Source organism: Streptomyces chlorus (assembly GCF_042655885.1).
Lineage (GTDB): Bacteria > Actinomycetota > Actinomycetes > Streptomycetales > Streptomycetaceae > Streptomyces > Streptomyces chlorus.
This window is the reverse complement of sequence record NZ_JBHSOA010000136.1, coordinates 114,374-169,715: the sequence shown is the minus strand read 5'-3', so window position 1 is coordinate 169,715 and position 55,342 is coordinate 114,374. Positions and strand designations below refer to the sequence as shown.

General features: G+C 70.8%; 43 protein-coding genes, 1 tRNA gene and 2 pseudogenes (1 of these 46 only partly in view). 14 read left to right on the top strand and 32 right to left on the bottom strand.

The genetic code is table 11. From position 1 onward, the window contains the following. The first annotated feature begins 99 nt into the window (after window positions 1-99). Complete coding sequence (locus ACFPZI_RS35260; protein ID WP_381371231.1) at window positions 100-1,083, top strand: hypothetical protein; 984 nt, start codon at window positions 100-102, stop codon at window positions 1,081-1,083. A 194-nt stretch (window positions 1,084-1,277) separates the two neighbouring features. Here ACFPZI_RS35260 and ACFPZI_RS35255 read toward each other — a convergent pair whose 3' ends face one another. The 4 genes from ACFPZI_RS35255 to ACFPZI_RS35240 all read right to left on the bottom strand — a co-directional run bounded on the left by ACFPZI_RS35255 (window position 1,278) and on the right by ACFPZI_RS35240 (window position 4,168). Continuing rightward, window positions 1,278-1,463 (bottom strand): DUF397 domain-containing protein, encoded by a 186-nt coding sequence (locus ACFPZI_RS35255; protein WP_381371230.1) that lies wholly within the window; start codon window positions 1,461-1,463, stop codon window positions 1,278-1,280. A 216-nt stretch (window positions 1,464-1,679) separates the two neighbouring features. Continuing rightward, window positions 1,680-2,288: an MvdC/MvdD family ATP grasp protein gene (locus ACFPZI_RS35250; protein ID WP_381371229.1), complete on the bottom strand. Its 609-nt coding sequence runs from the start codon at window positions 2,286-2,288 to the stop codon at window positions 1,680-1,682. Between the two features lie 34 nt (window positions 2,289-2,322). Further along, entirely contained in the window at window positions 2,323-2,940 is a 618-nt protein-coding gene (locus ACFPZI_RS35245) for a hypothetical protein (RefSeq protein ID WP_381371228.1), read from the bottom strand. A 268-nt stretch (window positions 2,941-3,208) separates the two neighbouring features. Continuing rightward, window positions 3,209-4,168: a serine/threonine-protein kinase gene (locus ACFPZI_RS35240; RefSeq protein ID WP_381371227.1), complete on the bottom strand. Its 960-nt coding sequence runs from the start codon at window positions 4,166-4,168 to the stop codon at window positions 3,209-3,211. 616 nt (window positions 4,169-4,784) lie between these two features. On the opposite strand from ACFPZI_RS35240, the gene ACFPZI_RS35235 reads away from it, so the two are divergent. Further along, the gene (locus tag ACFPZI_RS35235) at window positions 4,785-5,300 is read left to right on the top strand and encodes a hypothetical protein (protein ID WP_381371226.1); all 516 of its coding nucleotides are present in this window, start codon (window positions 4,785-4,787) and stop codon (window positions 5,298-5,300) included. Between the two features lie 327 nt (window positions 5,301-5,627). Further along, on the top strand, window positions 5,628-6,779 hold the full coding sequence (locus ACFPZI_RS35230) for an McrC family protein (RefSeq protein ID WP_381371225.1): 1,152 nt from the start codon (window positions 5,628-5,630) through the stop codon (window positions 6,777-6,779). Window positions 6,780-6,821: 42 nt separating this feature from the next. Here the strand turns inward: ACFPZI_RS35230 and ACFPZI_RS35225 are convergent, their stop codons facing one another. Continuing rightward, on the bottom strand, window positions 6,822-7,406 hold the full coding sequence (locus tag ACFPZI_RS35225) for a DUF4352 domain-containing protein (RefSeq protein WP_381371224.1): 585 nt from the start codon (window positions 7,404-7,406) through the stop codon (window positions 6,822-6,824). Window positions 7,407-7,621: 215 nt separating this feature from the next. On the opposite strand from ACFPZI_RS35225, the pseudogene ACFPZI_RS35220 reads away from it, so the two are divergent. Together ACFPZI_RS35220 and ACFPZI_RS35215 are read left to right on the top strand one after the other, a co-directional pair. Then, window positions 7,622-8,179 (top strand): annotated as a pseudogene (locus tag ACFPZI_RS35220) (DNA helicase UvrD); the annotation flags it as partial. Window positions 8,180-8,203: 24 nt separating this feature from the next. Further along, a complete protein-coding gene (locus ACFPZI_RS35215; RefSeq protein ID WP_381371223.1) occupies window positions 8,204-8,332 on the top strand; it encodes a hypothetical protein in 129 nt (42 codons plus the stop codon). Window positions 8,333-8,359: 27 nt separating this feature from the next. On the opposite strand, the pseudogene ACFPZI_RS35210 reads toward ACFPZI_RS35215, so the two are convergent. Further along, window positions 8,360-10,016, bottom strand: a pseudogene (locus ACFPZI_RS35210) (N-6 DNA methylase). Between the two features lie 302 nt (window positions 10,017-10,318). Here ACFPZI_RS35210 and ACFPZI_RS35205 point away from each other — a divergent pair. Further along, window positions 10,319-11,530 carry a globin domain-containing protein gene (locus tag ACFPZI_RS35205; protein ID WP_381371222.1) on the top strand — a complete coding sequence of 404 codons (1,212 nt, stop codon included), beginning with the start codon at window positions 10,319-10,321 and terminating at the stop codon, window positions 11,528-11,530. A 166-nt stretch (window positions 11,531-11,696) separates the two neighbouring features. Here the strand turns inward: ACFPZI_RS35205 and ACFPZI_RS35200 are convergent, their stop codons facing one another. The 3 genes from ACFPZI_RS35200 to ACFPZI_RS35190 all read right to left on the bottom strand — a co-directional run bounded on the left by ACFPZI_RS35200 (window position 11,697) and on the right by ACFPZI_RS35190 (window position 14,909). Further along, the gene (locus ACFPZI_RS35200) at window positions 11,697-12,347 is read right to left on the bottom strand and encodes a YceI family protein (protein ID WP_381371221.1); all 651 of its coding nucleotides are present in this window, start codon (window positions 12,345-12,347) and stop codon (window positions 11,697-11,699) included. 637 nt (window positions 12,348-12,984) lie between these two features. Further along, entirely contained in the window at window positions 12,985-13,884 is a 900-nt protein-coding gene (gene rbsK / locus ACFPZI_RS35195) for a ribokinase (RefSeq protein ID WP_381371220.1), read from the bottom strand. After that, complete coding sequence (locus ACFPZI_RS35190; protein WP_381371219.1) at window positions 13,881-14,909, bottom strand: LacI family DNA-binding transcriptional regulator; 1,029 nt, start codon at window positions 14,907-14,909, stop codon at window positions 13,881-13,883. The genes rbsK and ACFPZI_RS35190 overlap by 4 nt, the downstream gene beginning before the upstream one ends. A 433-nt stretch (window positions 14,910-15,342) precedes the next feature. Between ACFPZI_RS35190 and uriH the strand changes: the two genes are divergently transcribed. The 3 genes from uriH (at window position 15,343) to ACFPZI_RS35175 (ending at window position 19,799) form a co-directional block, all read left to right on the top strand. Then, the gene (gene uriH, locus ACFPZI_RS35185) at window positions 15,343-16,290 is read left to right on the top strand and encodes a uridine-preferring nucleoside hydrolase UriH (protein ID WP_381371218.1); all 948 of its coding nucleotides are present in this window, start codon (window positions 15,343-15,345) and stop codon (window positions 16,288-16,290) included. Then, window positions 16,287-17,726: a uridine transporter UriT gene (gene uriT / locus ACFPZI_RS35180; protein WP_381371217.1), complete on the top strand. Its 1,440-nt coding sequence runs from the start codon at window positions 16,287-16,289 to the stop codon at window positions 17,724-17,726. Before uriH ends, uriT begins: the two co-directional genes overlap by 4 nt. A gap of 660 nt (window positions 17,727-18,386) precedes the next feature. After that, complete coding sequence (locus tag ACFPZI_RS35175) at window positions 18,387-19,799, top strand: MFS transporter (protein ID WP_381371216.1); 1,413 nt, start codon at window positions 18,387-18,389, stop codon at window positions 19,797-19,799. 142 nt (window positions 19,800-19,941) lie between these two features. Here ACFPZI_RS35175 and ACFPZI_RS35170 read toward each other — a convergent pair. The 4 genes from ACFPZI_RS35170 to sucC form a co-directional block, all read right to left on the bottom strand. Then, window positions 19,942-20,026: transfer RNA gene (locus ACFPZI_RS35170), tRNA-Leu, on the bottom strand. Window positions 20,027-20,230: 204 nt separating this feature from the next. Beyond that, a complete protein-coding gene (locus ACFPZI_RS35165) occupies window positions 20,231-21,772 on the bottom strand; it encodes an aldehyde dehydrogenase family protein (RefSeq protein ID WP_381371215.1) in 1,542 nt (513 codons plus the stop codon). Window positions 21,773-21,849: 77 nt separating this feature from the next. Then, window positions 21,850-22,734, bottom strand: a complete 885-nt coding sequence (gene sucD / locus ACFPZI_RS35160) for a succinate--CoA ligase subunit alpha (protein ID WP_381371214.1) — start codon at window positions 22,732-22,734, stop codon at window positions 21,850-21,852. An 11-nt stretch (window positions 22,735-22,745) separates the two neighbouring features. Continuing rightward, window positions 22,746-23,876, bottom strand: a complete 1,131-nt coding sequence (sucC, locus tag ACFPZI_RS35155) for an ADP-forming succinate--CoA ligase subunit beta (RefSeq protein WP_381371213.1) — start codon at window positions 23,874-23,876, stop codon at window positions 22,746-22,748. Window positions 23,877-24,089: 213 nt separating this feature from the next. Between sucC and ACFPZI_RS35150 the strand changes: the two genes are divergently transcribed. From ACFPZI_RS35150 to ACFPZI_RS35135, 4 genes are all read left to right on the top strand, one after another. Further along, window positions 24,090-25,772 (top strand): thiamine pyrophosphate-binding protein, encoded by a 1,683-nt coding sequence (locus tag ACFPZI_RS35150; RefSeq protein WP_381371212.1) that lies wholly within the window; start codon window positions 24,090-24,092, stop codon window positions 25,770-25,772. A 34-nt stretch (window positions 25,773-25,806) separates the two neighbouring features. Then, window positions 25,807-27,060: a formyl-CoA transferase gene (gene frc / locus ACFPZI_RS35145; RefSeq protein WP_381371240.1), complete on the top strand. Its 1,254-nt coding sequence runs from the start codon at window positions 25,807-25,809 to the stop codon at window positions 27,058-27,060. A gap of 4 nt (window positions 27,061-27,064) precedes the next feature. Beyond that, the gene (locus tag ACFPZI_RS35140; RefSeq protein ID WP_381371211.1) at window positions 27,065-29,209 is read left to right on the top strand and encodes an acetate--CoA ligase family protein; all 2,145 of its coding nucleotides are present in this window, start codon (window positions 27,065-27,067) and stop codon (window positions 29,207-29,209) included. 123 nt (window positions 29,210-29,332) lie between these two features. After that, on the top strand, window positions 29,333-30,721 hold the full coding sequence (locus tag ACFPZI_RS35135) for an OFA family MFS transporter (protein WP_381371210.1): 1,389 nt from the start codon (window positions 29,333-29,335) through the stop codon (window positions 30,719-30,721). A gap of 123 nt (window positions 30,722-30,844) precedes the next feature. On the opposite strand, the gene ACFPZI_RS35130 is transcribed toward ACFPZI_RS35135, so the two are convergent. From ACFPZI_RS35130 to ACFPZI_RS35040, 19 genes are all read right to left on the bottom strand, one after another. Then, window positions 30,845-32,050, bottom strand: coding sequence for a sugar phosphate isomerase/epimerase family protein (locus ACFPZI_RS35130; RefSeq protein ID WP_381371209.1), 1,206 nt, complete (start codon window positions 32,048-32,050; stop codon window positions 30,845-30,847). A 116-nt stretch (window positions 32,051-32,166) separates the two neighbouring features. After that, entirely contained in the window at window positions 32,167-33,600 is a 1,434-nt protein-coding gene (locus ACFPZI_RS35125) for an alkaline phosphatase family protein (RefSeq protein ID WP_381371208.1), read from the bottom strand. After that, window positions 33,597-34,766 (bottom strand): metabolite traffic protein EboE, encoded by a 1,170-nt coding sequence (gene eboE / locus ACFPZI_RS35120; protein WP_381371207.1) that lies wholly within the window; start codon window positions 34,764-34,766, stop codon window positions 33,597-33,599. The genes ACFPZI_RS35125 and eboE overlap by 4 nt, the downstream gene beginning before the upstream one ends. A 3-nt stretch (window positions 34,767-34,769) precedes the next feature. After that, on the bottom strand, window positions 34,770-35,663 hold the full coding sequence (locus ACFPZI_RS35115; protein ID WP_381371206.1) for a TatD family hydrolase: 894 nt from the start codon (window positions 35,661-35,663) through the stop codon (window positions 34,770-34,772). Beyond that, a complete protein-coding gene (locus ACFPZI_RS35110; RefSeq protein ID WP_381371205.1) occupies window positions 35,663-36,460 on the bottom strand; it encodes an EboA domain-containing protein in 798 nt (265 codons plus the stop codon). The genes ACFPZI_RS35115 and ACFPZI_RS35110 overlap by 1 nt, the downstream gene beginning before the upstream one ends. Further along, entirely contained in the window at window positions 36,457-37,419 is a 963-nt protein-coding gene (locus ACFPZI_RS35105; RefSeq protein WP_381371204.1) for a sugar phosphate isomerase/epimerase family protein, read from the bottom strand. Before ACFPZI_RS35105 ends, ACFPZI_RS35110 begins: the two co-directional genes overlap by 4 nt. Beyond that, window positions 37,416-38,489 carry an SCO3242 family prenyltransferase gene (locus ACFPZI_RS35100; RefSeq protein ID WP_381371203.1) on the bottom strand — a complete coding sequence of 358 codons (1,074 nt, stop codon included), beginning with the start codon at window positions 38,487-38,489 and terminating at the stop codon, window positions 37,416-37,418. Before ACFPZI_RS35100 ends, ACFPZI_RS35105 begins: the two co-directional genes overlap by 4 nt. Continuing rightward, window positions 38,486-39,661 (bottom strand): inositol-3-phosphate synthase, encoded by a 1,176-nt coding sequence (locus ACFPZI_RS35095; protein WP_381371202.1) that lies wholly within the window; start codon window positions 39,659-39,661, stop codon window positions 38,486-38,488. The genes ACFPZI_RS35100 and ACFPZI_RS35095 overlap by 4 nt, the downstream gene beginning before the upstream one ends. Before the next feature lie 121 nt (window positions 39,662-39,782). Then, the gene (locus tag ACFPZI_RS35090; RefSeq protein ID WP_381371201.1) at window positions 39,783-43,505 is read right to left on the bottom strand and encodes a ThuA domain-containing protein; all 3,723 of its coding nucleotides are present in this window, start codon (window positions 43,503-43,505) and stop codon (window positions 39,783-39,785) included. Between the two features lie 262 nt (window positions 43,506-43,767). Next, window positions 43,768-44,766 (bottom strand): sugar phosphate isomerase/epimerase family protein, encoded by a 999-nt coding sequence (locus tag ACFPZI_RS35085; RefSeq protein ID WP_381371200.1) that lies wholly within the window; start codon window positions 44,764-44,766, stop codon window positions 43,768-43,770. Between the two features lie 16 nt (window positions 44,767-44,782). Further along, window positions 44,783-45,991 carry a Gfo/Idh/MocA family protein gene (locus ACFPZI_RS35080; protein WP_381371199.1) on the bottom strand — a complete coding sequence of 403 codons (1,209 nt, stop codon included), beginning with the start codon at window positions 45,989-45,991 and terminating at the stop codon, window positions 44,783-44,785. A gap of 116 nt (window positions 45,992-46,107) precedes the next feature. After that, on the bottom strand, window positions 46,108-47,157 hold the full coding sequence (locus ACFPZI_RS35075; RefSeq protein ID WP_381371198.1) for a substrate-binding domain-containing protein: 1,050 nt from the start codon (window positions 47,155-47,157) through the stop codon (window positions 46,108-46,110). Between the two features lie 17 nt (window positions 47,158-47,174). Beyond that, window positions 47,175-48,194, bottom strand: coding sequence for an ABC transporter permease (locus tag ACFPZI_RS35070; RefSeq protein WP_381371197.1), 1,020 nt, complete (start codon window positions 48,192-48,194; stop codon window positions 47,175-47,177). Beyond that, complete coding sequence (locus ACFPZI_RS35065) at window positions 48,191-49,708, bottom strand: sugar ABC transporter ATP-binding protein (protein WP_381371196.1); 1,518 nt, start codon at window positions 49,706-49,708, stop codon at window positions 48,191-48,193. The genes ACFPZI_RS35070 and ACFPZI_RS35065 overlap by 4 nt, the downstream gene beginning before the upstream one ends. 300 nt (window positions 49,709-50,008) lie before the next feature. Beyond that, entirely contained in the window at window positions 50,009-51,190 is a 1,182-nt protein-coding gene (locus ACFPZI_RS35060) for an ROK family protein (protein WP_381371239.1), read from the bottom strand. Between the two features lie 193 nt (window positions 51,191-51,383). Beyond that, window positions 51,384-52,061 (bottom strand): GntR family transcriptional regulator, encoded by a 678-nt coding sequence (locus ACFPZI_RS35055; protein WP_381213939.1) that lies wholly within the window; start codon window positions 52,059-52,061, stop codon window positions 51,384-51,386. 161 nt (window positions 52,062-52,222) lie between these two features. Next, on the bottom strand, window positions 52,223-53,170 hold the full coding sequence (locus ACFPZI_RS35050; protein ID WP_381371195.1) for a beta-ketoacyl-ACP synthase III: 948 nt from the start codon (window positions 53,168-53,170) through the stop codon (window positions 52,223-52,225). Window positions 53,171-53,346: 176 nt separating this feature from the next. Continuing rightward, window positions 53,347-53,502 carry an MFS transporter small subunit gene (locus ACFPZI_RS35045; RefSeq protein WP_381213933.1) on the bottom strand — a complete coding sequence of 52 codons (156 nt, stop codon included), beginning with the start codon at window positions 53,500-53,502 and terminating at the stop codon, window positions 53,347-53,349. Next, window positions 53,471-54,814 carry an OFA family MFS transporter gene (locus ACFPZI_RS35040; RefSeq protein ID WP_381371194.1) on the bottom strand — a complete coding sequence of 448 codons (1,344 nt, stop codon included), beginning with the start codon at window positions 54,812-54,814 and terminating at the stop codon, window positions 53,471-53,473. The genes ACFPZI_RS35045 and ACFPZI_RS35040 overlap by 32 nt, the downstream gene beginning before the upstream one ends. 292 nt (window positions 54,815-55,106) lie before the next feature. Here ACFPZI_RS35040 and ACFPZI_RS35035 point away from each other — a divergent pair, with 292 nt between their 5' ends. Continuing rightward, window positions 55,107-55,342, top strand: partial view of a 2-dehydropantoate 2-reductase gene (locus ACFPZI_RS35035; RefSeq protein WP_381371193.1) — the 5' portion only. 736 nt of this gene lie beyond the right edge of the window; 236 of the gene's 972 nt are visible here — the first part of the coding sequence; its start codon is at window positions 55,107-55,109; its stop codon lies off the right edge, out of view.

Sequence of the window (55,342 nt, the reverse complement as noted above, 5' to 3'; positions counted from 1 at the left end):
CACCCCCATGACCGGCCACACCAGCCCCGTGACCTGCAACTTCAGGATGAAACGATCTCACTGAGCTTCGGGCTCGGCCTTCTCGTAATGCTCACAGCCATGGTGGCGGTGTGGGTCCTGCCCGCGTGGCGCTGGTACGCCCGGCTCGGGGCCACGGTCGGCGCGTTCTTCCTACTGCTGATCAGCGCAGGCATGAGCGGGCAGCTCGACGACAGCGGGACCGCCAAGTCCGAGGCCAGGGCGCAGGACGCGAAGCCCGCGGACGTCGCGAACGCCGGAGGCACGCCGCCCCCAGCTGCGCCCAAGACTCCTGAGTTCGCCGACTACACGGGCAAGCCACTGGACGAGGCCGAGAAGGGGGCACGTTCGGCGGGATTCACCCCCGTTCGTCATGACGCCGCCGAGGAGGACCGCGTGATCATCATGCGGTCCGGATGGACGGTGTGCTTCCAGAAGGCCGACACGGCGGCGAAGACCATCGATTTCGCCGCAGTCAAGGCCGGCGAGCCCTGCCCCGAGAAGGACGGCGGCCCACTCCCGTGGCCGGTGATGCCGGACCTCGTCGGCGGCACCTACAACACAGCCATCGAGGAGTTGGACCAGGTCGGCATCGACCTCGACCGCGTCACGCTCGACGACGTCTACCTCGACATCGACGCTCCCACGGCCGAGGAGGCCGCCGAGGAAGGTGACGAGTGGCGGGTGTGCTTCCAACACCCGGACGAGGACACCGAAGTGACCTCCAGCACCACGGTCCACCTCGACCTGGGCCAGTGGTCCGACGCCGGCCAGGTCCAGGACTGCCCGGCCGCGAAGGACACCACCTACAAGATCCCTGCCAACGACCCCGCCCGCCAGGACAGGGACAACGGCAGCAGCGGTGGTAGCGGCAGCACCGGCGGCGACACGTCCGACAACGACGACTCTTCTTCGTCGTCCGGCGGCTCAACCGGCGGAAGCGGTGTGGGTGTCGTCCACCCCGGCTCGTACTGCTCCCCGCCCGGCGCGACCGGCGTCACCAAGAAGGGGACCCCGATGGTCTGCGGCCCCGGCTCGGACGGCCGCGACCGCTGGCACTCCTGACCCGCACGCCCACGAGTGGTGCCCGGACGGCCTGAACACCGTCACACCGTGCGGAAGGGCGAAGCCCGGCCGGGCTTCGCCCTCACCACCCACCGAGCCACGACGGCAAGCGGCGCACAATCACGCACGCGTAGTCGGCACGCACACACCCGTGGGGCCGGGTCGCCAGGCGCCGCCCCAGGGCCGGCCGCCCGTCAGTCCCGGGCCGCGAAGCCCACGAAGTGCGCCCAGCCCTCCCGCCCTACGGCGAACGGTCGCCGCGACACGTCCTTGGAGTCCCGCACATGGACGGCCCGCTCGGCGATGGCAACCTCCACGCAGCTGTCACCCTGAGTGCCGCTGTAGCTGGACTTGTACCAGGCGAGTTCCGTCGCGTTCATGTCTCTCCTCGCAGTCGCTCCAACAGACCCCGTGGTACGCGCGGGGCGCTGCGGAGACTGGGGGTTCCTGATGCAGAGCGCCGGAACGGAAGACGGCGTCGCCCAGGAACAGCTCTCGGGGCACGGCTTCGACGGCCGCGCGCCATGCCGGATCGGTGAGCAGGCCCTGTGTGGCGAGTTCGCCGGCGAGGCTCTGGCGGAGGATCGTGGTGCTGTTCATCGGCGGTCCCGGTCGGGGTGCTGGAGTTGGTCGGCGAGGGCTGCGGTGATCCGGTCGGTGAGGGGCTCGGGGAACCATGCGAACTGTCCGTTCGGATTGCACTCGTACCAGTGCCACCGTCCGGCGGCATCGAGCCCGAAGTCGAAGGCGCCGTAGACCAGGCCGAACACGGCGAGGTAGTCGTGCGCGGCCTTCGCCACGTCGGACGGCGTGGCGATGAGGCTGCAGTGGAGGTCGTCGTAGTGCCGACGCCAGTCCAGTCCCGGAGACCCGTCGATCCGCACGGCGAACAGCCGGTTCCCCACTGCGGTGAGCCGGATGTCCGCGACCTTGTCCACGCGGCTCTGGAACAGGTGCATCGTGTGGCCGACCCCGGCGTCGAGATCGGCCGCGGCGACTTCCTCGATCCACACCGTGAGGCCGTGGCCGTCCCGGCCGGTGTAGTCGCTGTTGTACAGCGGCTTGTAGACGGCCGGTCCGTGGTCGCGGACGAACCGCCGTGCCTGCTCCGCGTCGTTGGTGAGGAGCGTCGGCGGTACGTGCAGCCCGCACCGCGCCGCGGCCGAGAGCTGGGCCGGCTTTACTCGGCGGCCCGGTTGCGCCACGGGTGGTTGACGTAGTGCGCTCCCGGCAGGGCGCTCAGGATTCCGCCGAGGCCGTGGCGTGCCTGCTGTACAGCAGCCACCACACGCGGTGGCTGTTCTTGCGGGAGCCGTCGTAGTCGGGGAGCACATCGGTGCCGATGTTCCAGTGCATGGCCTTCTTGCCGCCGATGTCGGTCAGCGGCCGGTCCTTCACGGAGATCACCGACTCGTCGGTGGAACTGAAGTCGTCCTCGCTATCAGTGGACCACATGGCACCGGACTCGAGCTGTCCCTCACGGATCTGATCGAGGGTCAGGGACGGGGAATACAGGATGCGTACGCCGGTGTCGGGGTCGTCCCTCAGAGAGAAGTCGACACTGGTCGCGACGGTCGGGCCCGAAGGCCAGCCGCTTTCGGGGTCCGTGTCTTCGTCGCTCGACTGGAACATCAGCTTCGAGTCGGCAGGAACGGTGATACGCAGGCCGCCGAAGACGGCCACCTGAACCGGTTCCTGCTCCTCTTCGGCAGCGGTATCGTCCGCGCTCGGCGACTCGTCCACGGCGGGAGTCGCCGTGGCCGCGTCCGGACTCGGCGCCGTCTGTTCCGGCTCGGCCGTCTTGTCGGTGACGGTGTGCCGGTCGGCGGCTCCGGTCTCGGTGTCACCAGCGGTCACGTCGGCCATTACGCCCCCGGCGGCGAGACCCACGACCGCGGCGGCAGCCAGCAGGCAGAGGACCCGCCGTCGTGTACGGCGCCTGGCGGGTGATGCCCCGGCAGGAAACGGTCCCGACGCTGGGGGCGGTGCGGAAAGCGGTGGGTAGGGGGGAGTCGGGGGAACCGACGGTGCGGTCTGCGCGGTTACCGGTGGTGTCGGTTCTCCGGACGGCTTCGGAGGGGCCGGACACGACGGTTCCGGGGACACGGGCGGAGGAGCGGAGGCGTCACTTGCAAGTTCTTCGCCGGCAGGCGCTTCCTCGGCAGGATGCCCGGCGGGCAGGGGGACGTTCCATCGCGCGCGCGGTCCAGGGGCACGGTGACACCAATATCGGCGTCGACGTCAATCCGTTCGGGAGCGCGGTCGAGGGGCCGCGTGTAGGCCACGGTCGGGAAGACGGCGGTGCCCGTCGGCCCGTACACGGCTGCCGTCCGCTCGGCAACCTCCGCCGCGCTCGGGCGCCGTCCGGGCTCCTTGTGCAGGGCCTCTCGCACGAGGGGGAGCAGGGCGTCGGGCACTCCCTTGAACGACGGCGCGGCACTGACGATACGGTGCGTGATGCCCGTGGGGCCCCGAAGGGGTGGGAGGCTGCCGCGGCGTAGGCGACGAGCACGCCCCAGGCGAAGATGTCGCAGGCCGGAAGGGTAGTGCCGTCGGTGAGCTGCTCCGGTGCCATCCACCCGGGGGTCCCGGTCGTCACCGAAGTCGCGGTGGCGTCCAGGTGGTGGGCGATGCCGAAGTGCACGACGCGCGGCCCGTCGGCCGCGAGGAGTACGTTCGTCGGCTTCAGGTCTCGGTGGGCGACGCCGGTGTCATGGATGCAGGCCAGAGCGTGGGCGACGGCCGCCGCGAAGGTCAGTAGGTTGTCCGGCCCCATGGCCCCGTCGTCCCGGACGTGCTGGTGCAGGGTGTTGCCGTGGACGTAGGCGGTCGCCAGCCAGGGCACGGGAGCTTCGGGGTCGGCGTCGACCAGCGGGACGAGGTAGGGGCCCGTGACCTTGCGGAGCATCGTGGTCTCGCGCCGGAAGCGGGCCCGGTGGGCGGGGTCGGTGGCGAAGTCCTGGTGCAGGACCTTGATGGCGAGAGGCCCGCCGTCGGGGTCGGTCGCGTAGTAGACCGTGCCCATGCCGCCGGTTCCGAGGTGCCGGGTCGGCCGGTAGGGGCCGATGCGGGCGGGCAGGTTCACCGGCACGGTGCACCTGCCGACGCTGCGGACGGCTGTCCGACGGACAGCGTCTGCTCACACAGACCGTGCTGATAAGTCATGTACCCCCCTGGTGTTCTGCGCCCCCATGGCCACTGATCGGCCCGGCGCGGTCGACTTCAGGGGCCGGCCGCGTCGACGACCGGGCTGCGACCGGCCCGTACGGACAGGTGGCAGTGGCTCGATGCGCCCCCTCATCGGCGGAGACACTTTAATACCGGACTACCGCGGGGCGATAAAAGGCCTGCTGTATCTCGTTGTGCACTATCCCGTCGAACGTCCGGCATTGCCGCTCACGCCCAGCGGCTCACACCGGCGATGGTACACATACGCGACAGCAAGCGATGTGACTATCCGTTGACATTACCAACATGCATGCGTCATGCTCCCGCCAGCAACAACACAACCACCCGGCAGCACCCTGCGCCTCAACCGCCGTGGCCCTACCGGACGTCACGGGAAACCCGGCGACACCTCGGCACCTCATAAGAGGGCGATCCCACGCAGGTCACGAGGAAGCACCCTCCACTGATCCCCGCTGTCCGAAACGTTCCGACAGCAACGCCTCTCCCATCACCGACCGTTCCTGGGAGGAATCGTGAATCCGCAGAACCAGCCGCAGCACCCGGCCGGCATACGGCCGCTGCACAAGCGCAAGAGACTGTGGGCCGTCGGCGCCGCTCTGTTCGCCCTGGGGGCGATCGGCGGCACCCAGTCCGCGCAGAGCGAGGTCGACGCCGCTCAGGCGCTGGCCGCCAAGCCCGTGCCGACCATCACAGCTACGGCCACGGCGACGGCGACGACCACGGCGACTGCCACCGTAACCGCCACTCCCAAGCCGAAGCCCACCCCCACGGTCACCAAGACCAAGAAGGTCACCACACCCGGCCCGACCGTCACCGTCACCGTCACCAAAACCGCCAGGGCCGCCGGATCCGGTACCAGCAGCGGCACTGGCACCGGCACCTGTTCCATCGTCTCCAACGCGGGCAACTGCTACCAGGCAGGACAGTTCTGCCGGAACAGTGACCACGGAGCCACGACGACGACCGCCGGCGGCACTCGGATCAAGTGCACCTACAGCGCGAACTCATGGCGCTGGACCTACTCCTGACGGACGACGGACGGAGGGCCACCGCACGGTCCTGAAGGCCGACGCCCTTGGGGACCTTGGTGCGCAGTCGGGACGGCGAAGGCCGACTCGAAGTCGGTCGCGCCCTCGTAACGGGACACGCAGACGAGAAACTTGGTGAACTGGTGCCAACGCTCACGGCAGCCGCGCCCCGGGCCCGGCGCAGTAGAGAAGCGCCGGTTCCCTCGGATGTCATGGGAGCCGTCCCGGCTCAGGTCGCCACCGGCTCCCAGCGGTAGGCATCGGCGGCCTCGCCGTACGGCCGCAGCAGCGGCTCCAGGTCCACGTCACCCGGCGGCAGTGCCAGCGATGTCCGACGAGGTGGGGCGGGCGCTCGCGGCCCTGCGCGTCGTGGACGCCGCGCCGGACCCGTACTCCCCGGGCCGCTGGTCGCTGCGGGCGGGCAGCAAGGTCGGAGCCGTCACGCTCACGGTGCCGGGTCACGACGATCCGCTCACGGTCCGCATCGTCCCCAAGGTGCCGATCGTCCGGCTCTTATTCCTCCTCGGATACAGCCTCGATCCCACCGGTGCCTGGCGGGACGGTGAGGTCGAGGTCGCCGAGCACCGGGACCTGTTGCCGGCGCTCGCGTATGCGGTGGAACGGCAGGTGGACCGGGCCCTGCGGCAAGGGCTGCTGCAGGGCTACCGGGTGACGGAGGAGACCTCGATGGTCGTGCGGGGCCGGATCCGGGAGGCCGAGCAGATACGGCGCCGGTTCGGGGCGACGCTGCCGGTGGAGGTGACGTACGACGAGTTCACGACGGACATCGCGGAGAACCGGATCCTGCGGGCGGCCGTCGAGCGGCTGTTGCGGCTGCCGGGAGTACCGCGCGAGGTGCGCCGGAGGCTGTTGCACCAGCGGGCGCGGCTGGCGGACGTCACGGTGCCGGTGCGCGGTCGGCCCCTGCCCGAGTGGCGTCCGAGCCGCCTCAACGCCCGGTACCACCACGCCCTGCACCTGGCGCGGGCCGTGTGGGAGGGTGCCTCACCGGAGCACGGGCCCGGCGGGCTGCGCATGGAGGGGTTCCTCTTCGACATGAACCGCCTCTTCGAGGAGTTCGTGACCGTCGCCCTGCGCGATGCCCTGCGCGGGTCGGGCCACACCTCCCATTTCCAGGACAGTCACCACCTCGACGAGGCCGCCGCCATCCGCATGCGGCCGGACTTCGTGCTGTACGGGCCGGACGGCACCCCGTGCGCGGTCGCGGACGCGAAGTACAAGGCGGAGAAGCGGAGCGGTTACCCGGACGCCGATCTGTACCAGATGCTGGCGTACTGCACCGCCCTCGGTTTGAGCGCGGGGCACCTGGTCTACGCGAAGGGCAACGCCTCGCACGCGGTCCACCGGGTGCGCCACGCGGGCATCCTGATCCACCAGCACGCCCTCGACCTGGACCAGGAGCCGGCGGGGCTGCTCGCCGACGTCACGGAGGTCGCGCGGCGCATGAGGAATGGCTGACGCGACCTCCTGGGGCGACTCCTGCTACTGCGGTAACCGCGGTTACCGCAGCTTCCACTCGCCGGTCTTGTCGGCGAACCCGGAGTCCATGGTGAACTGCACGGTGTCGACCTTCGCCGCCTCGGGAACCTCGAAGACGATCCAGCCGAGGCCCTTGGCGCCGGGCTTGAGCTTCAGACCGGAGGCCATGGACGGCCCGGCCGTGATGTCCCCGAAGGTGGCGTCGAACTGCTGGCCCTCGCTGTCCGCGACCTGGGCGCCGTTGGACGGGCTGTCGCTGTAGGCCGCCTTACCGGTGTTGACGAGTTGGAACTGAACGCCGACGAACCGCTTGCCGGAGGCGGGCTCCATGAACTCGTCGGCCGACTTGGCGGGGTCGGCGACCTTGACGACGGTGACGTCGAGCTTGCTGCCCTCCTCGAAGCCCTCCAGGGTGAGGGTGTCGCCGACCTTGGCGACCTCAGGAGCGTCGGACTTCTCCTTCGCGGTGTTCTTGCCGCTGTCCGCCTGGGCGGCGGCGTTGTCCTTCGGCTTGTCGACGACGGTGCTGCCGGTGTCACAGGCGGTGAGGGTGAGCGCGCCGACGGCGGCGGCTACGGCGGCGGCGATTCTGATACGGGCGTGCATGGTCCCCCCAAGGGCAGTGCCGGATGTTCACGTACGCACCCCGCCACCTCAGTCACGGCGAGGATGTATGGGTAAACAGTAGATGCAGTCCGTTGATAATGTCAACGGAACTGCAAGGATGTCCACGCGCCGAGGTGACAGTCGGACGGTGTGCATCCGATGCGTATGACCGGCCCCGGATGGTCCATTCAGGGTCAGGGGGACACGTGCCGTAGCTTGCGTTCGCCAACAGCTTCTGGGAGAGCTACGACGTTCTCGAGAAGCCCGTCAAGACCGGTGTGCGCAAGGCGATGTGGAAGTTCCAGCAGCTCACCGTGCCCGACTTGCAGGCGGACAAGGGTCTGCATCTGGAGTCCGTCGAGAAGGCGCGCGATCCGCGGATGCGAACCATCCGCATCAACGACTTCTGGCGCGGTGTGGTCCTCACCCCGGACGACGGCAGCGATGTCTTCCTGCTGGTGAACGTCGTCCGGCACGACGACGCCTACACCTGGGCCGCCAAGCGGCTGTACACGACGAACGCGGCGACCAGGGCGCTCGAAGTCCGCAACGTGGTGGCGATCGAGCAGTTGACGCCGCGACTGGAGAAGGCCGCCGCCGCTGCCGGCTCCCTGCTGTTCGCCCGGTACTCGGACACGGTGCTGCGTGAACTCGGCCTCGACGACCAGGTGCTCCGTGCGGTGCGGACCGTCATCGGCAAGCCCCAACTGGAGGCTTTCGGCACCCTGTTGCCCGAGGACCAGTTCGAGGTGCTGCAGTATCTCGCCGAGGGGTGACGGGAGGTGACACCGGCCTCCGTGGACACTGTGCAGCACGAGTCCGAACTGCTGCGGGAACGGTGCCTGCTGTTCGTGGCGTGCACGAGGTCCCGAGAGGCGCTCGCGGTGTCGTGGAGTGGGGCGGGCAGCCCGTTCCTGCCCCGGTGAGCCCGGGATGTCCGCCGCCGCGTCCCGTCACTCGCCGGGCTTCAGGGCGCCGTTGCCGAGTCCGTCCCGCGCCAGTGCGGCGATCTGCCTGCTGAGTTCGGCCACCCTTCGCGACCTCTCCTCGAACTCCCTGAGTGCGCCGAAGGCCGCTCCGTAGCGGCGCTGTGCCGCGATGTCCATCTGAGGGATGCGGGCGCCCTTGCCGTCGAACCGGAAGGTGCCGCTGGTGGTGGTGGAGCGGCGGCTGTTGCCGGCGCTGTGCAGGAAGCCCTGGAGGAAGTCCGTGTCGAGCTGGTCGCTGACCGAGACCGGTTCCGGGTCCTCGTACTCGACCAGTCCGGCTTTGATGAGGTCGGCGACGCTCACACTGGCCCCGTCGAGGGCGCCGGGTCCCTCGCCGGCGACCAGGGTGGGGAGCAGTTCGCTCAGGCGTTGCACCTGCTCGGCCAACTCGCGGTGCAGGGCGTCGTATTCGGTGACGAAGTCGCGGTGGGACTCGTCGACGTAGCGGCTCGGGGTGAGGTCCACCAGATCGTCCAGCAGGTCGATCTGAGCGATGTCGGTGACCTGCTCGGGGCGTGGTTCCAAGGGCCCGTCCGGGTCGTTGGCCGTGAGGTCGATCATGCGGATGGTGGCGGCGGCATCGCCCGGTGTCCGTGGCCGTCGCAGCTGCCACAGGTGTACGGGCAGGGAGTGCGCGGCAGCCGTGCCCGGGGCCAGAGCGGTGACCTGGGTCAGGATGCCACGACGGACGAGCTCGGCACGGATACGACGGCCGGCCTTGCGATAGGCGACCGACGCCGGCATCACCATGACGACCCGGCCGCCCGGCGCGGTGTGCGTAGGCGTGCTGCAGCCAGGCGAGCTCGCCCTCGGCTCGAGAGGGCGTGCCGAGTTCCCAGCGCGGGTCGAGGAGCAGTTCCTCCCGTCCCCAGTCGGTGTCGCTCACCGGCGGGTCGCAGACGACGAGGTCGGCCTTGAGGTCCGGCCACTGGTCGGCGCGCAGGGAGTCGCCCTGCCTGACCTCGATGGGAGCCGGCTTCGCGAGTTCGGCCCTGCAGCGCGCGAACCGTGCGCTGCGGGTGTCCACTTCCTGGCCGTACCGCCTGCTGCCGCGGTTCGTCCCGGTGGTCAGGAGGAGGGTGCCGATTCCGCATGCCGGGTCGAACAGCACCGCGTCGGCCGCAAGGTCACCGGCGCTGTGCCGGACGGCGCGAATGACGCGGGGCGAGGTCACCTGATCGGATCCGGCCCGTCGCACGGACTCCGTGAACCGCTCGGCCAGCCCGTTCACCACGTCGGCCGGGGAACTCTCCTCCGCCATGCGGCGGGCCAGGCTGACCGCCTGCCCAGGCAGTACGGACGGCTCCTCGCCGCCGGGGGCGGCGAGGGCCTGCGCGACGTCCGCGAGCCCGCCGAGGATGTCGTCGCCGTAGGCTCCGCGCAGTACCTGCCACAGCTGGACCTCGTCGGTGACGTCCTGCCCCTTGCGCTGCTTGTTCAGCCACGCCTGCACCTCGGCCAGGTCGAAGAGAGGGCTGTTGGCCGCGCCTGCGGCCGGGGCGGGGAAGTCGTCGTACCGCCGCCTCCAGTTGGACACGGCGGCTCGGGTGACACCCGCGATTCGGGCGATCTCGGAACCTGTCACCAACGGGTTCGTCGGAGTGGCCGGGGTCTGTGGCATACCCTCTACCGTACACAGCCCGGCTACCTGCATCAATGCAAGATGACCGTTGACGACGTTAACAAGACATACAGCCCCATAGGCGGCGGGGCGGCCGCACGATTCGGACGTTGCGCCGGCGCGCGGCGGGCGGAACGGGGGCCTGCGGGTGTTCCGCGATCACGCCTGTGCCCGACGCCCCGGCGAACCCTTCGCCGGGGCCCTCGTACGCCGAGATTGACCGTTGGCAGGCCGTGTCACGCGGGAGGTGACGGGTACCTGGAGCGGATCAGGAGTGCCCGCCGACCCCGGAGGGAAAACGCATGCTCTCCGACACGTCCCGTCCCGTCATCACCGCCACGCTCCCCGTGGTCGCCGACCACATCGGTGAGATCGCCCAGCGTTTCTACCGGCATATGTTCTCCGCGCATCCCGAACTCCTCGACGGCGTCTTCAACCGCGGCAACCAGGCGCACGGCCATCAGCAGCGGGCCCTGGCCGGCTCGGTGGCGGCGTTCGCGACGACTCTGGCGGAGACACCGGAGCGGGTGCCGGAACAACTGCTGAGCCGGATCGCCCACAAGCACGCCTCGCTCGGTATCCGACCCGACCAGTACCAGGTCGTCCACGACCACCTGATGTGGGCGATCGGCGACGTCCTGGGCGATGCGGTCACCGAGGAGGTGGCCGCGGCCTGGGACGAGGTGTACTGGCTGATGGCCAACGCCCTGATCAACCAGGAGCGCGGCCTCTACAGCGCCCGCGGGGTCCGGCCGGAGACGGTCTGGCGGGACTGGCGGGTGGAACGGAAGATCAAGGAGACCGACGAGGTGGTCACCTTCGTGGTCAAGCGGAACGACGACCGCCTGGTGAAGACCTCACTGCCGGGCCAGTACGTCACCGTCCGGATGCGGATGCCCGACGGGAAGCTCCAGCCGCGCCAGTACAGCCTGACCCGCGCCGACGACGGCGAGCACCGCCAGTTCTCGGTGAAGCGGGTGCGCGGCGAGGACGGCGACCCCGACGGCGAGATGTCGGCGCTGCTGCACGACTCCGTCGGGGTGGGCGACCTCCTGACGCTGTCGCTGCCGTACGGCGACGTGGTGCTCGACGACTCGGGACGGCCGGTGGTGTTCGCCAGCGCGGGCATCGGGATCTCCCCCATGGCGGGCATGCTGTCGCACCTGGTCGCGGCCGACTCCGGACTGTCGCTCACCGTTCTCCACGCCGACCTCGACGAGGCGTCCCTCCCGCTGCGGCGGCAAGTGGTCAACGACGTACTGGCGCTGCGGGACGCGCGGATGTACCTCTGGTACGAAAAGGACGCGCACAGCCTCGAACCGGTGGCCGGCGTCTTCGAGGGACAGATGGACCTGTCCGCCGTCGACGTCCCCGGCGACGCCCTCTACTACCTGTGCGGGCCTCTGCCCTTCATGCAGGCCGTACGGAGCCGGCTGATCGAGCACGGGGTCGCCCCGCGCGACATCCAGTACGAGGTCTTCGGCCCCGACCTGTGGCAGGCCGACCTGGACTGACCGCCGCGGCCACGACACCACGACCACGCCCCTCCCGCCGGTCTCATCGGCAACCTGGTGGAGGACCACGGGGACCGGTGACGGTCAGCCGAGGAGGCTGACCCACACCCGGCGCCCGGGGCGGTACCCCGGCGCCGGCCGGCGTACTGGGATCCGCCGGGCGCGGTCAGGGCACACGGATTGCCGAGATGTCGAACTCGAGCTCGATCTTCTCGCTGACCATCAGGCCACCGGTCTCCAGCATCGCGTTCCAGGTGAGGTCCCACTGGGTGCGGTTGACGATGGCCGTGCCGTCGAAGCCGATCCGCTCGACGCCGAAGGCGTCGACCACCAAGCCCGTGTAGAGAAGGTCAATGGTGATCGGATGCGTGCGGCCCTTGACGGTGAGGGCGCCCGTCGTCTGGAAGCGGTCCTCACCGACCTGCTCGATGTAGGTGCTGCTGAAGGTGATGGTCGGGTAGCGCTCGACGTCAAGGAAGTCGGCGCTGCAGAGGTGACGGTCGCGCTGCGCGACGCGGGTGTCGACGGTGGCCGCCCGAACGACCACCCCGGCTCCGGAGCGTTCCGGTCGTTCACCGTCCAGGAGAAGCCAGCCGTCGAAGTCGGCGAAGCTCCCCCGGACCCGGGTGACCATGGCGTGCCGGGCGGCGAACCCGATGGTGCTGTGCGACTGGTCGAACAGCCATTCCCCGGAGATCTCGGCCAGGGCGGGGTCGGCAACGAACGTCCGGGCGCCCGTGCCCGTCGGCGGGGCTGGGGACGGTGTCGGCTTGGTGTCGGCAGACCGTGCGTTGCGGAAGAGAGAGCGGAGGACCATCAGATCTCCCGGTGAGGGTGCATGACAGCCGCATATACGGCTTCAGGAAACCGCTATTCAACAGGTGCAGGGCACATCGAGACGCTCTTGTCCGGATTCTTTCTCAAGTTGGGATCTTCGGCGTGGGCCGGGACCGGCGGCGTGGCTGGGGGCCGCGACTTCGGCGGTCCGCCGTGAGCCGCGCTGAGGTCCCGGGCGCAGGCCCGATGGATCCCGCGCGGGCGGACCTCAGCCCGCGCCACGGCGACGATCTCCCCGGCGACGGCCCGGTCCGGGTGGGCGTCCCGCCCGGACCCGCACGATCCACCCGATGCGCCGCTGAGAACGCGCAGGGAGCGTTCCACCTCGTCGGCGAACACCATGGCCAGGGTGTGCCGGTGAGGTTGAGGCGGTCACCGTTCCGGACCCAGCTGACGCGGCGGCGATAATCGTGTGGCGCCGGTGGCGTGAAGCATCCGCTCGGTGATCGTGGTCCTGCCGGCGTCGACGTGGGCATCGGCCACCCCGTCGCGGAGCGCCGAAGGGCACGCCGATGGGGTGCCGGGCGAGGCGCCGGAAGCTCAGGCGCCGGCTCGCCGCCGCGCGCCCCGTCCCCTCAGCCATGGCAGGACCCGGCGCCTCCCGCCGGAACGGTGCTTCAGCGCTGCCCCGCGAGGAAGGCGTCGACCTCGTCGCGGCGGGCGAGCGAGGGCTGGGCGCCCGCTCGGGTGGTGCTGATCGCCGCGGCGGCGCAGGCCCAGCGGGCGGCCTGCTCGAGGGTGCGGCCCTCCGCGAGGGTGACGGCGAGCGCGCCGCAGAAGGAGTCACCGGCGGCGGTGGTGTCCACGGGCCGGACGGTGAAGGCCGGGATGTGCAGGTGTGAGGCGCCTTCGAGGAGGAGCACCCCGTCGCCGCCGAGCGTGACGATGACCGCGCCCGCCCCGGTCAGCTTGCGGGCCGCGGCGACGACGTCGTCGATCGTCTCCGGCACGGGCGTGCCGGTGAGGGCCGCCAGTTCCGTGCGGTTGGGGACGAGCACGTCGACGTGGGGCGGCGGGACGGCGCCGGCGACGGCGGGGGCCGGGTTGTACAGCACGATGCCGCCGGCCAGCCGGGCGGCGGCGTGGTTGGCCTCGTCCGGGACCTCCTGCTGGAGGACGGTCACGGCCGCCTTCCGCAGCAGGCCCGCGGCGGCCTCGCAGTCGGCGGCGTCCAGGCGTGCGTTGGCACCGGGGCTGACGATGATGGTGTTCTCGCCCGCCGGGTCGACGGCGATCAGGGCGCGGCCGGTCGCCACGTCCGGGGTGCGGGTGATGTGCGCGGTGTCCACGCCCTCCTCCCGGACGGCGTCGAGCATGACACCGGCCGCGTCGTCCTCGCCGACCCGGCCGACGAAGGCGACGTTCCCGCCGAGCCGGGCGGCGGCGACCGCCTGGTTGGCGCCCTTGCCACCGGGGTGCTGGGCGATGTCACCGCCGAGGACCGTCTCGCCCGGCACAGGATGCTGGGGAACCGGTACGACGAGATCCAGGTTGAGGCTTCCGACGACTGCGATCACTGGTCTTCCTCTGCGGTGCGGGTGGTGCCGGGGTCCGGGGCCGAGGCGGCGCGGGGTGCGCTGGAGGCCCGTACGACGAGTTCGGGGGCGAGACGGACCGACCTTCGCGGCCCGTCCTTCTGCTCGGCCAGCCGATGGCCGAGCAGGTGCGCGGCCTCTGCGGCCAGTTCGCGCACGGGTTGGCGGACGGTGGTCAGGGCCGGGTCGGCGAGGTCCGCCATGGGGATGTCGTCGAAGCCGGTGACGGCGATCTCGCCCGGGACGTCCACGCCGAGCTGCCGCAGCCGTTGCAGCGCGCCGACCGCGATGAGGTCGTTCGCGCAGACGACGGCGTCCGGCCGGGAGGGCAGGATCCGGTCCACCGCGGCCCGCCCCCACTCCAACGAGAAGTCGCCGAGTTCGACGCGGCCGGGGGCTTCCGGGTCCAGGGCACCGGCCCCCGCCTCGTACGCCGCGAGCCGCTCGACCGCCGCCGAGTCGGTTCCGGCCGCCCCTATGAAGCAGGGGCGGCGGCGGCCGGTGGCGGCCAGATGGTCCAGGACGAGCGTCATGCCGACGGTGTTGTCGGTCGCGACCGAGTCGGCGATGCCGGGGCCGCAGCCGCGGTCCAGCAGCACCAGCGGCACCTGGGCCACTGCGGCCGCCACCGCGGCCCGGCTGTGCCTCTCGTCGACGGGGATGACCAGCAGGGCGTCGACCTGCCGGTCCAGCAGGGCGGTGATCCGGGCCGCCTCGATCGTCGGGTCGTCGTCGCAGTCGGCGAGCAGCACGGCACGTCCCTCGGCGTGCAGGGCATGCTCCACCTCCCGCACGAGGGAGGGGAAGAAGGGGTTGGTGATCTGCGGCAGGACGAGGCCGATGGTGCCGGTGGAGCGGCTGCGCAGGGCGCGGGCGACCTGGTTGGGCCGGTAACCGAGGCTCTCGGCCGCCTCCCTCACCCTGCGGGCGATCTCGGGCCCGACCGGACGGGTCCCGGCCAGCACCCGGGACACCGTGGCGACGGAGCAGCCCGATGCGCGAGCCACCTCTTTCAGCGTGACCTCGGTCACTGTCCGACCCCCTTCACTCGGTTCGACTGCGCCTTCGCTCGATGCGGATTTCACTGGCGGGAAGCAGTCTCCCGGGATTGTTCGGGCAAACGTTATCACCTGGCAACCATCAAGCCCTGGCTCATCCACCTTGACTTGTGAGAGGTCCGTCATTGACAACGGTGGATTCATGAGGAATTTTTTTGGAGAACGATTTCCCAACCGTTTCCAGGGAGATGTGCAGCGGTGTTCACTCCGATCGTCGGCGACAACCCCTCGCCCCGTGCCGCTGCCGTGCCCCCGGTGACAGAGACCGCCACCACCGCCGGCGCCGGGCATCTGAGCCGGCGCGCCCTCCGGTAGCAGCCCTCTCAGGCGCTCCAGAGATCCACTCCACCACCGTTCCGCATTGAGCAAGGGGGCTCTCCCGATGGCCAAAAAAATCATCCTCGACTGCGACCCCGGACACGACGACGCCATCGCACTGCTGTTGGCGCACGGCAACCCCGACATCGACCTGGTCGCCGTCACGACCGTGGTCGGGAACCAGACGCTGGAGAAGGTGACCCGCAACGCCCTGTCCGTGGCGCGCATCGCCGGGATCACCGGCGTGCCCTTCGCCGCCGGCTGTCCGCGGCCCCTGGTACGGGCCATCGAGACGGCACCGGACATCCACGGTGAGACCGGTCTGGACGGACCGGTGCTGCCCGAGCCGACCCTCGAGCTGGACCGCCGGCACGCCGTCGACCTCATCATCGACACGGTGATGTCGCACGAGCCCGGCGAGATCACCCTCGTCCCGACGGCCGGCCTGACGAACATCGCCCTCGCCGCGCGCAAGGAGCCCCGCATCGTCGAGCGGGTCCGCGAGGTCGTCCTGATGGGCGGCGGCTACCACGAGGGCAACTGGAGCGCGGTCGCCGAGTTCAACATCATCATCGACCCCGAGGCCGCCCACATCGTCTTCAACGAGAGCTGGCCGGTCACGATGGTCGGTCTCGACCTGACGCACCAGGCCCTGGCGACGCCCGAGGTCGCCGAGAAGATCGCCGCGGTGGGCACCAAGCCCGCCAAGTTCGTCGGCGAACTGCTGGACTTCTTCGGCGCCACCTACAAGGAGGCGCAGGGCTTCGAGCACCCGCCCGTGCACGACCCGTGCGCGGTCGCGTACGTGATCGACCCCTCCGTCATGACGGTGCGCAAGGCTCCCGTGGACGTCGAACTCAGCGGCGGCCTGACCCTGGGCATGACCGTGACGGACTTCCGTGCCCCGGCCCCGGCCGACTGCCACACCCAGGTCGCGGTCGAGCTGGACCGCGAGCGGTTCTGGGACCTCGTGGTGGACGCCCTCGAGCGGATCGGGGACGTCGAGGCATGAGCGCGCCCACCACCACGAACCGGCCCGGCGAGGCGCCGGGCCGCCGCGCGACCCGGGTGGGCGTGCTCATGGCCGCGCTCCTCGCTGCCTGTTTCGCCTTCCAGCTCAACGCGAGCATGCTCAGCCCCGCGCTGAAGAACATCGAGGAGAGCTTCGGCGCCAGTTCGGCCGAGATCGGCCTCACCCAGACCGCGTTCTTCACCTCGGCGGCCCTGTTCTCGCTCTTCCTGCCCCGGCTGGGTGACGTCATCGGCCGGCGCAAGGTGCTGGCCGGCATGCTGGCGCTCATGGCCGTCGGCTGCGTCGTCGCCGCACTGGCGCCGAGCGTGCCCGTACTGTTCATCGGCCGCATCATCCAGGGTGTGTCCGGCCCGGTCGTCCCCCTGTGCCTGATCATGCTGCGGCAGGAGGTGACCGAACCGAAGAGGTACGGCACCCTGCTGGGCGTGATCACCGCCGTCAACGGTGGCATCGCCGGTATCGACGCCCTCGCCGGCGGCTACCTCGCCGACAACTACGGCTTCCGGTCGGTCTTCTGGACGATGGCCGTCGTCTCGGTCCTCGCCACCGTGCTGGTCGCCACCCTGACCCCCGAGACCAAGGCACCCGCCGCGACCCGGATGGACTGGCCCGGCGTCGCACTCCTCGTCGTGTCGATCGGTTCGCTGCTCATCGCGCTGAACGAGGCCGGCAAGCTCGCCGACGCCAACTGGCTCCTCGTCGCCGCCCTCGTCGTGGTGGCCGCGGCCACCTTCGGCCTGTTCTGGCGGACCGAGAACCGCAGCGGGCACCCCCTGGTCGCCACCCGGCACCTGAGGCAGCGCTCGACCTGGGCGACCCTGCTCACCACCCTGCTCACCATGACGGGCGTGTTCGCCGTCATGAACGGACTGATCCCCGCACTCGCCCAGGACGGGAACGCCGGACTCGGCATGTCCGCCGAGCAGTCCGCGTGGTGGACCCTCACCCCGTACGCCCTGGCCGGCCTGGCCATGGGACCCCTCGCTGGCCGGCTCGCCGCCACGCACGGGTACGGCCGCATCCTGCGGCTGGGGCTGGTCGGGGCCGTGGTCGCCGTGGTCCTCATGATCCTGACGGTCGACTCCCAGTCCCGCGCCATGCTGCTGCTGGCCTCGATCCTGGTAGGCATCGCCTACGCGGGCGTGGCGAACATCGTGCTCAACGGGCTCGGCATCGTCCTGTCCCCCAAGGAGAACCCGGGATTCCTGCCCGGCCTCAACGCGGGGGCGTTCAACCTCGGCGCCGGTCTCAGCTTCGCGTTGCTGTACGCGGTCAAGACGGCGGCCCTGCCGGACGACCCCACGTCGCCCGCCGACTACACCGCCGGCATGATCGCCGGAGTGGTCATCCTGGCCGCCGCCTTCGCGACGTCCTTCATGATCCCGAAGCCGGTGGAGGCCGAGACCCGCGACTGATCCGGTCCTTCCGGCACCGCCGCGATCCGGCGGTGCCGGGGCCGAACGGCACTCCGGTGCGGCGGCATGACGACGGCCTGCGGCACAGGCCCGGGATTCCTCCCGGCCCGTGACGCAGGCCGTTCGCCGCAGGCCGCAGGCCGTTCGCCGCTCGCCGCTCGCCGCAGGCCGTTCGCCGCTCGCCGCTCGCCGCAGGCCGTTCGCCGCTCGCCGTTCGCCATTCACCCTCCGACCGTTCCGGGGCCGCCCCGGCGCGCTCCCGTCCACCGCGGCGCGCTCACCCGGGTCCGGAAGCACCAGCGGGGTCAGTCGTCCTCATCTGCGCGGCAGACGAGGACGGTCACAGAAAACCGGGCGCGCCGGAGTACGGCGGAGTCGCCCACCAGCACGGAGTCACTCTCAACCACCCTCCAGGCCGTCGGCGTGGAGTCAGGGGCCGGCTCCCGTCGCTCGCACGCCCGCGCGCGCTCAGCGCGCCGCGCCCGGCACCTCGGGTTCGTCCCACATCTTGGTACGCGCCGACTGCCAAGTGAGATACTTGAGAACCTCAAGATGCCTGTACGGTACACACGCCCCCCCGAGGGAGACGCCTGCTGCCGTGCGGGCCGTCGGCGCATACCGTCGGCGCCTGTTCTCCGCCCTCGTGCGAAAGACCGAGAAATGCCCGCACCAGCCACCAGCACAGCCCAGGCACCCGTCAACTCGCGGTCCCGTGTCCTCGTCGCGAGCCTCATCGGCACGACGATCGAGTTCTACGACTTCTACATCTACGCGACCGCCGCGGTCCTGGTCTTCCCCGCGCTCTTCTTCCCGAACAGCGACCCGACCACGGCGCTGCTGTCGTCGTTCGCGGTGTTCGGCGCCGCCATGGTCGCCCGACCGATCGGCGCCGTCGTCTTCGGACACCTCGGCGACCGGCTCGGCCGCAAGGGCACACTGGTGGCCTCCCTTCTCACCATGGGCATCGCCACCTTCCTCATCGGTGTACTGCCCACCTATGAGCAGGCCGGCTGGACGGCCACCGCGCTGCTGGTGCTGATGCGGCTCGCGCAGGGCTTCGCGCTGGGCGGCGAGTGGAGCGGCGCCGCCCTGGTCGCCACGGAGAACGCCCCGAAGAACAAGCGCGCCCTCTACGGCACGTTCCCGCAGCTGGGCGCCCCGCTCGGCTTCATCATCGGCAACGGCCTCTTCCTGATCATCGGCGCGCTGCTGCCGTCCAGCGCGGGCGCCGATCCCTCGCAGCCCTCCGAGGCCTTCCTGAACTGGGGCTGGCGCATTCCGTTCCTGTTCTCCGCCGTAATGGTCGCGATCGGCCTGTGGGTGCGGATGCGCCTCGTCGAGGCGCCGGTCTTCTCCAAGACCCGTGAGGCCGGTCTGGTGCGGAAGCTGCCGATGGTCACCGTCTTCCGCAGTCACTGGAAGGAGCTGATCCTCGGCACCTTCTTCATGCTGGCGACGTACGTGCTCTTCTACCTGATGACCACGTTCTCACTCAGCTACGGCCGTACCTCCGAGGACGCCGCCGTGCCCGGTCTGGGCTACAGCTACACCACCTTCGTCCTGATGATGATCTTCGGGGTGTTGTTCTTCGCCGCGTTCACCCTGGTCTCCGGCCCGCTCGCCGACAAGTACGGCCGCCGCTCCACGCTGATCTGGGTCACTGTCGCGATCATGGTCTTCGGGCTGGTGTGGGTGCCGCTGATCGGTATGGGCACGCTCGGCGTGGTGCTGTGGCTGGTGCTCGGCTTCACGCTGATGGGCATGACCTTCGGTCCGATGGGCGCGCTCCTGCCGGAGCTCTTCCCGACGAGCGTGCGCTACACCGGCTCCGGCATCTCGTACAACGTCAGCTCGATCCTCGGCGCGGCCGTCGCCCCCTTCATCGCCGTGGCGCTGTGGGAGGCCGCCGACGGCTCGCCGTGGCTGGTCGGCGTCTACCTCTCCGCGATGGCGCTGCTGACCCTGGTCTCGCTGCTCATCGGCAAGGAGACCAAGGACATCGCCCTCGACGAGGGCGAGTCCCCCGCCGGCCACGATCGGGACGAGACCCCCGCCGCCTCGGTGGCCCCTTGAGGCGTCCGGCACGCACCGCGGCCCCCTTCCCCTTATGCGGGGGAAGGGGGCCGCGGTGCGTCTTTGCGGGCGCCTTCATGAACACGAAGAAAGGGCCTCAACCGTCAGGTTGAGACCCTTGTGTTCTTATCGCCACAGCGCGTGTCCGAGGGGGGACTTGAACCCCCACGCCCGATAAAGGGCACTAGCACCTCAAGCTAGCGCGTCTGCCATTCCGCCACCCGGACCAGGTGTCTGCCGCCTTGTCAGGGGTGATCCCTGCGGCGACGTGGACAACCATACCAAGGTTTCGCAGTGCCTTTCACCTGCGTTTCCGTGCCCCGGGACGGAGGTCCCGGGGCACGGGCACACCGCCGGACACACCGCCTCCCGAGTCTCGTCCCGAGGCGGCACCATGGGTGGCGGAACAGTTACCGGGAGTCCGGCCCCCGTCACGGCATGAGCTGGTACTCCGGGAAGTTGCCCGGCAGCCGCTCCCCCGCCGGGCCCTGTGTCACGGCCCGCACCAGAAGCCCGCCGCCGACGAACGCGCCGCGCCAGGACGCGCCGAACCCGCCGAACAGCTCGTCGCGGTCGCCTCGGGAGCGCGGTGTGCCGTGGCCGACCTTGAAGGCTCGGATCTGCGGGGCGAGCCGGTCGTAGGTGGCCCGGTCGTCCGTGGACAGGGTGGCCACCAGGGCGCCGTTGGACGCGTTCATGGCGGCCAGCAGCTCCGCCTCCGTGTCGACCAGGATGATGGTGTCGACCGGGCCGAACGGCTCCGCGTGGTACAGCGGGGAGGAGCGGGGCGGGGCCAGCAGTGTGACGGGCTGGACGTACGCCGAGGTGTCCTGGCCCGGCAGGAAGCGGGCTTCGGACGGTGTGCCCCGGTGCAGTGGGACGGCGCCCCGGTCGATGGCCTCGGCGACCTGGTCCTGCAGGTCCTTCGCCTTGGCCGCGTTGATCACCGGGCCGAAGTCCAACTGCGGGCAGGGGTCGTCGGGCCGCTCCACGGCGAGCGGGTGGCCGACCCTGAGCGTGCGCACCGCGGGCAGGTAGGCGGCCAGGAAGTCGTCGAACAGGTCCCTCTGGACGACGAAGCGCGGGTACGCCGTGCAGCGCTGCTTGCCGTAGTCGAAGAGCTTGGGTACGACCGCCGCGAACGTGTCCCAGTCCGAGTGGTTCCAGATGCCCCAGGTGTTGAGTCCCTCCTGTTCGAGGATGTGCCGCTTGCCGAGGTCGGCGACGGCCGTGGCCACGGCGGCTCCGGTGTCGCGGCCGCCGACGAAGGAGACGCAGCCGATCTCCGGCGCCCGCAGCAGCGCCTCCGACAGCTCGCCCCCGCTGCCGCTGACGAGGGTCACGGGGATGCCCTCGCGGGCGGCGAGCGCCGAGGCCAGGGTCAGGCAGGCGACACCGCCGTCGGTCGGGGTCTTGGCGATGACCGCGTTGCCCGCCAGCGCCTGGACCAGCAGGGCGTGGACGAGCACGCTCATCGGGTAGTTCCAGCTCGCGATGTTGGACACCGGCCCGTCCAGCGGGGCGCGGCCGGCGACCATGGCGTCGATGCCGTCGACGTACCAGCGCACGCCGTCGATGGCCCGGTCGACGTCCGCCTGGGCGAGCCGCCAGGGTTTGCCGATCTCCCAGACGAGGAGGAGGGCGAGCAGTGCGCGGTGTTCGGTGAGGGCGTCGAGGGTGGCGCCGACGCGGGCCCGGCGTTCCGGCAGCGGGACGTGCCGCCAGGCGCGGTGCTGGTCGAGCGCGGCGCGTACGGCGTGCCGGGCGGTGCCCAGGTCCAGGCGCGGCGGGCCCGCGACGGGGCTGCCGTCGACGGGGCTGACGGCGGGCAGCGCCCGGCCGTCGGCCTGCCAGGCGGCGTTCCAGAGGTTGAGGACCCGGTCGTCCTGAAAGGCCTCGGGAGCGACGGCGAGGCAGCGCTGCCAGGCGTCGGTCCAGGATGTGCCGGCTTTGAGGGTGAGGGTGGATGTCATGCGGTTCGCTCCGCTCTCGGTGCACAGTCGAGAGGAGGGGGCCCGGGGGGCCGCCCCTGGCTGGTGTCGGCTTTTGGTCACCGTCCGGCTTCGAGGACGGCGAGTACGTGTCGTGCCGTCTCCGTGGGGGTGCCGCCCACCCGGACGCCGACGGCTTCCAGGGCGTCCTGCTTCGCCTGAGCCGTGCCCGAGGAGCCGGAGACGATCGCGCCCGCATGGCCCATGGTACGGCCCTCGGGTGCGGTGAAACCCGCGATGTAGGCGACGACCGGCTTGGTGACGTGCTCGCGGATGTAGGCCGCCGCGCGTTCCTCGGCGTCGCCGCCGATCTCGCCGATGAGGACGACGAGGTCGGTGTCGGGGTCGTCCTGGAAGGCGGCGAGGCAGTCGATGTGGGTGGTGCCGACGACGGGGTCGCCGCCGATGCCGACACAGGTCGAGAAGCCGATGTCCCGCAGCTCGTACATGAGCTGGTAGGTGAGCGTGCCGGACTTGGAGACCAGTCCGATGCGGCCCGGTTTGGTGATGTCGGCGGGGATGATGCCGGCGTTGGACTGTCCGGGGGTGATCAGGCCGGGGCAGTTGGGGCCGATGATGCGGGTGCCCTTCTGCCGCGCGTACGCGGTGAAGGCGACGGAGTCGTGGACGGGGATGCCCTCGGTGATGACGACCGCCAGGCCGATGCCGGCGTCGGCCGCCTCCATGACGGCGGCCTTGGCGTGGGCGGGCGGTACGAAGACCACGGTGACATCGGCTCCGGTCGCCTGTACACCGTCGGCAACCGACCCGAAGACGGGCACCGCACGGTCGTCGAAGTCGACGGTTTGGCCGGCCTTTCGGGGGTTGACTCCGCCGACGACGTTCGTTCCGGCCGCGAGCATCCGCCGGGTGTGCTTCATGCCCTCGCCGCCGGTCATGCCCTGGACGAGGACCTTGCTTTCCTTGGTGAGGTGGATCGCCATGTGCCGTCTCCTCAGGCTGTGGTGGCGAGTTCGGCCGCGCGGTGCGCGGCGCCGTCCATGGTGGTGACCTGCTCGACGAGCGGGTGCGCGTGTGCGTCGAGGATGGCGCGGCCTTGGGCCGCGTTGTTGCCGTCGAGGCGTACGACGAGCGGTTTGGTCAGCCGGATGGTGCCGAGGGCCTGGACGATGCCGTCGGCCACCGCGTCGCAGGCGGTGATGCCGCCGAAGACGTTGACGAGGACGGACTTCACGGCCGGGTCGGAGAGAATGACCGAGAGGCCGTCCGCCATGATCTGCGCCGACGCCCCGCCGCCGATGTCGAGGAAGTTGGCGGGCCGGGCCCCGCAGCCGGCGACGACGTCGAGGGTCGACATGACCAGGCCGGCGCCGTTGCCGATGATGCCGACCTCGCCGTCCAGCTTGACGTAGTTGAGGCCCTTCGCCGCCGCGGCCGCCTCCAGCGGGTCCTCGCGGGCGATGTCCTCGGTGCCCCAACGGACCTGTCGGAAAAGCGCGTTGTCGTCGAGGGTGACCTTGCCGTCGAGAGCCATGATCCGTCCGTCACGGGTGCGGACGAGCGGGTTGACCTCGACCAGCAGGGCGTCCTCGCGGACGAGGACCCCCCACAGCCGGACCAGGACGTCGACGGACTGCGGCGGCAGGCCGGCCGCGTCGGCGATACGGGCCGCGGTCGCCGAGGTGACGCCCTCGACGGGATCGACGGGGATGCGCGCGACGGCCTCGGGGCGGGTGGCGGCGACCTCCTCGATGTCCATGCCGCCTTCTGCGGAGGCGATCGCGAGGAAGCGGCCGGCCGCGCGGTCGAGGACGTAGGAGACGTAGAACTCGTCCTGAATGTCGACGGGTTGGGCGAGCATGACCTTGCCGACGGTGTGGCCCTTGATGTCCATGCCGAGGATCTGGCGTGCCGTCAGTTCGGCGGCGGCGGGGTCGGCGGCGAGCTTCACGCCGCCCGCCTTGCCGCGCCCGCCGGTCTTGACCTGAGCCTTGACGACGACTCGTCCGCCGAGCCGGCGGGCGATCTCGCGGGCCTGTTGGGGCGAGTCGGTGACCTCGGCGGCCGGTACCACGATGCCGTGTTCCTCGAAGAGTTCGCGTGCCTGGTGTTCGTACAGGTCCATCTCGGCTCCTGTCTGCGAAGTCGCCGGAAGGTCGCGGGGAGGAAGGGAGACGGCCCGGAGTCCGGCGGTGGAAAAGTGCCGCACACCCCCTGGACACCTCCCATGGGATGCGGGATAACAAGCTTCATACAGTATTCGTCGACTGTATGCAATGTACTGCGAGAGCGGTGCACAAGAGCGTTCCCACCCCCTAGGAAGGGACAGGACTTCGCCATGCCCGACGACACACAGGACCTGGTCTCCGGCGGTCATCTCGTCGCCAAGGCCCTCAAGGCCGAGGGCGTCGACCGCATCTACACGCTGTGCGGCGGCCACATCATCGACATCTACGACGGTTGCGTCGACGAGGGCATCGAGGTCGTCGACGTACGTCACGAACAGGTCGCCGCGCACGCGGCCGACGGCTACGCACGCATCACCGGCAAGCCGGGCTGCGCCGTCGTCACCGCGGGCCCGGGCACCACCGACGCCGTCACCGGGGTGGCCAACGCCTTCCGGGCCGAGTCCCCCATGCTGCTGATCGGTGGTCAGGGGGCCCTCACCCAGCACAAGATGGGGTCCCTGCAGGACCTGCCGCACGTCGACATGATGAGTCCCATCACCAAGTTCGCGGCGACCGTGCCGCACACGGCGCGGGCCGCGGACATGGTGTCGATGGCCTTCCGCGAGTGCTACCACGGCGCTCCCGGCCCCTCTTTCCTGGAGATCCCGCGCGATGTCCTGGACGCCAAGGTCCCGGCGTCCACGGCGCGCGTGCCGCGGCAGGGCGCCTACCGCACCTCGACGCGCTCGCCCGGCGACCCCGAGGCCGTCGAGAAACTCGCCGATCTGCTGGTGCACGCCGAGAAGCCGGCGATCCTGCTCGGCAGCCAGGTGTGGACCACCCGGGGCACCGAGGCGGCCATCGAACTCGTCCGCACCCTCAACATCCCCGCGTACATGAACGGTGCGGGACGCGGCACCCTGCCGCCCGGCGACCCGCACCACTTCCAGCTGTCGCGCCGGTACGCCTTCACCAACGCCGACGTCATCGTGATCGTCGGCACGCCCTTCGACTTCCGCATGGGCTACGGCAAGCGGCTCTCCCCCACCGCGACGGTCGTGCAGATCGACCTCGACTACCGCACCGTCGGCAAGAACCGCGACATCGACCTCGGCATCGTCGGCGACGCGGGACTGGTGCTGAAGTCGGTGACCGAGGCGGCCTCCGGAAGGGTCAACGGCGGGGCCTCCCGGCGCAAGGAGTGGCTGGACGAACTGCGGGCGGCCGAGCAGACCGCACTGGAGAAGCGGCTGCCGCAGCTCAGGTCGGACGCCTCGCCCATCCACCCGTACCGGCTGGTCGGCGAGATCAACGACTTCCTCACCGAGGACTCGATCTACATCGGCGACGGCGGCGACATCGTCACCTTCTCCGGGCAGGTCGTGCAGCCCAAGTCACCCGGCCACTGGATGGACCCGGGCCCGCTCGGCACGCTCGGCGTCGGTGTCCCCTTCGTGCTCGCGGCCAAGCAGGCGCGGCCCGACAAGGAGGTCGTCGCCCTCTTCGGCGACGGCGCCTTCTCCCTGACCGGCTGGGACTTCGAGACCCTCGTCCGCTACGACCTGCCGTTCGTCGGCATCGTCGGCAACAACTCCTCGATGAACCAGATCCGTTACGGCCAGGCCGCCAAGTACGGCAAGGAACGGGAGCGGGTCGGCAACACCCTCGGCGACGTCCCGTACGACAAGTTCGCGCAGATGCTGGGCGGTCACGGCGAGGAGGTCCGCGACCCGGCCGACATCGGCCCCGCGCTGCGCCGGGCCCGCGAGTCGGGCAAGCCGTCCCTGATCAACGTCTGGGTGGACCCGGACGCGTACGCCCCCGGGACCATGAACCAAACGATGTACAAGTGAGGTGCCCACGGTGACCACCGAGACCGCCACGAGCATGCCCACCGCCACGAACGCACGCACCGCCAAGGCACTCGAAGGCGTCCGCGTCCTGGACATGACGCACGTCCAGTCCGGACCCTCCGCGACCCAGCTGCTGGCCTGGCTCGGCGCGGACGTCGTCAAACTGGAGGCCCCGACCGGGGACATCACGCGCAAACAGCTGCGCGACCTCCCCGACGTCGACTCCCTCTACTTCACGATGCTCAACTGCAACAAGCGGAGCATCACCCTCAACACCAAGACCGAGCGCGGCAAGGAGATCCTCACCGAGCTGATCCGGCGCTCGGACGTCATGGTCGAGAACTTCGGGCCGGGCGCCGTCGACCGGATGGGCTTCACCTGGGACCGCATCAAGGAGATCAATCCACGGATCGTCTATGCCTCCATCAAGGGGTTCGGCGACGGTCCGTACACCGCCTTCAAGGCGTACGAGGTCGTCGCGCAGGCCATGGGCGGGTCGATGTCGACCACCGGGTTCGAGGACGGACCGCCGCTGGCGACGGGCGCCCAGATCGGGGACTCGGGCACGGGCATCCACGTGGTGGCGGGCATCCTCGCCGCACTGTTCCAGCGGGAGAGCACCGGGCGCGGGCAGCGGGTGAACGTGGCCATGCAGCACGCGGTGCTCAACCTCTGCCGGGTGAAGCTGCGCGACCAGCAGCGCCTGGCCCACGGTCCGCTCGCCGAATATCCCAACGAGGACTTCGGCGACGAGGTTCCCCGGTCCGGGAACGCGTCCGGCGGCGGGCAGCCCGGCTGGGCGGTCAAGTGCGCGCCGGGCGGCCCGAACGACTACGTGTACGTGATCGTGCAGCCCGTCGGCTGGAAGCCCGTCAGTGAGCTGATCGGCCGGCCGGAGCTGGCCGAGGACCCCGACTGGGCGACACCGCAGGCCCGGCTGCCCAAGCTCGGCAAGATGTTCCAGCTGATCGAGGAGTGGTCCTCGACGCTGCCCAAGTGGGAGGTGCTGGAGCGGCTGAACGCGCACAACATCCCGTGCGGGCCGATCCTGTCCACCAGGGAGATCATCGAGGACGCCTCGCTGGCGGCGAACGGGATGGTCGTCACCGTCCCGCACCCCGAGCGCGGTGAGTTCGTCACCGTCGGCAGCCCACTGAAGCTCTCCGACTCCCCCGTCGACGTGGTCGCCTCCCCGCTGCTCGGCGAGCACAACGAAGAGGTGTTCGTCGGCGAACTCGGCCTCGGTGACGAGGAACTGCGCCTGCTCAAGTCGAACGGGGTGATCTGAGGTGATGGCCGAGGACCGCATGCTGCGGGTGCGCGCGCTGCTCGACGCGGTGCACGCCGACGGGCGCACCGCGCTCACCGCCCCCGAGGGCAAGGTGCTGGCGGACGCGTACGGGATCGCCGTACCGGGTGAGGAGCTGGCGACAGACGTCGAGGAGGCCGTGGCGTACGCGGCGCGGTTCGGCGGGCCCGTCGTGATGAAGATCGTCTCACCGGACATCCTGCACAAGACCGACGCCGGCGGTGTGATCGTCGGTGTGGAGGGTGCGGCCGATGTGCGGGCGGCGTTCTGCCGGATCGTGGAGAACGCGCGCGCGTACGACCCGGCCGCCCGGATCGACGGCGTACAGGTGCAGGAGCTGCTGCCGCAGGGGCAGGAGGTCATCGTCGGGGCGGTCACGGACCCGACGTTCGGGAAGGTGGTGGCGTTCGGGCTCGGCGGGGTGCTCGTCGAGGTACTCAAGGACGTCACCTTCCGGCTCGCGCCGGTGGACGCCGGCGAGGCGCTGTCGATGCTGGACTCGATCCGGGCGGCGGAGATCCTGCGCGGGGTGCGCGGGCAGGCGGGTGTGGACCGGTGGGCGGTCGCCGAGCAGATCCGCCGGGTGTCGGAACTCGTCGCGGACTTCCCGGAGATCGCCGAGGTGGACCTCAATCCGGTGATCGCCACACCGGGCGGCGCGGTCGCCGCCGACATCCGGGTGATCCTGGCGACCGAGATGCCGAAGGAGCGCCGCCAGTACTCGCGTGAGGAGATCCTCACCTCCATGCGGCGGCTGATGCAGCCGCGTTCGGTCGCCGTGATCGGCGCCTCCGCCGAGCCGGGCAAGATCGGCAACTCGGTGATGCGCAACCTGGTGGACGGCGGCTTCGCCGGGGAGATCCATCCGGTGAACCCCAAGTCCGATGACATTCTGGGCCGCAAGGCGTACAAGAGTGTCACGGACGTCCCCGGTGAGGTGGATGTGGCGGTCTTCGCGATTCCCGCCAGGTTCGTGGCCGCGGCGCTGGAGGAGGTGGGACGCAAGGGAATTCCGAACGCCGTCCTCATCCCCTCCGGGTTCGCGGAGACCGGTGAGCACGAGCTCCAGGACGAGATCGTGGCGATCGCCGAGCGGCACGGCGTCCGGCTCCTCGGACCCAACATCTACGGCTACTACTCGACGTGGCAGGACCTGTGCGCCACGTTCTGCACGCCGTACGACGTCAAGGGCGGGGTCGCGCTGACGTCGCAGTCGGGCGGTATCGGGATGGCCATTCTGGGGTTCGCGCGCACCACGCGGACGGGTGTGTCGGCGATCGTCGGGCTGGGCAACAAGTCGGACCTGGACGAGGACGACCTGCTGACCTGGTTCGGACAGGACCCGCACACCGACTGCATCGCCATGCACCTGGAGGATCTCAAGGACGGGCGGGCGTTCGTACGGGCCGCGCGCGAGACGGTGCCGAAGAAGCCGGTCGTGGTGCTGAAGGCGGGGCGTACGGCGGCGGGCGCGAAGGCCGCGGGCTCGCACACCGGCGCGCTGGCGGGCGACGACGCCGTGTACGACGACATCCTGCGGCAGGCCGGTGTGATCCGCGCGCCGGGTCTCAGCGACATGCTCGAGTACGCGCGCGCGTTGCCGGTGCTGCCCGCGCCGAAGGGCGACAACGTCGTGATCATCACGGGGGCGGGCGGCAGCGGGGTGCTGCTGTCGGACGCGGTGACGGACAACGGGCTGTCGCTGATGGAGATCCCGCCGGATCTGGACGCGGCGTTCCGCGAGTTCATCCCGCCTTTCGGGGCGGCCGGCAACCCGGTGGACATCACCGGGGGCGAGCCGCCGTCGACGTACGAGGCGACGATCCGGCTGGGACTGGAGGACCCGCGCATCCACGCGCTCGTCCTCGGCTACTGGCACACCATCGTCACGCCTCCCATGGTGTTCGCGGAGCTCACCGCGCGGGTGGTGGCGGAGTTCCGTGAACGGGGCGTCGAGAAGCCGGTGGTGGCGTCGCTGGCGGGCGATGTGGAGGTCGAGGAGGCGTGCCAGTACCTCTTCGAGCGGGGCGTCGTGGCGTACCCGTACACGACCGAGCGGCCGGTGGCGGTGCTCGGGGCGAAGTACCGCTGGGCGCGGGCGGCGGGTTTGTTGGGGGGCGGTTCATGAGGTGAGTGGACCGGGGGCCGGCCGACGGTGCGCGTCGGCCGGCCCCCGGGACCCGAGCGCGCACGAAAGGCATTGGACAGGGGGCGCTGGCCAGAACTTTCGACGCAAGGGGTGCGACACGTCATGACAACGACCGATCTGCGTAAACCGGTTCCCTACCGAGAGGTGGCCGACGCGAACGGACGCGTCTACCGCCTCGGTGAGACCGACATCGACATCATGGGCCGCACACGCAAGTGGATGGTCATCCTGCCGTGGATCGGCATGATGGGCATCAGCTCGGCGGAGTACGCGTTCGCTTCCGCCGAGGAAACCCTGCACACGGCCCATTCGTGGAGCAGCGCGCACATCTTCTGGATGCTGGGCGTGTGGGTGTTCTTCCAGGCGGCGGTGGCCTTCCCGGCGGGCAAGCTGCGGGAGAGCGGCAGACTGCCGGCCCGCTGGGCGATGATGTGCGGCGCGGTGGGAACCCTGCTGGGCTATGTCTCGCTGGCCTTCGCGCCGCATGTGATCGTCGCGTATCTCGGCTTCGGCATGTTCAGCGGTATAGGTGCCGGCATGGTGTACGCGACCTGCGTGAACATGGTCGCCAAGTGGTATCCGGAGCGCAAGGGCGGCAAGACCGGCTTCGTGAACGGCGGTTTCGCCTACGGTTCGGTGCCGTTCGTCTTCCTCTTCACCGGCTACATGGATCTCACCAACTTCCGCTGGGTGCTGGTCGCGGTGGGTGTGTTCCTGGCCGGTGTGGTGGCAGGGGCGGGCTACTTCTTCAAGGACCCGCCGAAGAACTGGTGGCCGGCCGACATCGATCCGCTGAAGAAGCCGACCGACGCGCGCACCCGGCGCGCGATGGAGAAGAACCCGCCGGCCGTGCACCAGTACACCCCCATGGAGGCGTGGCGAACCGGGCGGGTGGGCCTGATGTGGTTCTGTCTGCTGTGCACGTCGGGGGTGAACATCTTCGGTATCGCCTTCCAGGTGCCCTTCGGTGACGACGCGGGCTTCGCGGGCGGCATCGTGGCGACCGCCATGTCCCTGAAGGCGATCGTCAACGGCACCGGCCGCGGTGTCATCGGCTGGCTCTCCGACCGGTACGGCCGCAAGCAGTGCCTGATCTTCGTCTGCATCATCCTCGGGCTGTCCCAGTACGGCATCCTGTTCTCCGGAAACATCGGAAACCTGCCGCTGTTCCTGCTGTTCTCGTCGATCTCCGGGTTCGGCGGCGGTGCCATCTTCCCGATGTTCGCCGCGATGACTGCCGACTACTTCGGTGAGAACAACAACGCCAGCAACTACGGCCTGGTGTACTCCTCGAAGTTGGTCTCCGGTCTGCTCGGGTCCGGCATGGGAATCGTGGTGGTGAACGCCTGGGACTACGCGGGCGCGTTCGTCCTGGCCGGTTCGATCTCCCTGTTCGCCGGTTGCGTCGCGGTGTTCCTGCACCCCCCGGGGCGGCCCAAGCCCAAGGGCGTCACGCCCAACCCGCAGCCGCTCGGTGAGGAGACGGCCTGATCCCACGGGCCGCCGAAGCCGCATACCGTCCCCCACGGAGCGCCGGCACGAGAACTCCGTCCACACGGACCGGGCGGCCCCTCCCGCAGTACGCGGGAGGGCCCGCCCGATCCGTGTTCGCGGTCAGCGGCGCCGCTTGCGCAGGGCCGCCAGGTTGTCGTAGCTGATCTTGGCCTCCCGCAGCGACTGCCCGGGGTCGGTGGCGCTCGGGGCGGTGTCGTCCTCGACCATCGGGTTGCGGTAGTTCCGCTGCCCGACCCGGGAGAAGAACGTCGTGTAGTCGATGACGCCGGTTCCGAAGGGAACCATCTCGTAGCCCATGCCGTTGGTCGTGCTGACGACGCCGTCCTTGGCGTGGAAGAGCGGGTAGCGCTTGTTGTTGCGGGCGACCAGGCCGGCCGGGTCGAAGACGTTCCTGCGGGTGGAGCCGTCGTGGGCGGTGTACGTGTGGAACTTGTACTGGGCGACGTGCGCCCAGAAGATGTCCATCTCCAGCCAGACGGTCTTCGGGTCGGTGACCTTGAGGAAGTACTCCAGCTTCCGGATGCCCGAACTGCGGGTGGGCCGGCCCTGGGCGTCCAGTGGGCCGCCGTCGAGCAGGAAGCCGTAGGCACCGTCGTGGTTGTGGGTGTAGAGCTTGATGCCCTCCCGCCGGGCGATCGCGCCGAGGGCGTTCCACTTGTCGGCGGCCACGTCCCAGTCGGCGCGGTAGGAGCTGCCGGTGGGGTCGCTGCCGGTGCCCATGTGGTCCAGGCCGAGGATGTTGGCGATCTCGAGGTGCTTCTTGAAGGTGTCCAGGTCCGCCGTGGTCAACGGCCAGGAGGACGGGATGAAGCCGTGGTTGCCCTGGGCGCGCAGGCCGTAGTCGTCGAGCCAGGAGCGCAGCAGCCTGGCGCCCGCGACGGATTCGAGACTGGCGCCGCCGGGTGCGTTCGCGTGCTGGTTGTAGCCGGCGAACTCCACCTGGCGGTAGCCGTGGCGGGCCAGCTGCTTGAACACCTCGCGGAATCCGGAGGGCAGATCGGTGGACAGGGGGTCGCGGCCGGTGGCGTCACGGACGGTGTAGAGGATGATGCCGCGCTTGTGCGGCGGGACGAGCACCTGCCCGCCGTGGTCGTGCCCGTGGCCGTGGTCTCTGCCGCGGTCGTGGGCCAGGGCGGGGGCGGCCCCGAAGACGGGGAGCGCGACGGCTCCGGCCGCCACGGCGGTGCAGGTGCTGAGGAAACGGCGCCGGTCCACGCCCAGGGAGCGGCGCAGTCCCTCGTCCGGGGCGTTGGTGGCCGAGGCGGTGACGGCCTCGGTGCGGGAGGGGTCGGAGTACAGGGTCACGAGTGGCCTGCCTTCTCGGTCGTGGCCGGTTCCGGCGCCGCCGGTACCGACCGTTGTCAGTGCCGTGTGTTTCACTCCCAGTAGCTGGATCTCGGAGGTTCGTACGTAGCGGTGCGTCAGCCGAGTCCGGCGAGCTGGAGCAGGAGTTGCTTGACATCGGTGGCCGCTACGCGGTCGCCGACGGCACGGGGGGTGGAGCAGATGAGGAGCGGACCGTCGTCGTCGCTCGCCGGGAGGCGGCCGTGGCTGCCCCGAATAGGTGACGGGTCGAGGGGCACGACCGCCATCCGGTAGCGCATGCCGAGTTTCTTGCGCGCCAGCGCGGTGGCCGCCTTCACCTTGACGTACGGGTCGAGGGGGTCCATGAAGAGCTCGACCGGGTCGTAGCCGGGTTTGCGGTGGATCTCGACGAGCTGCGCGAAGTCGGGCGCGCGGTCGTCGTCGAACCAGTAGTAGTACGTGAACCAGGCGTCGGGTTCGGCGACGGCGACCAGTTCGCCGGCGCGCGGATGGTCGAGGTGATGGGCCTTCTTTCCCTCGTCGTCCAGGAGTTGGTCGATGCCGGGCAGCCCTTCGAGGGCGGCCCGGGTGGCGTCGAGGTCCTCGGGGCGGCGCACGTAGACGTGGGCGATCTGATGGTCGGCGACCGCGAAGGCGCGCGAGGCCATCGGGTCGAGGTACTCCATGCCGTCCTGCGTGTGCACCTCCAGCAGGCCCGCGCGGCGCAGGGCGCGGTTGATGTCCACGGTCCGGTTCACCCGGGTGATGCCGTACTCGGACAGGGCGACGACGGTACGGCCCTCGGCGCGCGCGTCGTCGAGCAGCGGGGCCAGGGCGGCGTCCAGGTCGGCGGCGGCTTTGAGGGAGCGCGGGTCGTCGGGGCCGAAGCGCTGCAGGTCGTAGTCGAGGTGAGGGAGATAACACAGCGTCAGGTCGGGGTGGCGGGTGCGGTTGATGTGGCGGGTGGCGTCGATGATCCACCGGCTGGAGACGAGGTCCGCGCCGGGGCCCCAGAAGTGGAACAGGGGGAACGTGCCGAACTTCTCGGTGAGTTCGTCGTGCAGGGCGGGCGGGCGGGTGTAGCAGTCGGGTTCCTTGCGGCCGTCGGCGTAGTAGACCGGGCGGGGGGTGACGGTGATGTCGGTGTCGGCACCCATGGCGTACCACCAGCAGATGTTGGCGACGGTGTAGCCGGGGTGCGCGCGGCGGGCGGCATCCCAGAGTTTGTCCCCGGAGACGAGACCGTTGTGCTGGCGCCACAGCAGGACGTCGCCGAGCTCGCGGAAGTACCAGCCGTTGCCGACGATGCCGTGTTCGGAGGGGAGGGTGCCGGTGAGGAAGGTGGACTGGGCGGCGCAGGTGACGGCGGGCAGCACGGTGCCGAGCGGGGCGCGGGAGCCGGACTGGCCGAGCGTCTTGAGGTGGGGCATGTGGTCGAGGAGGCGGGGGGTGAGGCCGACGACGTCGAGGACGAGGAGGGGGGTGGGGCCGGCGGTCGTGGGTTCTGCGGTGGGGTCTGTTGTGGGGGCTGCCGCAGGGTCCGTGGTCATGGGAGTTCCTTCAGGCCTAGGTCCGTCAGCAGGTCGCGGGCGAGGGTGAGTTCGGCGGCGATGCCGTCGGCGAGCTGGGCGCGGCCCTTGGGCCGCAGCTCGGGTGGGAGGGCCTGCCAGGTGTAGGTCTCGACCTCCAGATGGCGGGTGAGCGGCTGCGGGCCGCCGACGAGCCGGGTCAGGGCGGCCTTCAGCACGGGCAGTGTGGAGGTGAGGGGCGCGGTGGGAGCCGCGTGCAGCGGAACGTGGAAGTGGGCGCGCCAGGGCGCCCCGTCGGGCAGGGTGTCGCCGGCCAGGGCCTCGTCCAGGTCGTCGGTGCCGCGCAGGCCGGCGGCGGTGGACGTGCGGGTCTGGTGCAGGAAGCGGGGCTCGGCGAAGGCGCGCAGGGCCTCGCGGACCTCGGGCAGATGGGGCTGCTCGGCGTGCAGGGCGGCGGAGAGCTGGGACTTGACCACGGGGATGCCGGCCCGGGCGAGGTCGTCCAGGGCGGTGTGCGGATCTTCGAAGGAGGTGGCGAGGTGGCAGGTGTCGACGCAGATGCCGATGCGGTCGTGGCCGATCGCGGTGAGCGGTTCGATGGCGTCGTGGGTGGTTTCGACGACACAGCCGGGTTCCGGTTCCAGGGCGATGCGGATGGAGCGCCCGGTCAGCTCCTGGAGTGCGTCGAGGCGTTCGGCGAGGGTACGCAGGGCGGTGCGGGAGGCTTCGGCGCGCTCCGTGTCGTGGGCGGTGCGCCAGGCCAGCGGCAGGGTGGAGATGCTGCCGTCGGGGACGTCGTCGGGGAGCAGACCGGCGAGGAGGCGGGCCAGGGAGGTGGTGTACTCCAGGCGTTCAGGGTCGGCCCAGTCCGGTGTGTAGACGCGGTACTTGACCTCCTCGGCGCCGAATCCCTCGTAGGGGAAGCCGTTGAGGGTGACGACCTCGAGGCCGCGCCGGTCGAGTTCGCAGCGCAGGCCGCGCAGGGCGGACGGGTCGGTGACGAGGGCGCGGGCGGCATCCTTGGCGAGCCACAGACCGATGCCGAGCCGGTCACGGCCGAGCCGGCGGCGGACGGGTTCGCAGTGGTCCCGCAGCTGGGCGAGGACACCGTCGAGGGTCTCGGCGGGGTGGACGTTGGTGCAGTAGGCGAGGTGGACGGTGGACCCGTCGGGGTGGCGGAAGCGCATGGCTCACGCCTCCGCGGCGGCGACGCCGGCCGTCCGCGGCGGCTCGTCCCTCGGTACGCCGCGCTGGATGGAGTTGCCCTCGTGGGTGGCCTCGGGAGCGGTGACGTCGAGGGTGAGCCGGCCGCTGAGTCCGTAGAAGGCGACGGGGTTGCGCCAGAGCACCCGGTCGACGTCGTCCTCGGTGAAACCCTCGGCGAGCATCAGGTCGGCGACCTTGCGGGTCTTGAGCGGGTCGCTCTTTCCCCAGTCTGCGGCGGAGTTCACCAGGACCCGCTCGGGGCCGTGGGAGCGCAGGATCGCCACCATCCGTTCCTCGTCCATCTTGGTGTCGGGATAGACGGAGAAGCCGAGCCAGCAGCCGCTGTCCTTGGTCTCCTTGACCGTGGTCTCGTTGAGGTGGTCGATCAGGACGTGCTCCATGGGCAGCGCGGACTCCCGTACGACGTCGAGGGTGCGGCGCAGTCCGGCGAGCTTGTCGCGGTGCGGTGTGTGCACCAGGGCGGGCAGGCCGTGGTCGGCGGCGAGCTGGAGCTGGACGGCGAGCGCGGTGTCCTCGGCGGGCGTCATGGAGTCGTAGCCGATCTCGCCGACGGCCACGACGTTGTCCTTGACGAGATACCGGGGCAGCAGGTCGAGGACGGGCGTGCAGCGCGGGTCGTTCGCTTCCTTGGGGTTGAGGGCGATGGTGCAGTGGTGGGCGATGCCGTACTGGGCGGCACGGAAGGGTTCCCAGCCGAGGAGGGAGTCGAAGTAGTCGACGAAGGAGGCCGGCGAGGTGCGGGGCTGGCCGAGCCAGAAGGCGGGCTCGACGACGGCGCGGACGCCCGCCCCGTACATGGCCTCGTAGTCGTCGGTGGTCCGCGACGTCATGTGGATGTGGGGGTCGAAGAGGCGCATCAGGACTCCTTGCCGTGGGGGTCGTCCGTGGTGTGACTCGGGGTGGAGGCGGCGGCCGGGGTCAGGGCCAGGGTGTGGACGCGGTGCAGGTCCTCCGGGACGGGGCGGCCGGCGGCGGTGCGTTCGTCGGCGTAGTCACCGAGCATGCGGGCGAGTTCGCCGTCGCCGCGGGCGCGCCGGGCCAGGTCCGCCACGCGGTCGACGGGGACGCCGGTGAACAGGCACTTCAGTACGGCGTGCCGCCAGGCGTGGGCGTCGAGGTGCCGGGCGCAGTACGGGCCGACGGCGGCGGCGACGAGCCGGGTGTCGTTGGTGCGCAGGGCGTCCTCGACGAGCGGGCGGGCCTCGGGGCCGGGCACCAGGTGGGGCAGGGCGTGCAGGACCGCCCGGCGTTCGTCGGCGGTGCCCTGGTGGTAGACCCGGGTGAGCGCCTGGGTGTCGGCGCGGGCCGTGTGCAGGATCAGGACGCGGGCGGCATCGGCGTGGGCGGCACCGCAGCGGCGGCCGGCCTCGGCCAGGCGCAGCTCCCATACGGAGATGGGCCCATGGGCGCCGGGGTGGGCGGCGGCCTCGTCGAGGGCCTGGTCCAGCCAGGCGCGGGCGGCGGCGCCGAGACGGGCGGAGAGGAGACGGTGCAGTTCGGCGGGTGGGGTGACGGCGAGGGTGATCGAGGTGGCGGCAGGGGCGGCGAGGGTGGTGCCGTCGGCTGCCGGGGTTCCCGGGGGGTGGGGGGTCGCCTCGGAGCCGCTGACGGTGGCTGCCTCCGGGGTCGCCGAGGTGGCATGGGGGTGGTTCACGGGGTGCTGCTCCCTTCGGAGGTGGCGGAGGGAGCGCCGAGCGGGGGTGCGGGGACGGATGCCGTGCCGTCGCCGGTGGCGGTCGCCGCGGTGCGGGCGGCGTCGTGGAGGAACGGGAGGGAATGGGCGGCGAAGTGGGGGCCCGCGTGGGAGTGGCGGGGCAGTTCGACGACGGTCAGGCCCTGGTAGCCGATGGCGGCGAGGGCCGCGAGGACGGGCGGGAAGTCGATCTCGCCGTCCCCGAGGGGCAGGTGCTCGTGGACACCGCGGCGCATGTCCTCGATCTGGACATGGCGCAGCCAGGGTGCGGCGTCGCGTACGCAGTCCGCGGGAGGGAGGGGTTCGAGGCACTGGCAGTGGCCGATGTCCAGGGTGAGGCCGAGGAGTTCGGGGTCCCCGAGGGTGCGGCGCAGACGGTGGAAGTCGGCGAGGGTGGCGAGGAGGTGACCGGGTTCCGGTTCGACGGCGAGGGGCACGCCCGCGGTGGCGGCGGCGTCCAGGACGGGGGTGAGCGCCTCGGCGAGGCGCTTCCACGCGGTGTCCTCGTCCGTGCCCGTGGGAAGGATGCCGCTGAAGCAGTGCAGGGCGTGCGCACCGAGGTCGGCGGCGACCCCGACGGCCCGGACGAGCAGGTCCACGCGGCGGGCACGGTCGTCCGGGTCGGCGTCCAGGAGCGACGGGCCGTGTTTGCGGCGCGGGTCCAGCACATAGCGGGCGCCGGTCTCGACGGTGACGCCCAGGCCGAGTTCCTCCAGCCGTCGGGCGACCCGGCGGGTGCGGGCGGCGAGATCCGGGGCGAGCGGGTCGAGGTGCATGTGGTCGAGGGTCAGTCCGACACCGTCGTAGCCGAGGTCGGCGAGCAGGGCGAGGGCGTCGTCGAGACGGAGGTCGGCGAGGCCGTTGGTGCCGTAGCCGAAGCGGAGAGGAGGCGGAGAGACGCCGTTCGGGTTCCGGCTCACGTGATGCTCACCTTCCTCATGCCGGACCTCCTCGCGAACATCCGGCCGGCCGGGGCCAGGGCCGCGACGAGCAGGGAGGTGACGGCCGAGCCGGAGCGGGCGGCGAGCGCGGCCTGGAGCGGGATCGTGGCCCGGATGCCGCCGCCGACGGCGCGTTGGGTGAGCGGGGGCGAGGGGTTGAGTGCGGCGTGGAAGTAGGGCCGGGCGGCCGTGGCGGCGTAGGCGGCGCCCAGGGCGGTGACGAGGACGCCGGTGGCCCGGGGCAGGCGCTCGGCCGGGCCGGAGCCCGGCAGGCCGGGGGCGGCTGCTGCCCGCCGGCCTGCCGGGGGTCGGGTGCGGCGGGTGACCAGCCGCGTCAGTGCCCCCGTCGTCGCGAGGGCCGCCAGCGGGGCCAGGACCGAACCGCCGGTGGTCTCCCGGCGGGAGACGGCCGTGACCGCGAGGGTGTGCGTGCCGAGCAGCGCGGCGGAGGGCAGCGCTGTCCGGGTGCCGCCGCCGGTGGCGGCCGCACCCAGGAGCAGGTCCAGTCCGCGGGCGGCGGCCATGGCCGCCGGACCGGCGGGCGTGTGCTTCAGCCCGAGGTCGTAGGCCCAGACGGTCGCCGCCAGGGGCGCGGCCACCGCGAGGGCGGGGCGTCCCGCACCGGCGGCGAGCGCCAGTCCGACGCCGGTGAGGGCACCGGCGGCGGTGAGGGCGGCGGCCGGGCGGATACGGCCGGACGGAAGCGGGCGGTGCGGGCGCTCCACGGCGTCCTCGGCGCGGTCCGCCCAGTCGTTCAGGGCCATGCCGGCCTCGTACAGGCACAGGGAGGATCCGATGGCGAGCAGGGTGCGGGGTCCGGGGCGCGCGCCGGACGCCGCCGCGCCGGCCAGGGCATCGCCGGGGACGGTGAACAGCGCGGGCAGGCGCAGCAGTTCGGCCCAGGCGCCCGCACGGCCGGAGCCGGGGCGGGAGGCGCGGGGCGCGGGACCGGGGAGGGGTGTGGAGGCGTCCCGGGGGGCCGGGTCGTCTGCCGCCGTCGACCCGGCCGTAGCGGGTGTGCCCTGCGCCGGGGCCGCCGTGCGGCTCACCGCTGCGCCCCGCGATCGAGGGCGTCGTCCCGCAGCCGCCCGGCGAAGCGCCTGAGCTCCGCGTACTGTTCGGCCAGCGAGGACGGGCCGTCTCCCACCGGGTCCTTGAAGTAGAAGCCCAGTTCGCTCAGCGGACCGGACAGGCCCCTCTCCCGGGCGCGGGCGGCCAACCGGGCCAGGTCGAGGACGAGCGGCGCGGCGAGCGCCGAGTCGCACCCCTGCCAAGTGGTCTGCAGGACCATGCGGGCGCCGAGGAAGCCGTCGAAGGCGATGTGGTCCCAGGCCGTCTTCCAGTCGCCGAGCGCGGGCACGTCGTCGATGTGGACCTCGCCCTCGGGGGCGGTGCCGAGGGTATCGGCGAGAACGCGTTCCTTGCCGGCGTTCTTGGCGGCGGCGGTTGCGGGGTCGGCGAGGGCGGCACCGTCGCCGCCGCCCAGGAGGTTGGTGCCGGACCAGGCGCGCACGGCGAGGGCGCGCTGCAGGAACATCGGGCCGAGTACGGAGCGCAGCAGGGTCTGCCCGGTCTTGCCGTCGCGGCCCGCGTGGGGGACGGAGGCCGTCGCCGCCTGCTCGGCCAACGCCGGGTGGTGCAGGCCTGCGGAGGGGGTGAAGTTGACATAGGGGCAGCCGGCGCGCAGGGCGGCCGCCGCGTAGAGGGAGCTCGGCGGCAGGGAGCCGTCGGCGGGAGCGGGCTCGGTGGAGGCGACGTTCACCACGACGGCGCCCGCAAGTCCCTGGCGGCGCACGAAGTCGCGCATGTCGGCCGCGAACACGTCGATCAGTTCGTCGTCGTGGCGGCCCGAGCCGCCCTCCGTGTCACCGGTCAGGGGGCCGCCGGGCCTGATCTCCCGGTCGGCGGCGACGAGTTCGGCGTGCACGGCGGAGGGCAGTCCGTGCGGCAGGACGCCGCCGGCGGCGAGATGTTCGGCACGTTTGGGCAGCGGGCAGTCGACGGTGTCGTGGCCGCCGAAGACGAGGGACGACAGCGGCGGCAGGCCGCACGAGGTGAAGTCGGGGGTCTCGGTGACCATGCCGGTCGGCGGTTGGAGTCCGGCGGCGACAGCGGCGCAGCCCGCGATCGCGGTCGTGGCCACGGATCCGCGCGCCCCGATGAGCCAGACGCCGAAGCGCGGGGCCGGGAAGGGGATGGGGAGGGACGGTTCGGCGGACATGGGCAGCCTCCTTGTCGTACGCGAACCGGGTGCGAGCGCCGGAAGCGGACGAGCGGGGTGCCGGGCGCGGGGCCCGGCGAGACGGCGGGCGGAGGTCCGGCGTCCTCCGCCCGCCGCCGTTCTAGTCGCCCTTGGCGGGCAGTTCCTTCAGCTGGATGTTGCGGAAGGAGACCTGGTCGTCGGCCCCGTGGTTCTGGAGGCCGATGTAGCCGTCGGTCAGGCTCCGCTCGGGGTCCTTGTTGGTGAAGTCGTTGATCTTGACTCCGTTGAGGAACACCTGGAGCCGTTCGCCCTGGACCTTGATCTCGTAGGAGTTCCACTGTCCGGGCGGACGCAGGACCTGGTCACGGGCCTTGATGTTCGCCGACTTGAACGAGTAGACGGAGCCCGTGGTGCGGTCGGGCGCGTCCGTGGCGTCGATCTGGATCTCGTAGCCCTTGTTCACCGCGGACCAGGGGTCGTCGGAGGCCGGGAAGCCCACGAAGACACCGGAGTTGTCGTCGCCCCGCATCTTCCAGTCGAGCTTGAGGGAGTACGACGTCAGCTCCTTGGCCTGGTACCAGAGCAGACCCATTCCGCCCTCGGACTCCAGGGCGCCGTCCTTGACGTTGAACTTGCCGGGGCCGGCCTGCTTCCAACCCTCCAGGGTCTGGCCGTTGAAGATCTTCCGGTAGTCCTTGCCCGGCTTGCAGTCCGCCTTGACCTGGCCGGTGGCGTACTGCAGACCGCCGAGCAGATGGGTGCGGAAGGCCTCGTCGGCGTAGGACTCCTTGGTGTGGCCGCCGCCGGTGTAGAAGGAGCGGCCGCCGCCATAGCTCTGGCACCAGGCGATCGGGTGGTCGCCCTTCATGGTGCCGCCCCGGTACGTCGTCTCGTCGAGGGTGGCGAGGACCTTGGCCTGTTCGCGCGGGTTGGTGCGGTAGTTGTACCACTCGTCGGTGCGCTCCCACGCGTCGCCCAGGTGCGCGGTGGACGGGTGGTCGTGGTCCTCGACGCGCACGGTGGCCTTCTGGATGGCCGGGTGCGAGTCGAAGTAGGCGCCGACGAGACCGCCGTAGAACTCCCATTCGTACTCGGTGTCGGCGGCGGCGTGGATGCCCAGGTAGCCGCCGCCGTTGCTGACGTAGTTCTCGAACGCCTTCTGCTGGGCGGCATTGAGAACGTCACCGGTGGTGGACAGGAAGGCCACCGCGTCGTACTTGGCGAGGTTGGCCGTGGTGAACTGTCCGGCCTCCTCGGTCGCGTCGACCGTGATGCCGGCCGGGGCACCGAGCTCCTTGAGGGCGGCGATACCGGCCGGGATCGAGTCGTGCCGGAAGCCCGCGGTCCTGGAGAAGACCAGCACCTTCTTGCCGCCCTTGAACGGCTCGGTGGAGAACTCGAAGTCGTCCACGTCGTACAGCGCGCCGTCGCCGCCCCTGAAGACCAGGTAGATCTCCGTGGTCTGCTTCGGCAGCGACCGCAGCGGCACGTCGACGTTCTGGAACGTCTCCCAGCTGCCGGTCGGCGGGATGTACGCCGAGCCGTGCAGCTTGCCGTCGGGCGAGCCGGTGCGCAGTTCGACGAAGCCGCCGGCGCCGCCGGAGGAGGCCCGCACGGTCAGCTTCTTCTGCCCGTCGAACCGGTAGGGGCTGAAGGAGATCCAGTCGCCGTCGTTGATGTCGCCGACGGTCTTGCCGCCGTGGGCGCCGGTCTTGTCGTAGGTCCTCACGCCCGACTGGGTGGTGAAGTGCTCGGCCTGGCGGTGCAGCGGCTGGAGCACGGTGCGCGCGGTGCCGGTCAGGGCCTCCTGGCCGTTGGCCCCTCCGTCGGTGTAACTGGCGCCGACGACACCGTAGATGTTGGCGTTGGGGTCGTGACCGCCGTCTCCGGCGGGCGGCTTGAGGGTGCCCTCACAGCCCGTCTCGCTGGTCAGCTCGTGGGCGTGGGAGTCGTGGCCGAGGCTGTAGGCGACCTTGACCTTGGAGCAGTCGATGGTCTCCTCGGGGTCGGTGACGGTCACCTTGAACGGAACGGGCTCGCCGAAGGCGGCCAGGCTGCCGTTGCCCGGGACCTCGATCTTCACCTTGGGCTCGGTGTTGCCGACCACGATCCGGACGCTGGCGTTGCCAGTGTTGCCCTCGGGGTCCTTCGCGGTGAAGGTCGCGGTGTAGGTGCCGATCTTCTTGTACTTGTGGGTGGGCTTGAGGCCCTCACCCTTGGTGCCGTCGCCGAAGTCCCAGCTGTAGGTGAGGTCCGGGGAGTCGGCGTCCTTGGCGGAGGCGGTGAAGGCGACCTTCAGGCCGGCCGCGCCGGACGTCTTGTCGGCGCTCACCTCGGCGATCGGGGAGAAGCCGTCCTGGGCGTTCTCGATCCGGTACAGCGCGGAGTTGGCGTCGCCCTGGAACCAGGAGAGGCCGTAGTCCAGGACGTAGAGCGCGCCGTCGGGGCCGAACTCCATGTCCATGATCTGGGTGCCGGTCCACGGGAAGTCATTGATCTTCGCGACGGAGCCGTCCGCGTTCTGCTCGATCCGCTTGATCCAGCGGCGGCCGAACTCGCCGGCGAAGAAGTCGCCGTCGTACTCCTCGGGGAACTTCACCTTGGAGTCGAGGTTCGGGTCGTAGCGGTAGACCGGCCCGCCCATCGGGGACTCGGAGCCGCTGCCGAACTCGGGCACGGAACCGCCGTCGTATGCGATCCAGGCGGGCTGGGCGGGCGGCAGGTCGGTGAGACCGGTGTTGTGCGGGGACGTGTTCTTCGGGGCGTCGCAGTCGAACTTCTCACCGGAGGTCTTGGTGGCGAAGTCGTAGTCGACGTAGGCGTCGTTGTCGCCGGTGCAGAACGGCCAGCCGAAGTTGGCTGCCTCGGTGACCTTGGCGAACTCGACCTGTCCCGCCGGGCCCCGCTTCGGGTCGGCGGCGCCGGCGTCGGGGCCATAGTCGCCGACGTAGACGGTGCCGGTCTTGTCGTCGACGCTCACCCGGAACGGGTTGCGAAAGCCCATCGCGTAGATCTCGGGACGGGTCTTCTCGGTGCCGGGGGCGAAGAGGTTGCCCTCCGGGACGGTGTACGAGCCGTCCTCGGCGACCTTGATGCGGAGGAGTTTGCCGCGCAGGTCGTTGGTGTTGCCGGAGCTGCGGCGGGCGTCGAAGGCCGGGTTGCGGTCCGGCCGCTCGTCGATCGGCGTGAAGCCGTCGGAGGCGAAGGGGTTGGTGTCGTCGCCGGTGGACAGGTAGAGGTTGCCCTCGGCGTCGAAGTCGATGTCGCCGCCGACGTGGCAGCAGATGCCGCGGGAGGCCGCGACGTCCAGGACCTTCTTCTCACTGGCCATGTCCAGCGTGCCGTTGGGGTTGAGGACGAAGCGGGAGAGGCGGTTGACGCCGTCGAACTTCTCGAAGTCCGCGGCGGTGCCGGTCTCCGGGGCGTCACCCGCGGGGGTGTCGAGCGGCGGGGCGTAGTAGAGGTAGACCGCCCGGTTTTTCTTGAAGTCCGGGTCGATGCCGACGCCCTGCAGGCCCTCCTCGTCATGACTGTAGACGGGGATCTTGCCGGCGACCTTGGTGACACCCGCTTGGTCGGTGAGGCGCAGCGTGCCGTCGCGCGAGGTGTGCAGGACGCTGCGGTCCGGGAGCACGGCGAGCGACATCGGCTCGCCCGTCTCGGGCTCGCCCTTGGCGAGCGGTACCTGCTGGAACTGCCCCTCGGCGGCTGCCGGTCCATCGTGCTCCGGGTGGCCGGGGTGGGCGCCGGCGACGGTGGCCGGGGTGCCCACGGCCAGCATCAGGCCGGTGACCAGGGCGAGGGTGGTGCGAAGTCTGGGACGCCTCGTGGTGTGGGTGGATGTGAGTCTGCTTCTGTGCACGAAATCCCTCCGGGAACGGGGTGGGCCGTACGGAACGGGTGTGAAGACGTGCGGTGCGGGCGCCGGGTGCGCCGTCACCCAGCGGTGTGGGTGTCCTGAGCACTTCAGGGACGGTAACCTCGTTCATCCGGGGCGAACACCCCTTGGGTCGGAGCTGGTTGAACTTTTCCCCAACACAGGACAAAGCGGGATCCGGGCAGGTCGGACCAGGGACCGGCGGATTTTCCGGCCCCCGTCCCCGACCTGCCGTCGGGCGTGCGGTTCAGCTGTTGAACGCCGCGTCGAAGGAGGCCGACGGCGGGTCGAAGTCGTACGCCTTCAGCCGGGTCAGCGCCTCCGGGGCGCCCTGGAGCCGGTCCATGCCGGCGTCCTCCCATTCGACGGAGACAGGGCCCTGGTAGTCGATGGAGCGCAGCATGCGGAAGACGTCCTCCCAGGGGACGTCCCCGTGTCCGGCGGAGACGAAGTCCCAGCCGCGCCGGGGGTCGCCCCAGGGCAGGTGGGAGCCGAGGCGGCCGTTGCGGCCGTCGAGGCGCTTGCGGGCCTCCTTGCAGTCGACGTGGTAGATCCGGTCGCGGAAGTCCCACAGGAAGCCGACCGGGTCGAGGTCCTGCCACACGAAGTGGGAGGGGTCGAAGTTGAGACCGAAAGCCGGTCGGCGGTCGACTGCATCCAATGTGCGGACGGTGGTCCAGTAGTCGTAGGCGATCTCGCTGGGGTGGACCTCGTGCGCGAACCGCACGCCCTCGGCGTCGAAGACGTCCAGGATCGGGTTCCAGCGCGTCGCGAAGTCCTCGTAGCCGCGGTCGATCATCGACTCGGGCGCGGGCGGGAACATGGCGACCAGGTGCCAGATCGCCGAGCCGGTGAACCCGATGACGGTGTCGACGCCGAGGAGGGCCGCGGCGCGCGCGGTGTCCTTGATCTCGGCGGCGGCCCGCTGCCGTACGCCCTCGCCCTCGCCGTCGCCCCAGATCCTGGCGGGCAGGATGGCCTGGTGGCGTTCGTCGATGATGGCGTCGCACACTGCCTGGCCGACCAGGTGGTTGGAGATCGCCCAGACCTTGAGGCCGTACTTGTCGAGGAGGCGGCGCCGGGAGTCCACGTAGGACGGGTCGGTGAGTGCCTTGTCGACCTCGAAGTGGTCGCCCCAGCAGGCGAGTTCGAGTCCGTCGTAGCCGAAGTCACGGGCGAGCCGGCAGACCTCCTCGAGGGGGAGGTCCGCCCACTGGCCGGTGAACAGCGTGAAGTCGCGGGGCATGTGGGTCTGCCTTTCCTCAGGCGGTGATCAGCGTGTAGACGGAGTTCTTCTCGGCGCTCTCCTCCACCGCCGCCAGGACGCGCTGCACCTGCAGCCCGTCGGCGAAGGAGGGTTCGGGCGTGCGGCCCTCGGCGACCGCGTGGACCAGGTCGCGGGCCTGGTGTACGAAGGTGTGCTCGTAGCCGAGGCCGTGGCCCGGTGGCCACCAGGCATCCAGGTAGGGGTGGTCTGGTTCGGTGACCAGGATGCGGCGGAAGCCCGCGTGCGCCCTGGGCTCGGTTCCGTCGTGGTAGGAGAGTTCGTTGAGCCGTTCCAGGTCGAAGGCCAACGACCCGCGCTCGCCGTTGAGTTCGATGCGCAGCGCGTTCTTGCGGCCGGTGGCGTACCGGGTGGCCTCGAAGGAAGCGAGGGCGCCGGAGGCGAAGCGGCCGGTGAACAGGGCGGCGTCGTCCACGGTGACCTGGCCGGTGCCGGTGGCGTCGACCGTGGCCAGTCCGCCGGCGGGCGCGGTGGGCAGCGGCCGCTGCCGGACGAACGTCTCGGTGAGCGCGGAGACGCCTGCCAGCCGCTCCCCCGCCAGGTACTGGGCGAGGTCGACGATGTGCGCGCCGAGATCGCCGAGCGATCCGGAGCCGGCCTGTTCCCGGCGCAGCCGCCAGGTCAGCGGGAACGCGGGGTCCACCAGCCAGTCCTGAAGGTACGTCACCCGGACGTGCCGGAGGGTGCCGATGCGGTCCTCGGTCACCATCCGCCGGGCCAGCGCGGTCGCGGGGACCCGGCGGTAGTTGAAACCGACCATCGCCAACCGGCCCTGGTGCCATGCCTGTTCAGCGGCGTCGGCCATCGCCTCGGCCTCTGCGACGGTATTGGCGAGGGGTTTCTCGCACAGCACGTGCTTGCCCGCGGCGAGCGCGGCCACCGCGATCTCGGCGTGGCTGTCGCCGGGGGTGCAGATGTCGACGAGGTCGACGTCGTCCCGTTCGACCAGGGCGCGCCAGTCGGTCTCGGTGTCCGCCCAGCCGTGGCGGTCGGCCGCCGCGCGCACCCCGATGGCGTCCCGGCCGCAGACGACGGCCAGTTCGGGGCTCATCGGCAGGTCGAAAACGCGGCCCGCGGTGCGCCAGCCCTGGGAGTGGGCGGCGCCCATGAAGGCGTAGCCGACCATGCCGACGCGCAGTGGTGGCTTCCCCGTTCCCGCCCCGTCTGACTGCTGCGGCTGTGCCATACGGATGTCCTCCTCGTCGTCGTGGCGGGCGGGGGTGGCCCCGCCCGGTGGGCTGGCCCCGCCCAGTGGGGCTGGTCAGGCCCGGTGGGCTGGTCAGGCCCGTGGGGCGGGGCTCCTCACTTGAAGCCGGTGGACATGTACTGGTCGACGTTCTCCTTGTCGACGACGGCCGAGTAGCAGGTCAGCGAGGTGGGGATCTCGAACTCGGCGAGGCCGCCGACGCCCTTGCCCTGGCCGAGGGCGCGGGCGAGGTCGATCGCGGAAGCGGCCATCGACGGCGGGTAGAGCACGGTCGCCTTGAGGACGCCGTTGTCCGCCTTGATGGCCTGGAAGGCGGAGAGCGCGCCCGCCCCGCCGACCATGAGGAAGTCGTCGCGCCCGGCCTGTTCGATGGCGCGCAGCGCGCCCACGCCCTGGTCGTCGTCGTGGTTCCACAGTGCGTCGAACTTCGACTGGGCCTGGAGGAGTTGGGCCATCTTGGCCTGGCCGGACTCGACGGTGAAGTCGGCGGCCTGGCGGGCCACCTTCTTGATGTTGGGGTAGTTCTTCAGCGCGTCGTCGAAGCCCTGGGTGCGCTGCTTGGTGAGCTCGAGGTTGTCCAGGCCGGCGAGTTCGATGACGCGCGCGTCGGGGGTGTCCTTGAGCTTCTCGCCGATGTAGTGCCCGGCGTTCAGGCCCATGCCGTAGTTGTCGCCGCCGATCCAGCAGCGGTACGCCTGCGGAGAGTTGAAGACGCGGTCGAGGTTGACGACGGGGATGCCGGCGCGCATCGCCTTCAGCCCGACCTGGGTGAGCGCCTTGCCGTCCGCGGGGAGCACCACCAGGATGTCGACCTTCTTGTTGATGAGGGTCTCGATCTGGCCGATCTGCTGGGCGGTGTCGTTGGATCCCTCGGTGGTCTCCATGGTGACGTCCGAGTACGTCTCGGCGCGCTTCTTGGCGTTGTCGTTGATGGCGTTGAGCCAGCCGTGGTCGGCCTGCGGTCCCGCGAAGCCGATGGTGACCGGCTTACCGGGCTTGTCGTCGGCGGCCGGCCGGTCACTGGCGGCCGGCTCGGCGTCGCTCGGCTCGTTGCTGGTACAGCCGGTGACGAGGACTCCGGCGGACACGGCGGCGGCTCCGAAGAGCAGCCCTCTGCGGCTCGTGGAAGGCATCGGCTCTGGCATGGCGGTGAACCCTTTCGTCAGGTCGTGCTCGCGGTACGGCGCTGGACCAGCACGGCGGCGACGATGATCGCGCCCTTGGCGATCTGCTGGACGTCGCTCTGCAGGTTGTTCAGGATGAAGATGTTCGTGATCGTGCTGAAGATCAGGACGCCCAGCACGGAACCGACGATGGTGCCGCGGCCTCCGGTGAGCAGGGTGCCGCCGATGATCGCGGCGGCGATGGCGTCGAGCTCGTAGAGGTTGCCGTTGGTGTTCTGGCCGGAGCCGGCCAGGACGATCAGCAGGAAGGCCGCGATGCCGCAGCACAGCCCCGACAGCAGGTACAGGTAGAGGCGTTGGCGGCGGACGTCGATGCCGGCGAGCCGGGCCGCTTCCGCGTTGCCGCCGACGGCGACGGTGCGGCGCCCGAAGGTGGTCCGGTTGAGGACCAGCCAGCCGATGACGGTGACCGCCGCGAACACCATGACCAGGGGCGGGATGCCGAGGACGTAGGCGTCGCGTTCGCCGAGGTCGAGAACGCTGCCGATGGTGACGATCTGGGTCCGCCCGTCGGTGATCTGCAGGGCGAGGCCGCGGGCCGAGGCGAGCATGGCGAGCGTCGCGATGAACGGGACCATCCCGCCGTACGCGATCAGCACCCCGTTGACCAGACCGCAGCCGACGCCGACGAGGACGGCGGTGAACAGGATGCCGGCGAACCCGAACTCCTGGGTGGCCACCGTGGTCGCCCACACCGAGGCCAGGGCGACGATCGCGCCGACCGACAGGTCGATGCCGCCGGAGGTGATGACGAAGGTCATGCCGACGGTGACGACGCCGATGACGGAGGCCTGGGTGAGGACGAGTTGGAGGTTGCGGGTGTCCAGGAACTCGTCCGGTTTGGTGATGCCGCCGATGAGGACGAGTGCGGCGAGGACGCCGAGCAGCGACAGGGTGCGGACGTCGGCGCGGAACAGCACGGTGCGCCAGGCGGGTGTTGCGCCGGCTGCCGGCACCTTGTCGGTGCTGTCCCGTGGCGGGGAGACGGGCTGCGTCATGACGCCGGGCTTCCTTCCATGACTAGGTCGAGTACACGGTGTTCGTCGAGCTCCCGGGCGGGCGCCGTGTGGACGACGTCACCCTCCCGGAGCACCAGGACGCGGTCGGCGAGCCCGAGTACCTCGGGCACCTCGCTGGAGACGAGCAGGACGGCGAGGCCTTCGTCGGCCAGCCTCCGTATGACTGCGTACAGTTCGGCGCGGGCGCCGACGTCGACGCCGCGGGTGGGTTCGTCCAGCAGCAGCACCCGGCAGCCGCGCAGCAGCCAGCGGGCGAGCACGGCTTTTTGCTGATTGCCGCCGGACAGGGTGCGCACGGGCACGTTCGGGTTGTCCGGCCTCAGCGAGAGTTCGCGGGTGGCGGCGCGGGCCGCGCCGAGTTCGGCGCCGCGGTCGATCCAGCCGGCGCGCGAGAAGCGGGACATGGCGGAGAGCGACACGTTGCGGGTGACGGACTCCAGCATGAGCAGGGCCTGCGCCTTGCGTTCCTCGGGGGCGAGTCCGATCCCGGCGCGGACGGCGGCGCGCACGCTGCCCGGCCGCAGGGGGCGTCCGTCGACCAGGACCCGGCCGGAGTCCGGTTTACGGGCGCCGTAGACCGTCTCCAGGATCTCGGAACGCCCGGAGCCGACGAGCCCCGCGAGCCCGACGATCTCCCCGGGGCGCAGTTGGAGGTCGAGGGGGGCGAACTCGCCCTTGCGGGACAGGCCTTCGACGGTCAGCACCGGTTCGCCGGCGGGCGGGGAGGCGGGCCGCCGGGGGAAGACGTACTCGACGTCGCGGCCCGTCATCAGGGCGACCACCTCACGGGTGGGCGTCGACCTGGCGGGCAGCCCGCCCGCGACGGCGCGGCCGTCCTTGAGCACGGTCACCCGGTCACCGATGCGTCGGATCTCCTCGAGGCGGTGCGAGATGTAGACGACGGCGACCCCGTCGGCGGTGAGGTCGGCGACGATGCGGAAGAGGTTGTCGACCTCGTCCGGGTCGAGCGCGGCCGACGGTTCGTCCATCACGATGAGACGCACGTCGTGCGAGAGCGCCCGCGCCATCGAGACGATCTGCTGCTGGGCTGCCGACAACTCCCCGACCGTACGGCCCGGTTCGATCTCCGGGTGCCCGAGCCGGGTCAGTAGCTCGGCCGTCGACTCCCTGGCCGTCCTGGGACGGACGACGAACCCGGCGGTGGTCGGTTCCTGGCCGAGGTGGACGTTCTCGGCGACCGTCATGTGTTCCACCAGGTCGAGTTCCTGGTAGATGGTGGCGATCCCGAGGCGCATGGCGGCGATCGGCGAGCGCAGGGTGACGGCTTCGCCGCGCCAGCGGATGGTGCCCGTGTCGGGCTGGTGGGCGCCGGCCAGCACCTTGATCAGGGTGGACTTGCCGGCGCCGTTCTGGCCGAGCAGGCAGTGCACCTCACCGGCCTGGACGTCGAGGTCGACGCCGTCCAGGGCCCGGACGCCGGGGAACGACTTGGTGATGCCGGACATACTGAGCAGCGGTGGTTCGGGTGCCATGCGGATTCCCCTCGGCGGGCGTGCGGGCCGGTGTCAGGGCGATCCCCTTGCGGGGAAGGTGTTTTCGGGCAGGCCGGGGTGCCGGGACGGTGCGGCGCTGTGTGGGAGGGACGGTGTGGGGCGCGGGTGGCGCGGGCGGTTGAGGTGGCGCTGGGCCGTATGTGCGTCGGGTGAGGGTACGTGGTGCCGGTGCGCTGTTCCGTCGATGGAAACGGTGGGCTGCTCTGCACGGTGGAGGGCAGAGCTTCTGCGTGCGGTGGAGCCGGGCTTACTGCTGTGTGCGGTGGAGCGGTGGGCTGCTTACGCGGGTGAGAACAGGTGGTCGCTGATGAGCCGGGCCGCGCCGATGACTCCGGCGGTGGGGCCCAACTCCCCCAGGACGATGGGCAGGTTGCCGGTCGCCAGGGGCAGCGACTGACGGTAGACCTGGGTACGGATGGCGGCGAGCAGGGTGTGGCCGAGACCGGTCACCCCGCCGCCGATCACCACCAGGCCGGGGTTGAAGAAGCTGACCAGGCCGGCGATGACCTGGCCGGTGCGGCTGCCGCCCTCGCGGATCAGGTCGATCGCGGTGGCGTCCCCCGCGGCCGCCGCGGCGGCGACGTCGACGGCACTCAGCGTGCCATTCGTCTCCAGACGGCTCGCGAGTTCGGCGGAGAGCTGCTGCTGGGCGGCCTCCAGGGCGTCCCGGGCAAGGGCCGCGCCGCTGAAGTGGGCCTCCAGACAACCCCGGTTGCCGCAGGCGCACGGGCGGCCGTCGGGTACGGCCTGGATGTGCCCGATGTCGCCGGCACTGCCCGTCGTACCGCGGTAGACCTCACCTCCGACGACAATGCCGCAGCCGATGCCGGTACCGATCTTGACGCAGAGGAAATCGGGGGCGGTGCGGGCGACGCCCGCGTGCTGCTCCCCCATCGCCATCAGGTTCACGTCGTTGTCGACCATGACCGGGCAGCCGAGGTCCTGGCTGAGCGCCTCCCGCACGGGGAAGCCGTCCCAGCCGGGCATGATCGGCGGTGCCACCGGGATGCCCTCGGGGAAGCGGACCGGGCCCGGGACGCCGATACCGGCGCCGTCGAACCCCTCCGCGAGCCCCGAGGCCTTCAGCTTCGCCGCCATGGAGAGCACCTGCTCGAAGACCGCGACCGGCCCGTCACGTACGTCCGTGGGCTGGTTGATGTGTCCGAGGATCTCCAGTTCGGCGTTGGTGACGGCGACGTCGACCGAGGTCGCGCCGATGTCGACGCCGAGGAGCCGCAGGTGCGGGTTGAGGCGGATGTTGTGGGAGCGCCGGCCGCCGCGCGAGGCGGCGAGTCCGTCGGCCACGACGAGTTCCGTCTCCAGCAGCCGGTCCACCTCCACGGCCAGTTTCGACCGGGAGAGGTCGACCTGGTCACCCAGCTGGGCACGGGAGTTGGGTCCACCGTCGCGCAACAGCCTGAGCAGTCGGGCCTGATGGGCGTTCGCGGGCCGTGCCGTCATGCGTCTCACGAACCCCTCCCCGCCTCGATCGGCCTCTGCGCGCCGGATTCCGGCCACGTGTGTGGCGTGCTTTCGAAGGGAACGTAGCAGCGGCTGCCGGAGGTGGGAAGAAGTCGCGCAGGAATTGCCCCCTACTTTTTCCACTCACAGGACAAAGAGGCCGGCGCGGAGCCACTTTTCCGGGTACCTGCCGTCAGGACTTCGCCTGTTCGAGGTACGAGCGCCGGGTGTGCTCGGTGTGTTCGCGCATGAGCCGCTCGGCCAGCCGCTCGTCGCGGTTCACGATCGCGGTGATGAGGTCGCGGTGCTCGGCCCAGGACTTCCCGCCACGCCGGCGGGCGACGGGAGTGTGGTACCAGCGCACACGGCGGCCGACCTGGGCGGCGAGTTCGGCGAGGACGGCGTTGCCGGCCAGCTCCATGATCTTGGCGTGGAAGCGGGCATTGAGGGCGACGGCCTCGTCCACGTCGTCGGAGGCGACGGCCTGCAGACCCAGTGCCACGATCTCGTCCAGGGCCTCGATGCCCGCGCTGTCGGCGTTGAGCGCGGCGAGCCGGGCGGCCTCGGCCTCCAGCAGCGTGCGGACGGTGAGGAGCTGGTCGGCCTCCGCCTCCGTCGGCTCGTGCACGAACGCGCCCTGGGCGGGGCGCAGATCGACCCACCCCTCGGTGTTCAGCCGCTGGAGCGCCTCGCGCACGGGCTGCCGGGAGACGCCGAGATGGCCGGCGAGTTCGCTCTCGACCAGATGCTGGCCGGGCCTCAGGGCGCGTGTGGTGATGAGTTCGAGCAGTGCCTCGTAGACACGGTCGCGCAGCGGGCCCGGTCGTTCGAGCTTGGGTACCGCCCCCTGGGGCAGTCCGGTCGACAGCATCGCGGTCCCCCTCCTCGGCAGCCCCCGCCCGGCCGCACGGCCGGTCGTACGGCACCGTCAGTAATGATTGGCTTTCGTCTACAGTCTACGGCGCACAGATGCCAGGGGGAGGGAGAGTCGACCGCGTCACACCCGTACGAAGGACTTCGTACGAAGAAGTGTCAGGGGCAGCGGACGACCTGCCCCGCGTACGAGAGGTTTCCGCCGAAGCCGAACAGCAGGACCGGGTCGCCGGACGACACCTCGCCCCGCTCGACGAGCTTGGCGAAGGCGAGCGGGATGCTCGCGGCCGAGGTGTTGCCCGACTCGATGACGTCCCGGGCGACGACCGCGTTGACCGCACCGATCTTGAGCGCGAGGGGTTCGATGATCCGCAGGTTGGCCTGGTGCAGCACGACCGCGGCGAGGTCCTCCGGCGCGAACCCCGCCTTCTCGCAGGCCTGACGGGCGATGGACGGCAGCCGCGTGGTCGCCCAGCGGTACACGCTCTGCCCCTCCTGCGCGAACCGCGGCGGCGTTCCCTCGATCCGCACCGCGTGGCCCATCTCGGGCACCGAGCCCCACAGCACGGGCCCGATCCCGGGCTCCTCGGGGGCCTCGGTCGCCTCGACGACCGCGGCGCCCGCCCCGTCGCCGACGAGTACGCAGGTGGTGCGGTCGGTCCAGTCGGCGACCTCGGACATCTTGTCGGCGCCGATCACCAGCGCGCGGCGCGCGGAGCCGGCCCGGACCGCGTGGTCGGCGGTGGCGAGCGCGTGGGTGAATCCGGCGCACACCACGTTGACGTCCATCGCGGCGGGGCCGGGGATGCCGAGGCGTGCGGCGACCCGGGCCGCCATGTTGGGCGAGCGGTCGATCGCGGTGGAGGTGGCGACCAGCACCAGGTCGATGTCGGCGGGGGTGCGGCCGGCCGACGCCAGCGCCTTGGCCGCGGCGTGCGCGGCCAGCTCGTCGACGGGCTCGTCGGGGCCCGCGATGTGGCGGGTGCGGATGCCGACCCGGCTCGTGATCCACTCGTCGCTGGTGTCGACCATGCCCGCCAGGTCCTCGTTGGTGAGCACCCGGGCGGGCTGGTAGTGGCCGACGGCGGCGATGCGCGAGCCGATCATGGGTGGGTCCCCCTTGTGTTGCGGTTGCGGGATTCACCAGTCTGATCAGTGACCCGCGGGTACGCCGACAGGTGATACGACAGGATTCGGGGGCCGGGCTTGTCGGCTTCGGTCAGGGCCGCGGACGCCGGGACGCGCCCTTCGGCGCGTCCCGTGGGTGCGCCCGGGGCCGGCCGTCATCCGGTGAACAGTTGGGTCGCCTTCCGTACGAGTTCGTACAGGCCGTAGGCGAGGGGAAGGCCCACCCACAGCCAGGCGAAGACGATCAGCCCGCGGCGGTCGGGGCCCGCCGCGGCCGCGTCAGGCGGACTCGTGCTGCTCTCGCCGCTCATCGGCGGCCTCCTTCGTCTCGTCGGGGCGGGATACGTGGTGCCGGGGGTGCACAGGACGGACGAGTTCGTTGGCGACGAAGCCGACCACCAGCAGCCCGATCATGATCATGAAGGACAGTCCGTACAGCGACGAGCCGTGCCGACCCGCCTCCTCCTGCCGGTCGGCGACCCAGTTCACGATGAGCGGGCCGAGCACACCGGCCGTGGACCACGCGGTGAGCAGCCGCCCGTGGATGGCGCCGACCTGATAGGTGCCGAAGAGGTCCTTCAGATAGGCCGGGACGGTCGCGAAACCGCCTCCGTAGAAGGAGAGGATCACCAGTGCGCACAGGACGAACAGCGGCTTGGAGGAATCGCCGAACATCGCGATCAGGGCGTACATCAGCGCGCCGACGCCCAGGTAGAGACGGTAGATGTTCTTGCGGCCGATCAGGTCGGAGGTGGAGGACCAGCCGATGCGGCCCGCCATGTTCGCCGCCGACAGCAGGGCGACAAAGCCGGCGGCGGCGGTCACCGACACCGGCGCGGAGGTGTCCGCGAAGAAGTCGGTGATCATCGGGGCGGCCTTCTCGAGGATCCCGATGCCCGCGGTGACGTTCATGCAGAGCACCAGCCACAGCAGCCAGAACTGCGGGGTGCGCAGGGCGCCGCGGGCCGAGACCTGCGGTCCGGTGAGGGCGGCGGCGGGAGCACCGGCCGCCGGCTGCGCGGTGCGTGGCACCCGCACCAGCAGGACGCCGAGCAGCATGAACACGGCGTACGTCAGCCCGTGCACGAGGAAGGCGAGCGCGATGCCAACGTTGTCGCCGCCGAAGGACTCGAGCATCTGCGCCGACCACGGCGAGGCGATCAGCGCGCCGCCGCCGAAACCCATGATCGCGATGCCGGTGGCCATGCCGGGCCGGTCCGGGAACCACTTGATCAGGGTCGAAACGGGCGAGATGTAGCCGATGCCCAGGCCGACGCCGCCCACGAAGCCGTAGCCGAAGACGATCAGCCAGTACTGCTCGGTGGCCGCGCCGAGGGCGGAGAGCAGGAAGCCGGAGGAGAAGCAGATCAGGGCGACGGTCATCGCCCAGCGCGGCCCCTTGCGTTCCACGAGGGTGCCGCCGAAGGCGGCGGACAGGCCGAGCATGACGATGCCGAGCTGGAACGGCAGCGCGCTCTGGGTGCCGCTGAGGCCGAGGGCGGACTCGAGCGGCGGCTTGAACACACTCCATGCGTAGGCCTGGCCGATGGAGAGGTGGACTGCGAGAGCGGCGGGCGGTACGAGCCAGCGGCTCCAGCCCGGGGGTGCGACGGGAGGACTCATGAAACCCGGACGGTAGGGAGATCATGAGGGATCTGAGAACCCACGGGTCGATCGTATGCGGTGAACGGTATGCGGTCTGCGGCGAACGGTCGGACCAACCGGTTTCTTCAGCGCGGGCCGTGCGGTGGGGCCGGACGGCGGGCCGTGCGGTAGGCCGTGGGGCAGACCCGTGCGCGAACCCTTGCTGCACCCCCTTCCATACTGTAGACAATATTTCGTCGACATGATGTGGAATCTGATCCGTCGGCAGCCACCTCCGCGGTACACCCTCGACCGAACGGAGCGTTCCCCAGTGAAAGTGGCAGTTCTCGGCGCCGGGGCCATCGGCGCCTACGTCGGCGCCGCGCTCCATCGCGCGGGTGCCGATGTGCACCTCGTCGCCCGTGGACCGCATCTGGCGGCCATGAGGCAGCACGGCGTGCGGGTGCTCAGCCCACGCGGCGACTTCACCGCCCGCCCCCACGCGACCGACGACCCGGCCGAGGTCGGCCCGGTCGACTACGTCTTCCTCGGCCTCAAGGCCAACGC

Coding starts and splice junctions, on each gene's coding strand:
- ACFPZI_RS35115 (WP_381371206.1), bottom strand. CDS start 35,663: ATGCGCCTCTTCGACCCCCACATCCACATGACGTCGCGGACCACCGAC.
- sucD (WP_381371214.1), bottom strand. CDS start 22,734: ATGGCGATCCACCTCACCAAGGAAAGCAAGGTCCTCGTCCAGGGCATG.
- ACFPZI_RS35070 (WP_381371197.1), bottom strand. CDS start 48,194: ATGACGCAGCCCGTCTCCCCGCCACGGGACAGCACCGACAAGGTGCCG.
- ACFPZI_RS35165 (WP_381371215.1), bottom strand. CDS start 21,772: ATGACATCCACCCTCACCCTCAAAGCCGGCACATCCTGGACCGACGCC.
- ACFPZI_RS35260 (WP_381371231.1), top strand. CDS start 100: ATGGTGGCGGTGTGGGTCCTGCCCGCGTGGCGCTGGTACGCCCGGCTC.
- ACFPZI_RS35080 (WP_381371199.1), bottom strand. CDS start 45,991: ATGGCACAGCCGCAGCAGTCAGACGGGGCGGGAACGGGGAAGCCACCA.
- ACFPZI_RS35055 (WP_381213939.1), bottom strand. CDS start 52,061: ATGCTGTCGACCGGACTGCCCCAGGGGGCGGTACCCAAGCTCGAACGA.
- ACFPZI_RS35150 (WP_381371212.1), top strand. CDS start 24,090: ATGCCCGACGACACACAGGACCTGGTCTCCGGCGGTCATCTCGTCGCC.
- ACFPZI_RS35050 (WP_381371195.1), bottom strand. CDS start 53,170: ATGATCGGCTCGCGCATCGCCGCCGTCGGCCACTACCAGCCCGCCCGG.
- eboE (WP_381371207.1), bottom strand. CDS start 34,766: ATGCGCTTCCGCCACCCCGACGGGTCCACCGTCCACCTCGCCTACTGC.
- uriH (WP_381371218.1), top strand. CDS start 15,343: ATGGCCAAAAAAATCATCCTCGACTGCGACCCCGGACACGACGACGCC.
- ACFPZI_RS35040 (WP_381371194.1), bottom strand. CDS start 54,814: ATGAGTCCTCCCGTCGCACCCCCGGGCTGGAGCCGCTGGCTCGTACCG.
- ACFPZI_RS35045 (WP_381213933.1), bottom strand. CDS start 53,502: ATGAGCGGCGAGAGCAGCACGAGTCCGCCTGACGCGGCCGCGGCGGGC.
- ACFPZI_RS35140 (WP_381371211.1), top strand. CDS start 27,065: ATGGCCGAGGACCGCATGCTGCGGGTGCGCGCGCTGCTCGACGCGGTG.
- ACFPZI_RS35085 (WP_381371200.1), bottom strand. CDS start 44,766: ATGCCCCGCGACTTCACGCTGTTCACCGGCCAGTGGGCGGACCTCCCC.
- ACFPZI_RS35230 (WP_381371225.1), top strand. CDS start 5,628: ATGTCCGACGAGGTGGGGCGGGCGCTCGCGGCCCTGCGCGTCGTGGAC.
- sucC (WP_381371213.1), bottom strand. CDS start 23,876: ATGGACCTGTACGAACACCAGGCACGCGAACTCTTCGAGGAACACGGC.
- ACFPZI_RS35175 (WP_381371216.1), top strand. CDS start 18,387: ATGCCCGCACCAGCCACCAGCACAGCCCAGGCACCCGTCAACTCGCGG.
- ACFPZI_RS35205 (WP_381371222.1), top strand. CDS start 10,319: ATGCTCTCCGACACGTCCCGTCCCGTCATCACCGCCACGCTCCCCGTG.
- ACFPZI_RS35060 (WP_381371239.1), bottom strand. CDS start 51,190: ATGACGGCACGGCCCGCGAACGCCCATCAGGCCCGACTGCTCAGGCTG.
- ACFPZI_RS35135 (WP_381371210.1), top strand. CDS start 29,333: ATGACAACGACCGATCTGCGTAAACCGGTTCCCTACCGAGAGGTGGCC.
- ACFPZI_RS35095 (WP_381371202.1), bottom strand. CDS start 39,661: ATGTCCGCCGAACCGTCCCTCCCCATCCCCTTCCCGGCCCCGCGCTTC.
- ACFPZI_RS35065 (WP_381371196.1), bottom strand. CDS start 49,708: ATGGCACCCGAACCACCGCTGCTCAGTATGTCCGGCATCACCAAGTCG.
- ACFPZI_RS35225 (WP_381371224.1), bottom strand. CDS start 7,406: ATGCACGCCCGTATCAGAATCGCCGCCGCCGTAGCCGCCGCCGTCGGC.
- ACFPZI_RS35255 (WP_381371230.1), bottom strand. CDS start 1,463: ATGAACGCGACGGAACTCGCCTGGTACAAGTCCAGCTACAGCGGCACT.
- uriT (WP_381371217.1), top strand. CDS start 16,287: ATGAGCGCGCCCACCACCACGAACCGGCCCGGCGAGGCGCCGGGCCGC.
- ACFPZI_RS35075 (WP_381371198.1), bottom strand. CDS start 47,157: ATGCCAGAGCCGATGCCTTCCACGAGCCGCAGAGGGCTGCTCTTCGGA.
- ACFPZI_RS35125 (WP_381371208.1), bottom strand. CDS start 33,600: ATGACCACGGACCCTGCGGCAGCCCCCACAACAGACCCCACCGCAGAA.
- ACFPZI_RS35200 (WP_381371221.1), bottom strand. CDS start 12,347: ATGGTCCTCCGCTCTCTCTTCCGCAACGCACGGTCTGCCGACACCAAG.
- frc (WP_381371240.1), top strand. CDS start 25,807: ATGCCCACCGCCACGAACGCACGCACCGCCAAGGCACTCGAAGGCGTC.